General features: G+C 59.6%; 49 protein-coding genes and 1 pseudogene (2 of these 50 running past the window's edge). 27 read left to right on the top strand and 23 right to left on the bottom strand.

Annotation, left to right across the window (positions count from 1 at the left end; translation table 11 throughout):
• Together ACYAS9_RS24800 and csrA are read left to right on the top strand one after the other, a co-directional pair.
• Positions 1-164 carry the 3' end of a YnfA family protein gene (locus tag ACYAS9_RS24800; protein ID WP_463571085.1) on the top strand. The gene continues 169 nt to the left of window position 1, outside the view, so 164 of the gene's 333 nt are visible here — the last part of the coding sequence; its start codon lies beyond the left edge, outside the window; its stop codon occupies positions 162-164.
• Between the two features lie 170 nt (positions 165-334).
• On the top strand, positions 335-538 hold the full coding sequence (gene csrA / locus ACYAS9_RS24795) for a carbon storage regulator CsrA (RefSeq protein WP_463571084.1): 204 nt from the start codon (positions 335-337) through the stop codon (positions 536-538).
• Between the two features lie 6 nt (positions 539-544).
• Here the strand turns inward: csrA and ACYAS9_RS24790 are convergent, their stop codons facing one another.
• The 5 genes and pseudogenes from ACYAS9_RS24790 to ACYAS9_RS24770 all read right to left on the bottom strand — a co-directional run.
• Positions 545-772: a YheU family protein gene (locus ACYAS9_RS24790; protein WP_463571083.1), complete on the bottom strand. Its 228-nt coding sequence runs from the start codon at positions 770-772 to the stop codon at positions 545-547.
• Between the two features lie 94 nt (positions 773-866).
• Entirely contained in the window at positions 867-2,060 is a 1,194-nt protein-coding gene (locus ACYAS9_RS24785; protein WP_463571082.1) for an osmoprotectant NAGGN system M42 family peptidase, read from the bottom strand.
• Between the two features lie 98 nt (positions 2,061-2,158).
• A complete protein-coding gene (gene ngg / locus ACYAS9_RS24780; protein WP_463571081.1) occupies positions 2,159-3,907 on the bottom strand; it encodes an N-acetylglutaminylglutamine synthetase in 1,749 nt (582 codons plus the stop codon).
• Between the two features lie 3 nt (positions 3,908-3,910).
• Entirely contained in the window at positions 3,911-5,683 is a 1,773-nt protein-coding gene (locus ACYAS9_RS24775; protein ID WP_463571080.1) for an N-acetylglutaminylglutamine amidotransferase, read from the bottom strand.
• Positions 5,684-5,812: 129 nt separating this feature from the next.
• Positions 5,813-5,956 (bottom strand): annotated as a pseudogene (locus tag ACYAS9_RS24770) (lipocalin family protein); the annotation flags it as partial.
• 9 nt (positions 5,957-5,965) lie between these two features.
• Here ACYAS9_RS24770 and ACYAS9_RS24765 point away from each other — a divergent pair.
• The 4 genes from ACYAS9_RS24765 (at position 5,966) to ACYAS9_RS24750 (ending at position 10,672) form a co-directional block, all read left to right on the top strand.
• Entirely contained in the window at positions 5,966-6,232 is a 267-nt protein-coding gene (locus ACYAS9_RS24765) for a DUF2514 family protein (RefSeq protein WP_463571079.1), read from the top strand.
• A gap of 222 nt (positions 6,233-6,454) precedes the next feature.
• Positions 6,455-7,249, top strand: coding sequence for a DNA adenine methylase (locus ACYAS9_RS24760; RefSeq protein WP_463571078.1), 795 nt, complete (start codon positions 6,455-6,457; stop codon positions 7,247-7,249).
• A 363-nt stretch (positions 7,250-7,612) separates the two neighbouring features.
• Positions 7,613-10,129, top strand: a complete 2,517-nt coding sequence (locus ACYAS9_RS24755; protein ID WP_463571077.1) for an NACHT domain-containing protein — start codon at positions 7,613-7,615, stop codon at positions 10,127-10,129.
• 21 nt (positions 10,130-10,150) lie between these two features.
• Positions 10,151-10,672 carry a hypothetical protein gene (locus ACYAS9_RS24750; protein ID WP_463571076.1) on the top strand — a complete coding sequence of 174 codons (522 nt, stop codon included), beginning with the start codon at positions 10,151-10,153 and terminating at the stop codon, positions 10,670-10,672.
• Positions 10,673-11,077: 405 nt separating this feature from the next.
• Here ACYAS9_RS24750 and ACYAS9_RS24745 read toward each other — a convergent pair whose 3' ends face one another.
• The 7 genes from ACYAS9_RS24745 to mnmC form a co-directional block, all read right to left on the bottom strand.
• Entirely contained in the window at positions 11,078-11,380 is a 303-nt protein-coding gene (locus ACYAS9_RS24745; RefSeq protein ID WP_463571075.1) for a helix-turn-helix domain-containing protein, read from the bottom strand.
• 9 nt (positions 11,381-11,389) lie between these two features.
• Positions 11,390-11,731 carry a type II toxin-antitoxin system RelE/ParE family toxin gene (locus ACYAS9_RS24740; protein WP_463571074.1) on the bottom strand — a complete coding sequence of 114 codons (342 nt, stop codon included), beginning with the start codon at positions 11,729-11,731 and terminating at the stop codon, positions 11,390-11,392.
• A 161-nt stretch (positions 11,732-11,892) separates the two neighbouring features.
• Entirely contained in the window at positions 11,893-12,978 is a 1,086-nt protein-coding gene (locus ACYAS9_RS24735; protein WP_463571073.1) for a lipocalin-like domain-containing protein, read from the bottom strand.
• On the bottom strand, positions 12,968-15,436 hold the full coding sequence (locus ACYAS9_RS24730; RefSeq protein WP_463571072.1) for an FtsX-like permease family protein: 2,469 nt from the start codon (positions 15,434-15,436) through the stop codon (positions 12,968-12,970). The genes ACYAS9_RS24735 and ACYAS9_RS24730 overlap by 11 nt, the downstream gene beginning before the upstream one ends.
• 1 nt (position 15,437) lies before the next feature.
• Entirely contained in the window at positions 15,438-16,106 is a 669-nt protein-coding gene (locus ACYAS9_RS24725; protein WP_463571071.1) for an ABC transporter ATP-binding protein, read from the bottom strand.
• A gap of 27 nt (positions 16,107-16,133) precedes the next feature.
• Positions 16,134-16,826: an MBL fold metallo-hydrolase gene (locus ACYAS9_RS24720; protein WP_463571070.1), complete on the bottom strand. Its 693-nt coding sequence runs from the start codon at positions 16,824-16,826 to the stop codon at positions 16,134-16,136.
• Positions 16,827-16,929: 103 nt separating this feature from the next.
• A complete protein-coding gene (mnmC, locus tag ACYAS9_RS24715; protein ID WP_463571069.1) occupies positions 16,930-18,927 on the bottom strand; it encodes a bifunctional tRNA (5-methylaminomethyl-2-thiouridine)(34)-methyltransferase MnmC2/FAD-dependent 5-carboxymethylaminomethyl-2-thiouridine(34) oxidoreductase MnmC1 in 1,998 nt (665 codons plus the stop codon).
• 149 nt (positions 18,928-19,076) lie between these two features.
• Here mnmC and pap point away from each other — a divergent pair, with 149 nt between their 5' ends.
• A complete protein-coding gene (pap, locus tag ACYAS9_RS24710; RefSeq protein ID WP_463571068.1) occupies positions 19,077-20,573 on the top strand; it encodes a polyphosphate:AMP phosphotransferase in 1,497 nt (498 codons plus the stop codon).
• 257 nt (positions 20,574-20,830) lie between these two features.
• On the top strand, positions 20,831-21,064 hold the full coding sequence (locus tag ACYAS9_RS24705) for a DUF6124 family protein (protein WP_463571067.1): 234 nt from the start codon (positions 20,831-20,833) through the stop codon (positions 21,062-21,064).
• Positions 21,065-21,158: 94 nt separating this feature from the next.
• Here ACYAS9_RS24705 and ACYAS9_RS24700 read toward each other — a convergent pair whose 3' ends face one another.
• Positions 21,159-21,557: a YbaN family protein gene (locus tag ACYAS9_RS24700; RefSeq protein WP_463571066.1), complete on the bottom strand. Its 399-nt coding sequence runs from the start codon at positions 21,555-21,557 to the stop codon at positions 21,159-21,161.
• A 1-nt stretch (position 21,558) separates the two neighbouring features.
• Positions 21,559-22,146 (bottom strand): UPF0149 family protein, encoded by a 588-nt coding sequence (locus tag ACYAS9_RS24695; protein ID WP_463571065.1) that lies wholly within the window; start codon positions 22,144-22,146, stop codon positions 21,559-21,561.
• Between the two features lie 202 nt (positions 22,147-22,348).
• Between ACYAS9_RS24695 and recQ the strand changes: the two genes are divergently transcribed.
• The 3 genes from recQ to ACYAS9_RS24680 all read left to right on the top strand — a co-directional run bounded on the left by recQ (position 22,349) and on the right by ACYAS9_RS24680 (position 27,459).
• Complete coding sequence (gene recQ / locus ACYAS9_RS24690) at positions 22,349-24,478, top strand: DNA helicase RecQ (protein WP_463571064.1); 2,130 nt, start codon at positions 22,349-22,351, stop codon at positions 24,476-24,478.
• A 91-nt stretch (positions 24,479-24,569) separates the two neighbouring features.
• Positions 24,570-25,004 carry a transcriptional regulator SlyA gene (gene slyA, locus ACYAS9_RS24685; RefSeq protein WP_463571063.1) on the top strand — a complete coding sequence of 145 codons (435 nt, stop codon included), beginning with the start codon at positions 24,570-24,572 and terminating at the stop codon, positions 25,002-25,004.
• Positions 25,005-25,086: 82 nt separating this feature from the next.
• Positions 25,087-27,459 (top strand): type IV pilus assembly protein FimV, encoded by a 2,373-nt coding sequence (locus tag ACYAS9_RS24680; RefSeq protein WP_463571062.1) that lies wholly within the window; start codon positions 25,087-25,089, stop codon positions 27,457-27,459.
• A 3-nt stretch (positions 27,460-27,462) separates the two neighbouring features.
• Here the strand turns inward: ACYAS9_RS24680 and ACYAS9_RS24675 are convergent, their stop codons facing one another.
• Together ACYAS9_RS24675 and ACYAS9_RS24670 are read right to left on the bottom strand one after the other, a co-directional pair.
• Positions 27,463-27,873 carry a PA2817 family protein gene (locus ACYAS9_RS24675; protein ID WP_463571061.1) on the bottom strand — a complete coding sequence of 137 codons (411 nt, stop codon included), beginning with the start codon at positions 27,871-27,873 and terminating at the stop codon, positions 27,463-27,465.
• 77 nt (positions 27,874-27,950) lie between these two features.
• Positions 27,951-30,398, bottom strand: coding sequence for an acyl-CoA dehydrogenase (locus ACYAS9_RS24670; protein ID WP_463571060.1), 2,448 nt, complete (start codon positions 30,396-30,398; stop codon positions 27,951-27,953).
• A gap of 188 nt (positions 30,399-30,586) precedes the next feature.
• Between ACYAS9_RS24670 and ACYAS9_RS24665 the strand changes: the two genes are divergently transcribed.
• From ACYAS9_RS24665 to ACYAS9_RS24655, 3 genes are all read left to right on the top strand, one after another.
• Positions 30,587-31,210, top strand: coding sequence for a glutathione S-transferase family protein (locus ACYAS9_RS24665; protein ID WP_463571059.1), 624 nt, complete (start codon positions 30,587-30,589; stop codon positions 31,208-31,210).
• 160 nt (positions 31,211-31,370) lie between these two features.
• Positions 31,371-32,303 (top strand): ABC transporter ATP-binding protein, encoded by a 933-nt coding sequence (locus ACYAS9_RS24660; RefSeq protein WP_463571058.1) that lies wholly within the window; start codon positions 31,371-31,373, stop codon positions 32,301-32,303.
• A complete protein-coding gene (locus ACYAS9_RS24655) occupies positions 32,300-33,088 on the top strand; it encodes an ABC transporter permease (protein WP_463571057.1) in 789 nt (262 codons plus the stop codon). The genes ACYAS9_RS24660 and ACYAS9_RS24655 overlap by 4 nt, the downstream gene beginning before the upstream one ends.
• Before the next feature lie 46 nt (positions 33,089-33,134).
• On the opposite strand, the gene ACYAS9_RS24650 is transcribed toward ACYAS9_RS24655, so the two are convergent.
• The 4 genes from ACYAS9_RS24650 to ACYAS9_RS24635 are packed head-to-tail and all read right to left on the bottom strand — an operon-like array spanning position 33,135 to position 40,217.
• On the bottom strand, positions 33,135-34,058 hold the full coding sequence (locus tag ACYAS9_RS24650) for a hypothetical protein (RefSeq protein WP_463571056.1): 924 nt from the start codon (positions 34,056-34,058) through the stop codon (positions 33,135-33,137).
• On the bottom strand, positions 34,055-37,357 hold the full coding sequence (locus tag ACYAS9_RS24645; protein ID WP_463571055.1) for a toxin VasX: 3,303 nt from the start codon (positions 37,355-37,357) through the stop codon (positions 34,055-34,057). The genes ACYAS9_RS24650 and ACYAS9_RS24645 overlap by 4 nt, the downstream gene beginning before the upstream one ends.
• Positions 37,354-38,202: a DUF4123 domain-containing protein gene (locus tag ACYAS9_RS24640; protein WP_463571054.1), complete on the bottom strand. Its 849-nt coding sequence runs from the start codon at positions 38,200-38,202 to the stop codon at positions 37,354-37,356. The genes ACYAS9_RS24645 and ACYAS9_RS24640 overlap by 4 nt, the downstream gene beginning before the upstream one ends.
• Positions 38,199-40,217: a type VI secretion system Vgr family protein gene (locus ACYAS9_RS24635; protein ID WP_463571053.1), complete on the bottom strand. Its 2,019-nt coding sequence runs from the start codon at positions 40,215-40,217 to the stop codon at positions 38,199-38,201. The genes ACYAS9_RS24640 and ACYAS9_RS24635 overlap by 4 nt, the downstream gene beginning before the upstream one ends.
• A gap of 206 nt (positions 40,218-40,423) precedes the next feature.
• Between ACYAS9_RS24635 and ACYAS9_RS24630 the strand changes: the two genes are divergently transcribed.
• From ACYAS9_RS24630 to murB, 7 genes are read left to right on the top strand one after another with little or no spacing between them, the layout of a single operon-like run.
• On the top strand, positions 40,424-42,670 hold the full coding sequence (locus ACYAS9_RS24630; RefSeq protein WP_463571052.1) for a DNA internalization-related competence protein ComEC/Rec2: 2,247 nt from the start codon (positions 40,424-40,426) through the stop codon (positions 42,668-42,670).
• A 32-nt stretch (positions 42,671-42,702) separates the two neighbouring features.
• The gene (locus ACYAS9_RS24625; protein WP_463571051.1) at positions 42,703-43,377 is read left to right on the top strand and encodes a MotA/TolQ/ExbB proton channel family protein; all 675 of its coding nucleotides are present in this window, start codon (positions 42,703-42,705) and stop codon (positions 43,375-43,377) included.
• Complete coding sequence (locus ACYAS9_RS24620; RefSeq protein ID WP_459748674.1) at positions 43,374-43,805, top strand: ExbD/TolR family protein; 432 nt, start codon at positions 43,374-43,376, stop codon at positions 43,803-43,805. The genes ACYAS9_RS24625 and ACYAS9_RS24620 overlap by 4 nt, the downstream gene beginning before the upstream one ends.
• A gap of 13 nt (positions 43,806-43,818) precedes the next feature.
• Positions 43,819-44,814: a tetraacyldisaccharide 4'-kinase gene (gene lpxK / locus ACYAS9_RS24615; RefSeq protein ID WP_463571050.1), complete on the top strand. Its 996-nt coding sequence runs from the start codon at positions 43,819-43,821 to the stop codon at positions 44,812-44,814.
• 11 nt (positions 44,815-44,825) lie between these two features.
• A complete protein-coding gene (locus ACYAS9_RS24610; protein ID WP_056836870.1) occupies positions 44,826-45,011 on the top strand; it encodes a Trm112 family protein in 186 nt (61 codons plus the stop codon).
• Entirely contained in the window at positions 45,008-45,772 is a 765-nt protein-coding gene (kdsB, locus tag ACYAS9_RS24605; protein WP_463571049.1) for a 3-deoxy-manno-octulosonate cytidylyltransferase, read from the top strand. The genes ACYAS9_RS24610 and kdsB overlap by 4 nt, the downstream gene beginning before the upstream one ends.
• A gap of 25 nt (positions 45,773-45,797) precedes the next feature.
• On the top strand, positions 45,798-46,817 hold the full coding sequence (gene murB, locus ACYAS9_RS24600; protein WP_463571048.1) for a UDP-N-acetylmuramate dehydrogenase: 1,020 nt from the start codon (positions 45,798-45,800) through the stop codon (positions 46,815-46,817).
• An 8-nt stretch (positions 46,818-46,825) separates the two neighbouring features.
• Here the strand turns inward: murB and ACYAS9_RS24595 are convergent, their stop codons facing one another.
• Together ACYAS9_RS24595 and rne are read right to left on the bottom strand one after the other, a co-directional pair.
• Complete coding sequence (locus ACYAS9_RS24595; protein WP_463571047.1) at positions 46,826-47,749, bottom strand: oxidoreductase; 924 nt, start codon at positions 47,747-47,749, stop codon at positions 46,826-46,828.
• 88 nt (positions 47,750-47,837) lie between these two features.
• The gene (gene rne, locus ACYAS9_RS24590) at positions 47,838-51,353 is read right to left on the bottom strand and encodes a ribonuclease E (protein ID WP_463571046.1); all 3,516 of its coding nucleotides are present in this window, start codon (positions 51,351-51,353) and stop codon (positions 47,838-47,840) included.
• Between the two features lie 723 nt (positions 51,354-52,076).
• Between rne and rluC the strand changes: the two genes are divergently transcribed.
• The 3 genes from rluC to ACYAS9_RS24575 are packed head-to-tail and all read left to right on the top strand — an operon-like array spanning position 52,077 to position 54,701.
• Positions 52,077-53,033, top strand: a complete 957-nt coding sequence (gene rluC, locus ACYAS9_RS24585; protein ID WP_463571045.1) for a 23S rRNA pseudouridine(955/2504/2580) synthase RluC — start codon at positions 52,077-52,079, stop codon at positions 53,031-53,033.
• Positions 53,023-53,685 (top strand): HAD-IA family hydrolase, encoded by a 663-nt coding sequence (locus ACYAS9_RS24580; protein WP_463571044.1) that lies wholly within the window; start codon positions 53,023-53,025, stop codon positions 53,683-53,685. The genes rluC and ACYAS9_RS24580 overlap by 11 nt, the downstream gene beginning before the upstream one ends.
• A 26-nt stretch (positions 53,686-53,711) precedes the next feature.
• Positions 53,712-54,701 carry a S49 family peptidase gene (locus ACYAS9_RS24575; protein ID WP_463571043.1) on the top strand — a complete coding sequence of 330 codons (990 nt, stop codon included), beginning with the start codon at positions 53,712-53,714 and terminating at the stop codon, positions 54,699-54,701.
• 50 nt (positions 54,702-54,751) lie between these two features.
• Here ACYAS9_RS24575 and ACYAS9_RS24570 read toward each other — a convergent pair whose 3' ends face one another.
• Positions 54,752-55,330 (bottom strand): Maf family protein, encoded by a 579-nt coding sequence (locus ACYAS9_RS24570; protein ID WP_463571042.1) that lies wholly within the window; start codon positions 55,328-55,330, stop codon positions 54,752-54,754.
• Between the two features lie 106 nt (positions 55,331-55,436).
• On the opposite strand from ACYAS9_RS24570, the gene ACYAS9_RS24565 reads away from it, so the two are divergent.
• The 3 genes in view from ACYAS9_RS24565 to plsX are tightly spaced (at most 13 nt apart) and all read left to right on the top strand, a layout consistent with a single transcriptional unit that may run on beyond the window.
• Positions 55,437-55,964, top strand: a complete 528-nt coding sequence (locus ACYAS9_RS24565) for a YceD family protein (protein ID WP_463571041.1) — start codon at positions 55,437-55,439, stop codon at positions 55,962-55,964.
• 13 nt (positions 55,965-55,977) lie between these two features.
• Positions 55,978-56,160, top strand: coding sequence for a 50S ribosomal protein L32 (gene rpmF / locus ACYAS9_RS24560; protein ID WP_010447173.1), 183 nt, complete (start codon positions 55,978-55,980; stop codon positions 56,158-56,160).
• A 4-nt stretch (positions 56,161-56,164) separates the two neighbouring features.
• On the top strand, positions 56,165-56,946 hold the 5' portion of the coding sequence (gene plsX / locus ACYAS9_RS24555) for a phosphate acyltransferase PlsX (RefSeq protein WP_463571040.1). It continues 244 nt past the right edge of the window; only the first 782 of its 1,026 coding nucleotides appear in the window; its start codon is at positions 56,165-56,167; the stop codon falls past the right edge of the window.

Raw genomic sequence — 56,946 nt, 5'->3', positions numbered from 1 at the left:
GTCGGGCCTATGCCGCTTACGGCGGGATTTACATCGTGGCCTCGATTGCCTGGCTGGCGCTGGTGGAAAAGGTCAGGCCCTTGAATTCCGACTGGCTGGGCGTCGCCCTGTGTGTGTTGGGCGCGACGATTATCCTCTGGGGACCACGCGGCACAGCCTCCTGAAAAAGGCCATTTTCAAGGCGTTTCCTACAAGATTTCGCTTTCCTGTAAGACGTTTCCTTCAGTCGATGCCGGCGGGTTTGCAGGACATGGCTGATTTTTCAGGGCTGCGTTGAAGCACTGTGCCATGCGCGGCACTCTGCCTGCTTACTTGATAACAAGAGAGCAGGAACATGCTGGTACTGACGCGGGAAGTGGGCGAAACCTTTTCCATCGGTGACGAGATCACCGTGCAGATTCTCGGGGTGAGCGGCAATCAGGTGCGCTTCGGCTTCGAAGCCCCCAAGCACATCAAGATTCATCGCGCCGAGGTGTTTCGACGCATCGCCAAGACGTTGTCCGAGCCGCAGGAACGACCGCAATCGCCGGCGGCCTGAGCGCGCTCAGTCGAACATTTCCTTGGGCACTTGATGGCGGGCCATCAGTTGGCACTGCTGGCTTTCAATATCGAAAAAGATCACCGCCTGACCTTTGCTCAGGGCATGACGCACGCGCAGCACGCGGGTTTCCTGGGGCGTGTCATCACCATTGTCGGTGCCGTCGCGGCTGACAAAGTCCTCGATCAGGCGGGTCAGGGTTTCAGGTTCGAGTTGGTCGTACGGAATCAGCATGGTCGGCTCTCACGGCAGGGCCGGGGATGATAGTGCAGGGCTGGCAGATGTGCACCCGCATTGGACCCTTGAGCGGTCCAATGCGGGCAAGCCTTTATTCCTCGCGGCCCTGGCCGATCAGGCTGTCCACCGGCGGCACACGGGTTTCCGGTTCCATCTGCGTGTCGTGCTCAAGCTGATGGCTGAAGCTTTCAAGCGACGCCTTGCCCGGTTGTGCATCGCTGGCAAACACCGGCGGGCTGAGGATGTAGGCACTGAGCAGTTTGCTCAAGGCCGCCAGGCTGTCGATGTGCGTGCGTTCATAGCCATGCGTCGCATCGCAGCCAAACGCCAGCAACGCTGTACGGATGTCGTGCCCGGAGGTAATCGCCGAGTGGGCATCGCTGAAGTAGTAGCGAAACACATCGCGGCGCACCGGCAGTTCGTTGTCGACGCCCAGGCGCAGCAGGTGCCGGGACAGGTGATAGTCGTAAGGGCCGCCGGAATCCTGCATGGCCACGCTGACCGCATGCTCACTGGAGTGCTGGCCCGGCGCGACCGGGGCGATGTCAATGCCAACGAACTCGCTGACATCCCACGGCAATGCGCCGGCCGCGCCGGTGCCGGTTTCTTCGGTGATGGTAAACAGCGGATGGCAGTCGATCACCGGCTCCGCGCCACTGTCTTTGACCGCTTTAAGGGCTGCCAGCAACGCCGCTACACCGGCCTTGTCGTCCAGGTGGCGGGCGCTGATGTGGCCGCTTTCGGTAAACTCCGGCAGCGGATCGAAGGCGACAAAGTCGCCGATGCCCACGCCCAGCGACTCACAATCTGCGCGCGTGGCGCAGTAGGCGTCCAGGCGCAGTTCCACGTGGTCCCAGCTGACCGGCATCTGGTCCACGGCGGTGTTGAAGGCATGTCCCGAGGCCAGTAGCGGCAGCACGCTGCCACGGATCACGCCGGTGTCGGTAAACACGCTGACACGGCTACCTTCGGCAAAGCGGCTCGACCAGCAACCGACCGGTGCCAGCGAGAGCCGGCCATTGTCCTTGACCTCGCGCACACTGGCGCCAATGGTGTCCAGGTGCGCCGAAACCGCGCGATCGGGGCTGTTCTTGCGGCCCTTGAGCGTGGCGCGGATGGTGCCGCGCCGGGTCAGCTCAAAGGGAATATCGAGTTCTTCCAGGCGCTCGGCAACATAGCGCACGATGGTGTCGGTAAAACCGGTGGGGCTGGGAATCGCGAGCATTTCCAGCAGGACTTTCTGCAGATAATTCAGATCCGGATCAGGGATATTTGCATCAGGCATGTGGAGGCTCCTTCGGAGCAACGGCAAGCTTGAAGCCACAAGCTGCAAGCGGCGTGAAGGCCACTTGCACCTTGAAGCTGGCGGCTTGTAGCTGCTGTTCAGTGATGGGCGGGCAGGCTATGTGGAAACAGTAGATCAACAAAGCGCTCGGCGGTGGGTTGCGGTTCATGATTGGCCAGGCCTACCCGTTCGTTGGCCTCGATGAACACATATTCAGGCTGGTCGGCGGCAGGCACCATCAGGTCCAGGCCGACGACCGGGATATCCAGTGCACGGGCGGCACGCACAGCGGCGTCCACCAGCACGGGATGAAGGATGGCGGTGACGTCTTCCAGGCAACCGCCAGTGTGCAGGTTGGCGGTCCGGCGCACGGCCAGGCGCTGGTCCATCGGCAGGATGCTGTCGTACTCAAAGCCTGCCTCGCGCACGGTGCGCTCGGTTTCTTCATCCATCGGGATGCGGCTTTCACCACCGGTAGCAGCGGCGCGGCGGCGACTCTGGGCTTCGATCAGCTGTTTGACGGTGTGCCGGCCGTCGCCGAGGATTTCGGCAGGCCGGCGGATCGCGGCGGCGACCACGTCAAAGCCGATGACCACGATGCGCAGGTCGAGGCCTTCATGGAAGCTTTCCAGAATCACCCGGGTGTCGAACTGCCGGGCGCGCTCGATGGCCTGTTGCACGTCTTCAATGGTACGCAGGTCCACGGCCACGCCCTGGCCTTGCTCGCCATCCAGCGGCTTGACCACCACGCGGCCGTGCTCTTCGAGAAATGCCAGGTTGTCATCGGCGTTACCGGCACGCTGCTGGGCCGGCAGGCTTAAACCCGCGGTCTTGAGTGTGCGGTGGGTCAGGCTTTTGTCCTGGCACAGCGTCATGCTCACCGCGCTGGTCAGGTCGCTGAGCGACTCACGGCAACGGATGCGACGACCGCCATAACTCAAGGTGAACAGCCCGGCATCGGCATCGTCGACCTGTACATCAATGCCGCGACGATGGGCTTCTTCGACGATGATTCGCGCATAAGGATTGAAATCCGCCTGCGGGCCGGGACCGAGAAACAGCACCTCGTTGATGCCGTTCTTGCGCTTGATGGCGAAGGTCGGCAGGGTGCGGAAATCCAGTTTGGCGTACAGCGCCTTGGCCTGATGGTTGTCATGCAGCACCGACAGGTCCAGGTAACTCAGGCCACGGCTCATGAAGTGCTCGATCAGATGACGCACCAGCACTTCACCCACGCCGGGGCGTGTGCAGTTCGGGTCCACCGCCAGGCACCACAGGCTGCTGCCTTTTTCGGGGTCGTGAAACGCCTTCAAATGATTCAGGCCCATCACGCTGCCGATAACGGCATTGGTGCCTTCGTCCTCGGCCAGCCAGTACACCGGACCACCTTCGTGGCGCGGTGTCAGCAGGGTCGGGTCGATAGGCAGCATGCCACGCGCCAGATACAGGTTATTGATCGCCTGCCAGTCAGCCTCGTTCTGCGCCCGGCGAATCCGAAAGCCGCGAAACACCCGCTGCGCCGGACGGTAGTCGCTGAACCACAGGCGCAGCGTGTCGGAGGGATCAAGAAACAATTGCTGCGGTGCCTGGGCCAGCACTTGCTGGGGAGCCGCCACGTAAAGCGCGATATCGCGCTCGCCGGGTTTTTCGTTGAGCAGCTCCTGAGCCAGTGCCGCAGGCTCAGGGTACGTGTGACCGACCAGCAGTCGTCCCCAGCCGCAGTGCAGGGCCAGCGGCCCGCCGTCGGTCTGGTTGCCGTCTTCGGCAAACTGCGCCTGTAAACGCTCGTAGGACGGTGACTGACGGCGCATCAAACGCTGACTGTAAGTGGTGGCGTTGGATTTCATCAATCAGAGTCCTTGTTCGCTCAGCCACAGGTTCAAGGCCGCCAGCTGCCACAGCTTGGAGCCGCGCAGTGGCGTGAGCTGGTCCTTGGGGTTGGTCAGCAGGGTGTCGACAATGGCCGGGTTGAACAGGCCGCGATCCTGGCTAGGGTCGAGCAACAGCTCGCGCACCCAGTTCAGGGTGTTGCCTTCCAGATGCTTGAGGCCCGGTACCGGGAAATAGCCTTTCTTACGGTCGATCACCTCGGCCGGAATCACCAGGCGTGCCGCTTCCTTGAGCACGTGCTTGCCGCCATTGGGCAGCTTGAAACGTGCTGGAACACGTGCCGACAGCTCGACCAGGCGGTAATCCAGAAACGGCGTACGCGCTTCCAGGCCCCAGGCCATGGTCATATTGTCGACGCGCTTGACCGGGTCATCGACCAGCATCACGGTGCTGTCCAGACGCAGCGCCTTGTCGACCGCAGCGTCCGCACCCGGCTGGGCGAAGTGCTCGCGGACGAAATCGCCGGACGCGTCGTGGTCGAGCAACCATTTCGGCTGCACGGTGGCGGCATATTCATCGTAGCTGCGGTCAACGAAGGCGGCGCGATAGGCGGCCACCGGATCGCTGGCGCCATCGACTTGCGGGTACCAGTGATAACCGGCAAACAGCTCGTCGGCGCCCTGGCCGCTCTGCACGACCTTGCAATGCTTGGCCACTTCACGCGACAGCAGATAGAAGGCGATGCAGTCATGGCTGACCATCGGCTCGCTCATGGCCCGGAAGGCCGCTGGCAACTGCTCGATGATCTCGCTTTCTTTAATGCGCAACTGGTGATGGTTGGTGCCGTAATGCTTGGCAATCAGGTCCGAATACTGGAACTCGTCGCCGCGTTCGCCACCGGCATCTTCAAAACCGATGGAGAAAGTCGACAGATTCTCGGCACCGACCTCACGCAGCAGGCCCACCAGCATGCTGGAGTCGACGCCGCCCGAAAGCAGCACACCGACATCCACCGCCGCACGCTGACGAATCGCCACCGCTTCGCGGGTGCTGTCGAGCACACGCCCGCGCCAGTCTTCGAAGCTCAGGTTGCGCTCGTCTTCACGAGGCGCGTAAGGCAGGGTCCACCACACCTGTTGCTCGCTTTTGCCGTCGGCATCGATCAGCAACCAGCTGGCTGGCGGAAGTTTCTCGACGCCGGCCAGCAGGGTGCGCGGTGCAGGCACCACGGCATGGAAGTTCAGGTAGTGATTGAGCGCGACCGGGTCGAGCATGCCGCTGATATCGCCGCCCTTGAGCAGCGCTGGCAGGCTGGAGGCAAAGCGCAGACGCTTGTCGGTTTTCGACAGGTACAGCGGCTTGACGCCCAGACGGTCGCGGGCAATGAACAGGCGCTTGCTGTCACGTTCCCAGATGGCAAAGGCAAACATGCCATTGAGCTTGGGCAGCATGTCCTTGCCCCAGGCGTGATAGCCCTTGAGCAGCACTTCGGTGTCGCCACCGGAGTAGAACGCATAGCCCAAGGCTTCAAGTTCTGCGCGTAATTCCGGGAAGTTATAAATGGCGCCGTTGAAGGCCAGCGACAGACCCAACTGGTTGTCGATCATCGGCTGCGCCGAGCCGTCGGACAGATCCATGATCTTCAGACGACGATGGCCCAGGGCAACTGGCCCCTGGCTATGAAAACCCCACGCATCCGGGCCGCGAGGCGCCAGATCATGAGTGATTCGTTCAACAGCGGCTAGGTCCGCTGGTTGATTGTCAAAACGTAGTTCGCCTGCGAGTCCGCACATATGTCCTTACCGGGTTTCCGTTGGGGAGGTGACCTTAAGAGCAGTCACCCAGAAACTGACCCGGTGAGAGAGTGGGAGTTTTAGATCAATCGATTATAAGCGTGGGGTGGATACACTGCACTTCTATAATTAATACCCCGTCATCTCCAGATACCCAACCCCCTCCTGACTGCCACTCACCGTCACCGGTCCTTCCCAATACTGCACATCCAGATCCATCCAGGCTTTGGGATTGAGGGCATCTGTAGTCATCGCCAACTGCTTGCCAGTAATTCCGCTGAAGTGCGCGCGATTCCGGCGTTCAGCAGGCAGGGGCGCCGGCTCAGGCAAGCGAACGCGAGAAAGAACAGGCGCGGCTGCCGTCTCGCCAGTCAAACCGGCAGCCATCCCTGCACTGCCGCTGCAAGCTCGGCAGCAACCCGCGCCGTCCTGGTGCTTGCCGACGTGCTCAAGCGCGCTGACGAAAGAGCGGGAGATCTGGCGGAATATGCTGATCAAGGGCGGAGCAGGGGGCTGACGTGCGAGCAGGCCTATGGCGCGCTCGACTGATGACGTGACTTTTCTTCGCGGTCGACAGGCCATGGCTTGTTGGCCACCGCAATGCTGAAAGAAATTCGTAGTAAAGGAGCGGCCGACACTGGATGCGTCAACATCCGGTGTCGGTCACCGAACCCGCAGTCCATTCCTGCAAGTCCAGCCAAGGCCCCGCTTCGTGCACAAAGCGAACGGAGCCTATCACCTGTCTATTCATACAGTAAAGGCTTGCAATCAATGTCCTCTCCAATCGTTCCCTGGATGGGCGGCAAACGCCGCTTGGCCGACCGTCTCATTCCGCTGTTCCCACCCCACGAATGCTACGTTGAAGTATTCGCTGGCGGTGCGGCCCTCTACTTTTTGCGTCCCCAGGCAGCGCCTGTTGAAGTCTTGAACGACATCAACGGCGACTTGGTGACGCTCTATCGCGTTGTCCAAAATCACCTTGAAGAGTTTATCCGCCAGTTCAAATGGGCGCTTTCATCCCGGCAAATCTTCGAATGGCAGAAGATGACCCGGCCCGAAACCCTGACCGACATCCAGCGTGCCGCCCGGTTCTTCTACCTGCAGCAGCATGCGTTCGGTGGCAAGGTCTCAGGCCAGACGTTCGGCACTGCCACGACCGGGCCTGCTATTAACCTGCTGCGGATCGAGGAAAACCTGTCTGCGGCTTGGCAGCGGCTTGCCGGCACATACGTCGAGAACTTGCCTTGGTTGGAATGCGCTGAGCGCTACGACCGGCCGCATTCCTTTCTTTATATGGATCCGCCGTATTGGCAAACCGCAGGGTATGGCGTGAACTTTGGGTTCGACCAGTACCAGGCCATGGCCGACTTCATGCGGCGCTGCAAAGGCAAGGTCATGGTCAGCATCAATGACCATCCTGATATCCGGCAGGTGTTCGAGGGGTTCCACTTCGAGACCCTGGACATCCGCTATACGACCGGCAACCAGCGCACCAGCTCGGCCGGGGTGAGCGGTGAGCTGGTGATCATGAATTGGGAGCCAGCGGTGTTGGGTGAGCTTTTTTGAGCTGTTAGCCCTATCTCCTCCATGTAGCGAATAGGGCTCCAATTCGAGGCTGACTGTAGGCACAGATTGTGCCTGGTTTTAAAAAGCCTAATTCACTCCCAGGTATTCCTTTGTCAGTGCGGAAAAAGCTATATTTATCTACATTATGGTAGGTAATATCTGAATAAAAGTGATTTTTAGGAGGGTAATTTTCACTCTATAGAGCTTCAGGTGTTTTGCTTGAGAATCTATCTTTTGTGCGAATTGGGGGGGTGAAAATTATATCTTTGGGTGAGCGGTTTTAATTTTTGTGAGTTGGCGTTTGTGAGGTTGTTTGCTAAGTATTTGTAATTATGCTTTTGCTCAATATAGAGGGAGGTGAATATGACGGGAAGTCATAAGTTCTTTATCGCTGTTTTAGTAATTGTTTCGTCCGTGGTCGGTACAGCATATTGGGTTTCGGGTGGAGCAGCATTTTTCTTCGCAATTTTGATATCCGTAATGGTATATCTATTGCGCCCATTGGTGATGCCGGCGGGTTATGGTAAAAATAAAATTCGAATGTTCTGTATTGTTGGAACTCTAGGGCTAGCAGCGGCTTGGGGAGGTTGGTCAGGATTTGCAAATGATCTGCTGGTTGTTTTTTGGGAAACTCCACAGTTTTCATCTGCTCCAGCCTGGATCAAGTCATTGCGGTTGAGTGGGCAGCCTCCGCCCGCTGTATTGTTTTTCGTTTTTGCAGTGATCTTTATTGTGAATTATTTTATGCGTGAAGATCCCATTGGGGGTGGCCATCCAGTTCCATTGGATAAAGACTTTCCTGATGAGAGCTTTAAGCGCAAGCTGGAAGCTTTTTGTAATGCTTTGCATCGAGATTTAATTAGTGTCGATCAGAAAAGTAACTGGAGCCCAGAATATTATACTGAACTACAAGCTGAAGTTGAGGTTTTGTCGAGCAATAGAATTTCCTCGCGTAGAAAAATAATCAATCTCCAAGAAGCCATTCGAAAAGATAGGCATGCTCAAGCTTTCTTGATACTTGGAGTGCCAGGGGCTGGAAAAAGCGTGGCTTTACGAAAGCTTGCTCGAGATATGTTTTCTGAAGTCGGTAGGAGCCGTATTCCAATCTATATAAATCTACGTGAATGGGTGCGCTCAGATGTTAAGCAGGAACAAAACCTTTATTTTGAAGTTAGCGAGCTAGAGAATTTTGTAATGGAGAGCTTGCGACGTCGGGGAGATGTGTTTACTGAGGAGTTTGTAGATGCCTATTTTCGGAAGCTTTGGCGGTCTGGTCGGCTTTTTTTTATTTTTGACTCATTTGACGAGATGTCTGAGTTGTTGGACGCTGACGAGGATTCAGATGTTATAAATGCGTTGTCTGACTTGATTTCTCGATTTATTAGGACGCATCCACTATCTCGTGGGGTCCTTGCGTCACGTGTTTTTAGGCGGCCAACTCAAGCGTTTCAGGCTCAAAAAATACTAGAGATTAGACCTCTTTCGGAAATAAGTATTTCTGACGCGCTAAGTAGATATCCTGAATTTGATGAAGGGCTTCGGAGAAGGCTTTTTACTCAGCGCTCTGATCTTATTCCTCTCGCCCGTAACCCGTTCATGATGGCTTTGCTAGGCTCGTGGGTTAAAGCTAATCATGACTTGCCGATTAGCCAGCCTCAAATATTTGAAGGATATATTAACGTTAGGTTGGATGCTTGTGTGGCCCGAATAAGACGTGCTAATTTGTCCATTGAACAAGTTAAAAAGGTATCTATAGAGCTTGCTTGGTTCGTTTTTAAATCATCAGCTTTCGGCCTTGAGGCTCCTGTAAAAATTATTAGTCAACATTTTAAATCTGAAGAAGTTGACGCTGTAGTAGATATTCTTGATTATGCACGTATTGCGCGAGTTACACAGGGGGAGGATAAGTCTTTTGCATTTGTTCATCGGCGTTTTCTTGAGTATTTTGTAACGATTAAACTTCTATCAAATCCTATGGAAGTTCCTGTCTCACATATACCTACTGACTCGCGTGGGCGTGATGCATTGGTTCTATATGCTCAGTTATGCGAAGATGTTGAGGCTGTGAGAATTGCACGGATATGTTGGAATGAGATTGTTGAGAATTTTAAAGATTCTGAGTTAAGGCTTCGTGCAATACACTGTTTGAGATTTTTAATTGACGCATTTGGAGCGCGGCGAGTTGTTATAGAGAGTTTTGAAGGTGAGATGCGGGCTTTTGTTATGGATCATGTTGCCAAAGGTGAAAACTTAATCATGGCAAAAATTTGCCTTGAGGCTACAGGTCTTTTATCAGAGTCTGAATCAGCTCCGATATTATCGACTGCAATTGGCGGGAAAGATAGCTGGTTGCAGGAAACCGCATTTCGAGCTTGTAGACAATTACCAAAGATAAGTCCGGGACTTGCAGAGAATATTGCTAGTTATATTATGGAGATTTCGGACTATGATTTCTGGCGTAATCGTAAAAGCCTATTGTTAAGTTTGTCACTCTCAGATGCTCTGAGAGAGAATTGTCGTATGGCGAAAGTTCGGCTGATTAATATGTATTTTTCAATATTTGGTGCAATGCTGGCGTTTGCTTTATCTCCGGTTATGACAGCGTTTGTTGTGTTTAGCAGTGGGCTTGCTAGTTTGTTTGTTATGTCGGGGCAGTCGAGGTTGCATGTATTATTTGGTTCGGCAATCAGGAGTGGCGATCCTGCTAGGGATGATAAGCAACTAAAATGGAAGCTGGGCGAGGAGCGCTTTTTTGATTCTTTATTTAGTATATTTAGGTTTTTTTCAATTTCGATGCTGATTTCTTTTGGTGTGATTTCCTTTGCATCAAAAAATAATGTTTTGAATGATAGATATTTGTGTTTTTGGCCATCTTGTTAGCTTTTTAAATGGGAGTTTTTCTTGGCTGTTACTGTTATTTCAATGTTGCTGGTTGACTGGTGTTCAGTTGGACGTTTTTTTAGAGGCTTTCTTAAGGTTTTTTTAAGGGCAGGTTGGCGTGGTTTTTTTATTCCTCTATTTGTTGTAGGATGTGGAGTGGGTTTTGTGAGTCTGAGTGAGTATTTGCTTTCGACGTATTCGATGTTGGAGAAAGTTGTGAGGGGGGTGTCTTTTTTTCTTGGCGGTTTGATGTCTGTCTTGTTTGTAGGGAGATTAATATTTTTAAGCTTTGAGTTTCTGCAGGATCGCAAGTTAATTAAGGCTGTGCTATTTTCTGAGGTTTTGCCTAGGGATGAGATTGCACGAATTTTTTCTGCGCTTAAAACTTCTACTGGGCGTTTGCAGTTTGTGCAGGCACTTGAGCATGAGCGCGTCACTGCAAGTGGTTCTTGGCCTTCAGATTTCAAGTTGTCAGTTGGAAAAGGTGAGTCGATTTCTGCATTGGCCAGGCTTGAAGAGCGATGGCTTAGATTGGATCGTTAATTAAGATGTGGCGGTTTGGTGCCGGTAGTGGTGTTAAGGAGCAACGATGGCATCGCATTGCCGCCTTCAGCATCTACTCATCATTGGCTGAAAGTGGCAAGAACCCACGTGGTAGGTGGTGCGAGCCCGTACCATTTTTCGTACCAATCACTGTTCCCGAAAGGGGGCTACAAGGTATTTAGGCCGCGCATTTAGCCCTCTTGAGGCACCTTACGCATCCGCCTGCGAGTCCGCACATATGTCCTTACCGGGTTTCCGTTGGGGAGGTGACCTTAAGAGCAGTCACCCAGAAACTGACCCGGTGAGAGAGTGGGAGTTTTAGATCAATCGGTTATAAGTGGCGTATGTGTATGACTCATCAGTTACTCCGATAGAGCAGTAAAGAGAGGTTATGCGTGTTGTTTTTCAGGCGCCTGCTGCGTCGTGATCCGGTATCAAGTGGATCTCTACTCGTTGCCCAAGTGCTCTGGCTGCACTTGCCAATGTGGCAAGAGTCATGCCCGGATCTGCTTGATCAAGAGCGCGATCAACAGCTGTCCGGCTGGTGTTCATGCGTTGAGCAAGCGTGGTCTTGGTCATGCCTTGAGACTTCATTTCTTGCTCGAGTTGCCATGCAATAACCCGTTTGAGAGCGGCGGCTGACACTTCCTCCAGAATCCCTTGCTCAGCGAGGAAGTCATCAAAACCGGAGCCTATATGCTTATTCATGATTATTCCTCATAGACTTGCCTTGCGCCGCTTGGCGGTCGCCAGATCGGATGCCGGTGTCTTCTGACTTTTCTTGATGAAGCCATGTAGCAAGACCATGCTGCTTGTGACGATTGTGAAAAAAATTCGAGCAGTCGCATCACCTAGATCCACTCTTATTTCCCACAAGTCTTTTTCAAGCTTGCGGACCAGCGGCATACCCAATGGCCAGCCCCACTGCACGGTCTTGATTTGCGTACCGATAGTCCAACGGTAATCCTCGGGAAGACCGGTCAACCATTTACGTACAGGTTCGTTACCGGTTTGCGTTTTAAAAAATCGGACTTCAAGAACAGTAGATGGGCACGGCATAAGGGATGATGTACCAAAAAAGGTGCATTTTCAACGGTCAGTTGAGCGAGACGCTACATCCGATATTTTGAGGGCGGCTGATGCGGGCTGGATGCAGGAATATTCATCCATCCCTGTGTGGTTATTCCGATTTTTGCCTTCTCCTCGTCGATTTTCGTTGTTCAATACCCCGTCATCTCCAGATACCCAACCCCCTCCTGACTGCCGCTCACCGTCACCGGTCCTTCCCAATACTGCACATCCAGATCCATCCAGGCCTTGGGATTGAGCGCATCGGTGGTGATTGCCAATTGCTTGCCGGGGATCTCGATCGACCAGCGGGTGGGCAGGGTTTTGCCGGCCACGCGGGTTTGTTGCAAGGGCGTGAGCCTGATGTCGTCGGCGGCCAGGCTCTGCACCTTGCCATCCGCTCCGATCCAGCTGCCGATCAGGTAGTGCTTGCCGCTGTCGTTACGGATGCGATAGAGCATCAAGCGTGTGCCATCGCGCAGGTGCAGGGAAAACCAGTCCCAGCCGCTCTGGTCGGCGGTCAGTGGCTGGCTGCTCCATTCGCGGTCCAGCCAGGCGTGACCGCGCACGCTATGGTTCTGGCCGTCGATGCGCAGTTGGCCTTTTACGCTGAAGAATGGCTGGCTGTAGTAGTACGAGGCCTGGCCCTGTTCGGATTTGCGGCTGTAGCCGTGGTCGCCTTGCAGCACCAGCGGGCGGTCGCTGGTCAGTTGCAGGTCGTAGTCGAACCTTGGGTCGCTGGCCTGCAGACGCGCTTGGGTCATCGGGTCGGCGCTGCTGCCGGCGGGCAGTTCGCTGGTCAGTGACCAGTTGTCGATCCAGGCACTGAACGGCGTCAGGGTCACGCCGGCCTGGCCGATACCGCCACGGCCCAGGCGTTGGGCGGCGTAGTGAGTGGTGGCGGAGGTGACGGCAGCGTGGCCCATCCACAGGTGCGGGTCATTCCAGCCTGAGGTCGTTGTGCCAGGGCGCAGGGCGCTGCGAAACAGGGTCCATTGCACGCCAAACGGCTGGCCGTTGGCGTCCTGCAGGTTGGCGGTGATGTACCACCATTCGATGCGAAAGCCTGCGTGCGGTGCATGATCCAGCGGGAAGACAAAGGGTCGGCCGGGCGTCACCTCGGTGAATGTGCCGCTGTCTTCGCCCAGCCCGGCAAAGCCTTGCGGCGCAGGCGCTGGCTTATCGCAGCCGCTGAGCAACAGCAGGCCGAGCAAGAGGGCCAGCCAGTCAATTCTCACGGTCGAAGCTCCTCAGCAGGTCGCTTGGCTGGCTGCGGTACAAGCGCCACAGCGGCCAGGCCGAGGCCAGTAGTGTAGCCAGCAGCGCCAGGGCCATCAGGTTCAGCCATTGGCCGGGGAACAGGTGCGTAGGCAGGCGCCAGCCAAAGGCCTGTGCCTGGATCACGGCATTCAGGCACCAGGCCAGCAGCAGGCCCAGCGGCAAGGCGGCCAGCAAGGTCAGGCTCGCCAGCAGCCAGGTCTGGCCAAGGTTGAGCAGCATCAACTGGCGCCGGGTGACGCCCAGCGCCCAGAGCGGCGCCAGTTGTCCCAGGCGGTCCTGGCTTTGCGTCAGCAAACTGATGAACAGTGCGATAGCGGCCACGCCGAGGGTCAGGCTGTTGAGCGCGGCGGTGGCGGCGAAGGTGCGCTCGAATACCCGGCTGGACCAGGCCTTGAGCTGTTGCTGGTCGACGATGCGGTTGTCGCCCAGCGCAAATACCGTCTGCAACGCTGTGGTCAATGCGGGAATATCGGCTGGCGCGATGCGCAGATTAAAGCGGCTGGGCGGCAGGTTCGGCCAGTGCTGCAACAGGTGCTTCGCATCGACCAGCAAGTGGCCGCGGGCATTGCCATAATCGGCGTACAGGCCAACGATGCGCGGCGTCCAGCGACCCTGTGGCACCGGGATATCGAGCGAGTCGTTCAGGCCCACGTCCAGGCGCCGTGCCAGTTGTTCACTGATCATCACGCTGTCTTCGTGCGCCAGACGCTGCCAGGCATCGCCGTCGCTGGCAGCCAGCAATGGCCAGTGGTTTCGATAGTGAGCGTTTTCGACAGCCCCGTGCAGTTCCGCCGGCCAGCCTTGCAGGCGAATGCTGACCTGCCAGTCCGGCAGTACGGCGCTGACCGCCGGTTGCTGGGTCAGCCAGGTGTGCAGGTCGTGAGCCTGTTCGGGGCTGGCGGCGGTGACATACAGCTCGGCGCTCAGGCGCTGGTCGAGCCAGTCGCCGAAGGTCTGGCGAAAGCCCGAGGTCATGCTGCCGGCGCCGATGCTGGCGGCCAGGGCCAGCAGCAGCGCCATCAAGGCCAGGCTCAGCGCTGGAAGTTGCTGGCGGCAGTCGGCCAGAAACCACTGCCCCAGCACCGAACGACTGCGCCGTAGCGCCGCCGCGAGCATTTTATCGAGCAGCACCGGCAGGCCGAGCGCGGCGCTGAGCAATATGGCCGACACCAGTATGAAACCGCTGAGCAGGCTGTTACCCGCCAACGCGAGCAGCGCTACGACCAGGGCCAGCACTGAAATCTGCGCCTGACGGCGTAGCCAGCGCTCATAAGCCTGACGCCAGGCCTGCACCCGCGCCAGTGCCAGTAATGGCAGGCGGGCGGCGCGCAACAGGCTGCTGGCGCCGGCCAGTAGCGCACCCAGCAAGGCTACGCCAAGGCTGGTCAGCCACCATGAAACACTCAGGCCAAGTTGCCCGGCCACCGCCGCGCCGTACAGGCCGCGCAGGCTGGCCGCCAGATCCGGTAGCAGCCAGCTGGCCAGCAGGTAACCGCTGATCACTCCGGCCAGTCCGGCCAACAGCGCCATGCCGGTCAGCTCCAGACTCAAGGCGACGATCAATAGCCGCGCACTGACGCCACTGGCGCGCAGGTTGCGTAACAGGCCGCGCCGTTGTTCCAGTGCCAGGCCGATGGCGGCATGCACGATAAACAGACCGACGACAAAGGCCAGTACGCCCAAGGCATCGAGGTTCAGGTGAAAACTTTCGGTCAGCCGCGCCAGGTCATCGCTGCTGTCGCCGTGTTGCATGACCAAAAGGCTTGCCACCTGTGCCGGTAGCGGTGGATTGGCTGCCGCAAAGTCGCGGGCCACCAGTAAGCGGCTGATCTGACCCGGCATCGCCAGCACTCGCTGCGCCTCGCCGATATCGGTCAACAAGACGCCGGGCGCCATGTCCGTCAGGCTGCGCAGCGGTGGCAGGGCCTGGCCGTTCTCGGTCAGCGGTTGCTGGCCTTCTTCAAGGCCCAGCGCTTGCAACGTGTCGCGGGCAATCCAGGTCACGCCGGGCACACGCAAGAAATCCAGCAGCTGCCCGACACCCTGGCGTTGCCCGGCCAACGCCAGGTCACGTGGCAGGGTCAGGGGCTCGATGCCGATCAGTTGTACACGCTCGTCATTCAGGGTTACGCGGCCTTGCAGCTGCGGCGAAACCGGCCAGCCGGCACGGCGCAGGTCGACAAACAATTGCTGGTCAAAAGGTGTTGTCGAAGGCGAGGTCAGCCAGCTTTGCGGCTCGCCGCCGAGTAACTGGCTGGCGCGCTGGTAGCTGTCGCGCGCTTGGCTATTGAGCGCTTGTACGCCGGTCAGCAGACCGGTGGCCAGCCACAGGCCGGTGAGTACGCTGAACAATTGCACCGGATGGCGCCGCCAGTGGCTGAGCAGGGCGCGCAAAGTCCAATAGAGGACGGCCATTTCAGGGCTGATCGGCGCTGACCAGCCGCCCCTTGTGTAATACCACCCTATGCATCAGGTGGGCGGCGATGCGAGGACTGTGTGTGACCATCAGCAGACTGGTGGGGCTGTCGGCCAGCAGATCGAGCAGCAGCGTGAGAACTTCGTCGCTGGTGGCTTCGTCGAGGTTGCCGGTGGGCTCATCGGCCAGCAGCAGGGCCGGGCGCGAGGCAAGGGCGCGGCCGATGGCCACGCGCTGTTGCTGGCCGCCGGACAATTGTTCGGGGTAGCGGCTCAGCAGCTCGCTCAGGCCCAGACGCTCGACCAGATGCGCCTGCCACGCCGGATCATGACGCCCGGCCAGGCGTGCCTGAAACGCCAGGTTGTCAGCGACCTTGAGGCTGCCGATCAGGTTGAACTGCTGGAACACCAGACCGATGCCGGTGCGGCGCCAGTTCGCCAGGCCGGCTTCGCTCAAGCCGTCCAGACGCTGGCCGTCGATTTCGATGTGCCCGCCATCGGCGCGGTCCAGTCCGGCGATCAAGTGCAGCAAGGTGCTTTTGCCGCTGCCCGACTCGCCCATCAGCGCCAGGCTTTCACCGTGCGCCAGTTGCAGGCTGACCCCGTCAAGTACCTGTAATGGCCCTTGAGCGGTCGGGTAATGCTTGAGCAAATTCACAACCTGCAGCATGGGCGGCGACTCTCAGTGAAAACCCGGTCAGTTCTGACCGCAGGCCCGGTTGGCGGCCACCGCGACATCGAGCAGGCGCGGTGGTGGCAGGTTCAGGTCGTCCATCAGGGCGGCGTACTCGTCGGCATTGGCCACTTGCAGGCGTGGGTTATGGCGACGCTCTTCGCCAATGGTCGAGCAGGTCCAGCCCTTATAGTCATGCGCCGGGAACACCAGGGTGTCGTCGCCCAGATTCAACAGGCGTTGCAGGCTGGTCCATTGCTGATGGGCGCTGCCGTTCTGAAAGTCGGTCCGGCCGCTGCCACGAATCAACAGGGTATCGCCGCTGAACAGCCAGGTCGGCTGGCGACCGCGTGCGGCCAGCAAGAAGCAGTAGGAATCGCGGGTGTGTCCCGGCGTGTGCCAGACCGTCAGTTCGCGGTTGCCGAGGGCCAGGCTCTGGCCGTCGTGGAACGTGAAGCTGGCGCACGGCACCTGACTTTCCTGGCCCAGCCCGGTGTTGCAGCCGGTGGCATCGCGCAGGTCGCCCAGCGCCGTGATGTGATCGGCGTGGGTATGCGTGTCGATGGCCATGATCAGTTGCAGTTCAAGGTCCGAAAGCAACTGAATATAGTCGTTCAGATGCTCCTTGACCGGGTCGATCAGCAGCGCCTGACCATGATCGGCCAGCAGGTAACTGTAGGTGGATGTCTGGCTGTCGAACAATTGGCGGAACAGCATGCAAGCCTCCATTTTCAGCACTGTGCAGGTGTTCACCGTAGGGGCAATCGGCGCTCAGGTCAAAGGCGTTGCTGCAATTGCCTGTTACAGAAACCGGCGGAATCTAGCGTTTGCTCTGTGTTTTCGGGCCTCTGATCAGGTTACGCAAGGCGAATCGATTGGGGTGGCACGCCTCGGCCACGCTGCGCGGCACCGGCAACGGTTCGTTGTCCAGCCAGGCAGCCAGCAGTTCAGCCGCCAGCGGGGTGGTGATCAGCCCGCGTGAACCATGGCCGCTGTTGATGTACAAGCCGTCCAGCCAAGGGCAGGGCAGATCAGGCACCTGGCGCGCATCCTTGGCCAGTGCCGCGTACGTATCGGCAAAGGCCTGGCGATCGGCCAACGGGCCGACGATGGGCAGATAGTCGGGGCTGGTGCAGCGAAAGGCCGCACGGCCGCGCAATTGTTCGGGGTTCAGATCAGCGGCACCCAGACGCTCGCTCAGGTCGGGGGAGATTTCTTCCAGCAGTTGCAGGTTACTGCGGTGCTCTTCAAGGGTCGGGGTCAGGTCGAGGTTATGAAAGTCGAAACTGGCCCCCAGCGTGTGCTCGCCCTCGCGGGCCGGCGCCACATAGCCCTCGGCGCAGACCACGGTGCGCAGGTTTTCACTGGTGTCAGTGGCGGGCAGGCGGGTGATCTGCCCGCGAATGCGCTTGAGCGGCAGTTCGGCGCTTTGGGCAAAGGCGTTGATCTGCGCGGCATTGGCCAGGATCGCCACTGGCGCGCTGGCCAGCAGACGCTCGCCGGCCCAGGCTTGCCATTGGCCGTCGACTCGCCGCAGTTGCAGGGCTTCCTGGTGCAAAAGCGTCTGGATATTCGGATGCGCGGCCTGCTGGCGGCACAGCGCCGGTGGATGCACCCAGCCGCCTTCGGGATAAAACAGCCCGCCGCTGCCCAGGCTGACACCTGCCTGCTGCTCGGCTGCCGACTGATCCAGCTGATGCAACAAGCTTTCGGGAAAGGCCTCGGCCAGCTGCGCCTGACGTTGTGCTTCCTTGGCATCGAAGGCCAGTTGCAATACGCCGCAATCGCTCCATTCGCGGCCACGCTGCAAACGTTCCAGCAAACGCCGGGTGTGGCCGAAACCGGCAAGAATCAGTTGCGACAGGGCGGTGCCGTGCGCTGACAGTTTCAGGTACAGCACGCCCTGTGGATTGCCCGACGCTTCGCTGGCCAGGGCTTCATGGCGCTCCAGCAAGCTGACCTGCCAGCCGCGCATGGCCAGGCTGCGCGCGGTGCTGCAACCGGCCAGGCCGCCGCCGATGACCAGTGCCCGGCGTTCGCCTTCAACAGCGGCCGGGCGCTCAAACCATGGCTTGACCGCAGCCGGTGGCGCGATGTCGGCCGGCCAGCCGGCAAAGGTGCCGCGCATGACTTCCCATTTATGGCCGATGCCGGGTATGCGCTTCATGGCGAAACCCGCCGCCTTCAAGGCGCGCCGCACCCAGCCGGTGCTGGTGAAGGTGCCCAGCGTTGCCTGTGGCGCCGACAGCCGGGCCAGTTCGGCAAACAGGGCGTCGTTCCACATGTCAGGGTTTTTTGCAGGCGCAAAACCGTCGAGAAACCAGGCGTCGATCTGCCCGTCCAGCTGCGCCAGCATCGCTTGCGCGTCGCCGATCAGCAGGGTCAGGGTGACGCGCTCATCTTCGAACACCAGGCGCTGGAATCCTGGGTGAATGGCCACGTACTGCGAAAGCAACGGCGCGGCTTGTGCCGCCAGTTCCGGCCACAGGTCCAGCGCGCGTTGCAGGTCGAGGCGGCTTAACGGAAATTTCTCGACGCTGACGAAATGCAGGCGCGCATCGGCAGGCGCGCACTCGGCAAACAGTTGCCAGGCGCAGAGAAAATTCAGCCCGGTGCCAAAACCGGTTTCACCGATCACCAGCCGACCGCCTGCGGGCAGGGCCGCAAAACGCTCGCGCAGGTTGTTCTGGGTCATGAACACATGGCGGGTTTCTTCAAGGCCTGCACCTGTAGCGAAGTACACATCGCCGAACACGCTGGAGTTGGGGTTGCCATGTTCATCCCAGACGATCTGGGCGTGGTGAAGGGGGCTGGTCATGTGGGCTCGGTCTTTACGGGGGTGGCAAGCGCGCCAGTTTACCTGCCGCGCGAGGCATGCGGGCGGCAAACCGATTGACCCATTTGCGTCAATGGTGGTCTTTTAATGGGCAAAGGGCTATCCACCAGAGCTGGCAAAGGGAGTTTCTGATGTTCGAATCCGCCGAAATCGGCCATGCCATCGACAAGCAGGCGTATGACGATCAAGTGCCTGCCTTGCGCGAGGCCTTGCTTGATGCCCAGTACGAACTGCATGAGCAGGCGAAAAGGCCGATCATCGTGTTGATCAACGGTATCGAAGGCGCCGGCAAGGGCGAAACCGTCAAGTTGCTCAACGAATGGATGGACCCGCGGCTGATCGAGGTGCGTACCTTCGATCAGAAAACCGACGAAGAACTCGACCATCCCCCGGCCTGGCGCTACTGGCGACAATTGCCGGCCAAAGGGCGCATGGGCATCTTCTTCGGCAACTGGTACAGCCAGATGCTTCAGGACCGTGTTCATGGCCTGTTAAAGGACCCTGAACTCGATCAGGCAATCAGTGCTGCCGAGCGTCTGGAGAAGATGCTCAGTGATGAAGGCGCGCTGATCTTCAAGTTCTGGTTCCACCTTTCGCGCAAGCAGATGAAACACCGCCTCAAAAGCCTGCGTGACGACCCTTTACATAGCTGGCGCATCAGCCCGCTGGACTGGCAGCAATCGAAAACCTACGACAAGTTCGTGCGCTTCGGTGAACGGGTGTTGCGCCGCAGCAGCCGCGAATATGCGCCGTGGCATGTAATCGAAGGGGCCGATGCCAACTACCGCAGCCTGACCGTCGGACGATTGCTGCTCGAAGGCATGCAGGCCGCGCTCAATACCCCGCAGGTTGAACCCCAGGCGCTGGCGGTAGGCCCGCGAGGCACTCATGACGACGAGCTGACCCTGCTCGACAGTCTGGATCTGAACCTGTCGCTGGAAAAGGACGAATACGAGGTCGAGTTGATCGCCGAACAGGCACGACTGTCGTTGAATATGCGCGACAAACGCATGAAGCGTCATGCCCTGTTGGCCGTATTCGAAGGCAACGATGCCGCCGGCAAGGGCGGTGCGATCCGTCGTGCCGCTGCGGCACTCGACCCGCGTCAGTACCATATCGTGCCCATTGCTGCGCCCACTGAAGACGAGCGGGCACAGCCGTATTTGTGGCGTTTCTGGCGGCAGATTCCGTCACGCGGCAAGTTCACCATTTTTGATCGCTCCTGGTATGGCCGGGTGCTGGTGGAGCGGGTCGAGGGGTTTTGCAGTGATACCGACTGGCTGCGCGCCTATGGCGAGATCAACGATTTCGAAGAGCAACTTACCGATGCCGGCGTGGTGGTCGTCAAGTTCTGGCTGGCGATTGATCAACAGACGCAACTGGAGCGTTTCAAGGCCCGGGAGAAAATTCCCTTCAAGCGTTACAAGATCACCGACGACGACTGGCGCAATCGCGAAAAGTGGCCGCAATACCGCCAGGCGATCAGCGATATGGTTGATCGCACCAGCACCTCGATTGCGCCCTGGACGCTGGTTGAAGCCAATGACAAGCGCTGGGCACGGGTCAAGGTCCTGCGAACCCTTAATGAAGCGCTGGAAGCAGCGTTCGCCAAGGACAGGAAAAAGTAGTGCGGGGGCGAAAATCCGGCACTTGAACTGGCGCTTATGTGGGAAGTATCGACAGATCATTCCGACTGGCTTGAGTGAAATGTCCTAGTCTTCATGGATACCTTGCACCTGACGCAGCGGCTCCCTACTCTGCGTCAGTCGCGGTAATCCGGCTGCCATCCGGCCCGGTCTCGCAAGGCCCGCAGCTCGCGGTTCGCCGCGACGCTATGTTTGGTCGACAAGGACGCTGGCCACCGCAAGCCTCATGGAGATCACTCATGTCCGACTGTAAGCCCGCCACATCCTGTCTGTTTTCGATTCTCGACACCGTGAACCCGGAAACCGCCCTCAATCACGCCTCCGACCTGTTGCGCTGCATCATAGCGACGGCAGGCGAGGGCACCGAAGCGACCCAGGGCACAGGCCGCGATCTGAACCTGTCAGTGCTGCACCTGGCGCAAATGACCAAAATGCTGGTTGACCGTTCTCTGGACAGTCTTTCCGTCGCCTGATGCCCTTCAGCCCGACCGTTGTCGCACGTCAGAAATGTTCAGGGTCCGCGCAGTCTGGCGCTATGCCGGTGCCTGCGCACCTTGGGACCGGCTGTCAGTAATGTAAGGTCTTTTGCCGCAAAATCCAGGCGCTGACCAGCGTGGCGCAGACCAGCAGCAGGACTCTTACCCAGGTCAACGGTACGAACCAACAGGAAAATCCGATGCTGATCCACATCAGGCCGATGGCGTAGACCTTGGCCTTGAGCGGAATGCCGTTACCGTGCAGGTAGTCACGGATCCATGGCCCCAGGCGCGGGTGATCGATCAGCCAGTGGTAGAAGCGAGGCGAACTGCGGGCGAAGCAGGCAGCGGCCAGCAGCAGGAAGGGAGTGGTGGGCAGCAGCGGCAGGAAAATGCCGATGATGCCCAGCACCACGCTTAGCCAGCCGGCGGCCAGCAGCGCGTAACGCACCAGCGCATGACGGCTGGTACGCGATGGGTGTTGCACCACCTCAGTGGTGGCGAGGCTTGAGGATCGCCGGTTTTTCGTCGGGTGCCTGGCACAGCAGGAACAGTGCGGTCAGGGCTTCCGGAATCTGCACGATCATGTCGTCCATCAGGTTGGCATCCTGAGCGATGTCGGCGAACTCTGGCTGCTCGTCGAACAGGCCCGAACCGACCATGATCGGCAGGAGCATTTCGCTGACTTCTTCTTCGGCCTGTTCGAACCAGGCTTCTTCACGCAGGAACACGCCTTCCATGAAACCGATGCACCAGCCGCGCAGGTCGGAATCGTCCGGGTCGTCGCCCAGGTCCAGGTCGCATGGCAGCTCGAACTCTTCGTCCGATGCCAGCTGGCGACCGATATGGGCCTTGAGCAGCACCAGCGTGGTTTCGATTTCTTCACGCTGAGCGTCGCTCGAATAGTGCGGCGGCTCGGAGAACAGGGCGTCGATCCACTCGCGCTCCGGCACTTCTTCGGCACAGATCGACAAGGCGGTCATGAAACCATGGGCGGCCACGTAGTCCAGTGCTTCATCGTGCAGGTCATCTGCATCGAGGAAGACTTGCAGGCGGGTAAGTTGCTCAGCGAAGGACATGGACGGACTACCTAGGAAATAAACGATGCTGAATTCTAGGCCTTGAACGTCCTGTGCGCCAGCCGCCAGAGCCTTCCCGATTGATAATCGACCGCTTATGTCGTCAGCGTCCCTTGCCACAAAGGGTCGGGTATACTGCCGCGTTTACGGCTGGGCGGCTCGACCGCTGCGGCCTGCTGTTGCAGGACAACCCGGGGTAATTATGCTCGAACAGGCTCAACACATTCTCAAGGACATCTTCGGCTACGACAGTTTCCGGGGTAGCCAGGGTGCGATCATCGAGCGTGTGGCCAACGGTGGCGATGCCTTGGTGCTGATGCCCACCGGCGGCGGCAAGTCGCTGTGCTTCCAGGTGCCCGGGCTATTGCGTGATGGCCTGTGTGTCGTGGTATCGCCGCTGATCGCGCTGATGGACGATCAGGTCGCGACCCTTGACGAGCTGGGCGTGTCGGCAGCGGCGCTCAATTCCACCTTGAGCGCCGAGCAGCAGCGCGAACTGGCCGGGCGGATTCGCCAGGGCGAGATAAAGATGCTGTATCTGGCGCCCGAGCGCCTGGTTCAGCCACGCATGCTGGCGTTTTTGCAGAACCTGAAAATTGCCCTGTTTGCGATCGACGAGGCGCACTGCGTCTCGCAATGGGGCCATGATTTCCGGCCTGAATACCTGCAACTGGGGCAACTGGCCGAGCTGTTCCCGGATGTGCCGCGTATTGCCCTGACCGCCACGGCCGACAAACGCACCCGCGAAGAGATCGTTACCCGCCTGCATCTGCAGAATGCCGAGCGCTTTCTGTCCAGTTTCGACCGGCCCAACATTTTCTATCGCATCGTGCCCAAGGAGCAGCCACGCAAGCAGTTGCTGGCGTTCCTGTCCCAGCGGCGCAGCGATGCCGGCATCGTCTATTGCCTGTCGCGCAAAAAAGTCGAAGAAACAGCCACGTTCTTGAGCGACAACGGTTACCCGGCGCTGCCGTACCATGCCGGTTTGCCGTCCGATGTGCGGGCGGCCAACCAGAAGCGCTTCCTTAATGAGGAAGGCTTGATCATGGTGGCGACCATTGCATTCGGCATGGGCATCGACAAGCCCAACGTGCGCTTCGTCGCACACATGGACTTGCCCAAATCGCTGGAAGCCTACTATCAGGAAACCGGGCGGGCAGGGCGTGACGGTCTGCCGGCCGATGCCTGGATGGCTTACGGCCTGCAGGATGTGCTGATGCTCAAGCAGATGCTGCAGAGCTCCGAAGGCGACGAGCGGCACAAGCGGCTTGAGCATCACAAGCTCGATGCCATGTTGGCGTTGTGTGAAGAAACCCGTTGCCGGCGCCAGGCCTTGCTGGCTTATTTCGACGAGGACCTGCCTCAGCCGTGCGGTCATTGCGACAACTGTGTCGATGGCGTGCAGACCTGGGACGCGACCGAGCCGGCGCGTCAGGCCTTGTCGGCGATCTTCCGTACCGGGCAGCGCTACGGCGTCGGCCATCTGGTTGATGTGCTGCTAGGCAAGACCAACGACAAGGTGCAGAGCTTCGGTCATGAACGCTTGTCGGTGTTTGGCGTCGGCAAGGCCCACTCCGAGGGCGAGTGGCGCTCGTTGTTCCGTCAGCTGGTAGCCCGCGGGCTGGCTGACATCGACCTTGAGGGCTACGGCGGGCTGCGCCTGTCCGACACCTGCCGGCCATTGTTGCGCGGTGAGGTCAGCCTGCAGTTGCGCCGTGATCTCAAGCCGCAGACCAGCAGCAAAACCAGTGGCGCCAGCCCTGCCAGCCAGCTGGTGCGCAGCGAAGAGCGCGAGCAATGGGAAGCCTTGCGCGCCCTGCGCCGGCGCCTGGCCGAAGAGCACGGTGTACCGCCTTATGTGATCTTCCCGGACTCGACACTGCTGGAAATGCTGCGCAGCCAGCCAGGCTCGATGGCCGACATGGGCCGGGTCAGCGGCGTGGGTGCGCGCAAGCTGGAGCGTTATGGCGAAGCCTTCCTTGAAGTGCTCAGCGGCAAGGCCGAGGCGCCCAGGGTCGTGACCGACCTGCGGCATGAGCTGATCAGCCTGGCGCGTGCCGGCATGACACCGGCGCAGATCGCCGGGCAATTGCAGTGTTCGGAAAAGAACGTCTACAGCCTGCTGGCCGAGGCCATTGGCAAGCAGCAGTTGTCAGTCGAGCAGGCACTGGACTTGCCTGAGGACCTGTTGGGCGAGATTCAGGATGCGTTCCTCGACGGTGAGGGCGAATTGCCGCCGGTCACTGAAGTGGCCGCGCAGTTCAGCGGGCGTGTCCCGGACGGTGTGTTGTATTGCGTGAGGGCGGCCTTGCAGTCGGAGTTCGAGGCGTAACCTGTTGTGACGAAAGGTCACAAACACTGCCTTGATCGCCGCTGGGGACCATGCTTAGCTGCCTAACAATTGTTTCAATCAAGAGTTTGCCATGCCACTGACAGATCAACACCGCTTCGGGATGCAACTGGCCCAACTGACCCGCGGCTGGCGCGCCGAGCTGGACCGGCGTCTGGCCAGTCTGGGCCTGTCCCAGGCCCGCTGGCTGGTGCTGTTGCATCTGGCCCGTTTCGACGAAGCGCCGACCCAGCGAGAACTGGCGCAGAGCGTCGGCGTCGAGGGACCGACCCTGGCCCGTTTGCTCGACAGCCTTGAGAGCCAGGGGCTGGTGCACCGTCAGGCGGTGCTCGAAGACCGTCGGGCCAAGAAGATCCTGCTCAGCGACAGCGCTACACCGTTGATCGCGCAGATCGAAGCCATCTCCAATGCCTTGCGTGCCGAACTGCTGACCGGTATCGATGAAAGCGAACTGCAACTGTGCATGAACGTGCATGCGCGCATACTGGCTAACCTGGAAAGAACCTGAGGCGTAGCTGCAGGTTCTCGCTCATACTATTTGCACACATTTCAAGCACGAGAAGCCGTGTCCGGTTTCCTTAAGGGGACGCATGCTGAAAAGATCTCAGGTGGTTGTCGAGGACGACTTCAGGGCTGTGGTTCGTGGCGGTGCCGGCAGGGCGGCGATGGTGCTGACCATGGCCTTGGCATCTTTGTCGTGGCCGGGGCTGGCGTCGGCGCTGGGTCTGGGTGAAATCACCCTGCACTCGGCCTTGAATCAACCGTTCAATGCACGGATCGCACTGATCGAGACCGATGGCTTGAGCAGCGATGACCTCATCGTCAAGCTGGCTTCGCCCGAGGCGTTTGCCAAGGCGGGCATCGAGCGCGGATTCTTCCTCAATGACTTGCGCTTCTCGCCCGTGGTTCGGGGTAACCGCAGCTTTATCGAGGTGGTGTCCAGCAAACCGGTGACCGAGCCTTACCTGAGCTTTATGGTGCAAGTGGCGCAGCCCAACGGCGATCTGCTGCGCGAATACACCTTGTTACTCGACCCTGCGACCTCGCCTCAGGGCCTGGCAGCCACCCGCAGCCGGCAGGAAGACGCCAAAGCCCAGGCAGCGGCATCATCCGCCTCGCGCCTGCCGGTCGCGCCGCCTCCTGCGGTGCAAGGCAAGCATTACACCGTCGCCAGCGGCGACACCCTCAGCGCCATTGCGCGACGCTTGCAAGGCCCGGGCAGCAAAGTATCTGCCGGCCAGTTGGCCGAAGGTATTCAGGCGCTGAACCCGTTGGCGTTTCCCAAGGGCGCAGGTTCCGGGCTAAAGGCCGGACAAAGCCTGTTGGTGCCTGACAGCGCGGTATTGCCGGCTGCGGCCAGCAATGTTGCACCCGCCAGCACGCCGGGCAGCAATGCCACCGCTGGCGCACCAGCGCCTGCCGAGGTCGAGCGCGCAGCGGTCGAACTGTCCACGGCCGCGATCGAAAATCAGCAGCTGGCGCGCAGCGTCGATGAGCTCAAGACCCAGAATCAAAGCTTGCAGGAGCAGTTGATCGAAAGGGACAAGGCTGTGTCTGCGCTGCAGACCCGTCTGGCTGAAACTGAAACCCGCGCGCCAGCGCCCGGACCGATCGCGGTGCCGGCAGCACCGGTTGTGGCTACAGCTCCAGTTGCGAATCCAGTTGCGACTCCGGTTGCCGCGCCAGTGGTGCAAACCGTTGACGACAATCCACTGTTCAGTTTGCCGCTGTTGCTGGGTGCATTGCTGGCGATCCTGTTGCTGCTGGGGCTGGTTTACCTGCGTCGTCAGCGCCGCGCTCCTGTGCCTGCGCCAGTGGCGCCCGCTGTTGCGCCTGAAGAATCGTTGATCAAACCCGCGCAGTCGACGGTGTTGCCGGTGTACGAGATTCCGGCCGTGTCGCCACAACCGGCACCGAGCCAGCCAACCGCACCGTCATTGAGCAAGACCCCGGCTGCAACCAGGCGTCTGGCAGGGTCTGCGCCCGATGCCCTCGATGGCGTCAGCATCTACATTGCCTATGGTCGTTTCAACGAGGCCATGGGCATTTTGCGTGATGCACTGGAAAAAGAGCCCGAGCGCGAAGACATCCGTGTGCGCATTCTCGAACTGCTGGCCGAGCAGGATGACGCCGCCGGGTTTGAGCGTGAGGCACACACCGCGCTGGACAATGGCATGAGCGATGAGCAGATTCAGGCCATTCGCAACCGTTATCCGAAACTCAAACCCGTCCCGGCAGCGCCTGCGCCGGCCCCGGTTGCGGCAGGTGCGGCGGCTGGCGTGGCGGCTGTGGCTTTGGCCGCTGCGGCCAGCGCATCGAAGCATAACGAGCCGCCCGCGCAACTCGATGAAACCGCAGCCGCTGCGCTGAACCCTGAGCATCCCGACGAGTTTCAACTCAATCTCGACGAGCTGTCGATGGATGCCGACTGGGATCTGGTCGATCCCTTCGACAACCCGGCTGCACGCCAGGCGCCTGAAGCTGCGGCAGAGGTCGAGACCGATCCGGGCTTTGCTTCGAACCTGAATGAATTGCCCGAAGTTTTCGAGTTGCAGGACGATCAGTTTCTAGGCGATCTGTCGGAGCCTGAAACACCGCTTGCCGAGTCCATCGAATTGATCGAGCCAGTGGCGATCGATGAGCCGGGCGATTCATTCGTTGTGTCAGGTCTGGATGATTTCGATGAGCTACAGGCCTCAGGCGTCGAAACGCTTGAAATCATTGCTCCGGCAGCCAGTGATGAGCTGGACGATGCGTTTCTCGACAGCTTTGCCGGCGATGAAGGCATGGAGTTCGACCTGCTGGATCTGGACGAAACCCCGCTGACCCTGATCAATCAGGCCCAGTTGTTGATCGATGAAGGCGAAATCGATCAGGCGCGGCGTTTGCTGTTGCAGGTGCTTGACGAGTCTGACGAGGCGCATCGGCAGATGGCCAGCGATTTGCTGGCCAGCCTTGAATAGGGCTTAGTGCGACTGGCCTTGAGTCGACAGGGCCAGCAGTTGCTTTTCCTGAAGCCAGTCGAACGGTTCTTCGTTCTGCTCGGCTTCGAAGCGGCGCTCTTCCAGAGCCTGGTACAGCTCGATTTCGTCGTCCGGCATAAAGTGCAGGCAGTCGCCACCGAAGAACCACAGCAGATCGCGCGGGACCAGATGAGCGATCTGCGGGTAGCGCTGGATGATCTGGCACAGGATGTCCTGACCCAGGTATTGGCTTTCGATCGGGTCCTGTGGCAGTTGCTCGACCAGTTCGTCGAACCGCTCCAGAAACAGGGAATGACTTTCTTCGGGAACCTGTTCTGCCTCGCCCAGCGCGACCAGAATACTGCGCAGGTGAGCCAGCAGGCTCAGGTGATGGTCGAGAATGGCGTCGGCCATGATGAAATCCTCAAAGACAAAACGGGCGCGAGAGTATAAAGCTCTGCGCGCCCGCTGTGTGCATCGCGTAATGACGTTTAGCGGGTCTTGCCCGGTGCCAGCGTCAATTCTTCCTTGGCAAAGTCATCCACATCGATGACCTTGCGCCGCGCGCGCTCGGCCACCTCGATGCTCTGCGCCTCACCGGTTTGTAGAATTCCGGCTTGCACAGCGGCGTCCACCGGCGACTCGCCGGGGGCCAGGTTGAGCTGCTTGCTCTTGATCGCGTGGGCGAGCTTGCGACGTACCGGATAAGCCGCCTGCAACAGGTCATGCGCGTGTTGCAGCGCACCGACCGGATCGTCTGCCGATTGCGGGCGATAGCAACCGGTCAGCAAGTGCTCCAGCGCCGGATCGCCTTTGGACTGCCCCAACAGCTGAGCGATTTCGGCGTCCAGTGCATCCGACGGCCCTTTGTGCCGGCGCCCGAACGGGAACACCACCACGCGCAAGGCGCAGCCCAGCCACTTGTTGGGGAAGTTGCGCAGCAGCTCGTCGAGTGCGCGTTCAGCTTCGCCAAGGCTTTCTTCCATCGACCAACGCACAAGAGGGCGCAGTTCCTGAGGCGAGCCCAGATCGTGATAGCGTTTGAGCGCCGCCGAGCCCAGGTACAGGTGGCTGAGCACATCGCCCAGACGCGCCGACAGGCGTTCGCGACGTTTCAGTTCGCCGCCCAGCAACATCATGCTCAGGTCAGCGAGCAGCGCAAAAGCGGCCGCCTGACGGTCCAGAGCACGGAAATAGCCCTGGCTGAGACTGTCGCCCGGCACTTTGTCGAAACGGCCCAGGCCCAGATTGAGCACCAGCGTGCTCGCGGCATTGCCCACGGCAAAACCGATGTGGCGCAGCAGCAGGTCATCGAACTCATACAGCGCCCGTTCCTGATCTTCGCGGCCGACCAGGGCCATTTCCTTGAGCACGAACGGATGGCAGCGAATAGCGCCCTGACCGAAGATCATCAGGTTGCGCGAAAGGATATTCGCCCCTTCAACCGTGATGAAAATCGGCGCGGTCTGCCAGCTGCGCGCCAGATAGTTATTGGGGCCCATGACGATACCCTTGCCGCCGTGTACATCCATGGCGTGGCTGATGCATTCGCGGCCGCGTTCGGTCAGGTGATACTTGAGAATCGCCGACAGCACCGAGGGTTTTTCACCCAGGTCTACGGCGTTGGCGGTCAGGATGCGTGCGCTGTCCATCAGCCAGGCATTGCCGCCGATACGCGCCAGCGCTTCCTGAATACCCTCGAAGGCCGACAGCGGCACATTGAACTGCTCGCGCACCTGAGCGTACTGGCCCGTCACCAGGCTGGTGTACTTGGCCGCACCGGTGCCCACCGCCGGCAGCGAGATCGAACGGCCCACCGACAAGCAGTTCATCAGCATCATCCAGCCCTTGCCGAGCATGGCCTGGCCGCCGATGAGGAAATCGAGCGGCACGAACACGTCTTTGCCGGAGTTGGGACCGTTCATGAAGGCGGCGCCCAGAGGCAAGTGACGGCGGCCGATCTCGACGCCTGCGGTGTCAGTCGGGATCAGCGCAAGACTGATGCCCAGGTCCTCTTGTTCGCCGAGCAGATGCTCGGGGTCATAAGCCTTGAACGCCAGGCCAAGCAACGTCGCCACCGGACCCAGGGTGATATAGCGCTTTTCCCAGTTCAGGCGCAGGCCGATGACTTCTTCACCTTGCCACTGGCCTTTGCAGATAATCCCGGTGTCGGGCATGGCGCCGGCATCGGAGCCGGCCAGAGGACCGGTCAGGGCAAAGCAGGGAATGTCATCGCCGCGTGCCAGGCGTGGCAGGTAATGGTTGCGTTGTTCATCGGTGCCGTAATGCAGCAGCAGTTCGGCAGGGCCCAGCGAGTTGGGGACCATGACCGTGGAGGCCAGGTCGCCGCTGCGGGTGGCCAGTTTCATGGCCACCTGCGAGTGGGCATAAGCCGAGAAGCCCTTGCCGCCATATTCCTTGGGAATGATCAGGGCGAAGAAACCGTGGGTCTTGATGTGTGCCCAGGCTTCTGGCGGCAGGTCCATGTCCTGGCCGATCTGCCAGTCGCTGACCAGCGCGCACAGCTCATCGGTAGGACCATCGATAAAGGCTTGTTCTTCTTCGGTCAGACGCGCTTGTGGATACGCCAGCAGGGTGTTCCAGTCTGGCCGGCCACTGAACAGCTCGCCGTCCCACCAGACCGTACCGGCATCGATGGCATCGCGTTCGGTTTCGGACATCGGCGGCAAAACTTTCTTGAACCAGCGAAACATCGGCGCACTGAAATACTGGCGACGCAGGTCAGGCAGCACCAGCGGCAGCAGCACCGCCAGCCACAGCAACCAGAAGATCGCCAGCAGCCAGCCCGGTGCATGGCTCCAGATGCCCATGGCCAACAGATACACCGCGACGATGCCCAGCGTGGCAACGGGTGTGATGCGCCGGTGGGCCAGCCAGGCAATGCCGGCCACCAGTCCTGCAATCCACAACAACAGCATAAAGAATCCTCCGTGATGACAACGCCTTGAGCGTTATCAAAGACTGGATACCCGATAGCGGGCAATCTCGATAGTGACCCTGTGTGTCTCTGTAAGTTGCTACGGGTACGTTGCAACGAGGAAGTTGCGACCCTGACAGGGTAGACTGGCAGGCCGTGATTGCCCGAACTGCCAAGGAGGAAAACGCAATGCTCAAGATCTGGGGACGCCAGAATTCCACCAATGTGCGCAAGGCGCTGTGGATCGCCGAAGAAGCCGGTGTGCCTTACCAGTCGTTGAATGCCGGTGGCGAGTTCGGCCTGGTAGACGAGCCTGATTACCGCGCCAAAAACCCTAACGGCCGTGTGCCGATGATCGAAGACGGCGAATTCATCCTCTGGGAATCCAACGCCATCGTGCGCTATCTGGCGGCGGTGCATGGCGCCGATTCAGGCCTGTATCCGGCCGATCCGCAAGCCCGCGCCCAGGCCGATAAATGGATGGACTGGGCCAGCTCGACCCTGGCCGCACCGTTTCGCCCGGTGTTCTGGGGCGTGGTGCGTACCCCGGCCGAGCAGCAGGACAAGGCGGCGATTGCCCAAGGCGTGCAAGCCCTCAATGAACTGTGGGCCATCGTCGATGCGGCATTGGCGCACCAGCCTTACCTGTCCGGCGATGAGCTGGGCATGGGCGATATCCCGCTGGGTTGCTTCGCCTACGCCTGGTTCGCAATGCCCATCCAACGCGCACCGTTGCCGCACCTGCAAGCCTGGTACGAGCGCCTGAGCGCTCGCCCGGCGTATCGCAAAGCCGTCATGACACCGCTGACCTGAGGCCTTGATTTGACCGGCTACAGTTCGTCGAGCTTTTTTGTGTCTGTTTAATACTTATTATTAATGAATGTGTCTGTACTTGGGTGGCCTGGCCTAGGACCATGGTTCGATCAGGCCACTCTTGACCTTCCTTATTCTTCAGATGGGTGCGTTTTTAGCTATGAGTTCAGCCCTGTCCATCCGACAGCTAACCAAGACCTACGGCAACGGTTTCCAGGCCCTCAAAGGCATTGATCTGGAAGTGGCCGAAGGCGACTTCTTTGCCTTGCTCGGCCCCAACGGCGCCGGCAAATCCACCACCATCGGCATTCTCTCGACGCTGGTGAACAAGAGCAGCGGCACGGTCAATATTTTCGGCCACGACCTGGACCGCGACCCGGCTGCGCTCAAGCGCTCGATCGGCGTAGTGCCGCAGGAGTTCAACTTCAATCAGTTCGAAAAGACCTTCGACATCGTCGTGACCCAAGCGGGTTATTACGGCATTCCGGCCAAAGTGGCCAGAGAACGCGCCGAGCAATACCTGACCCAACTGGGGCTGTGGGACAAGCGCGATGTGCCTTCACGTTCGTTGTCCGGCGGCATGAAGCGGCGCCTGATGATCGCCCGCGCACTGGTGCATGAGCCGCGCCTGTTGATTCTCGATGAGCCAACGGCGGGTGTGGACATTGAACTGCGTCGCTCGATGTGGACCTTTCTGACCGAGCTGAACCAGAAGGGCATCACCATCATCCTCACCACCCATTACCTGGAAGAGGCTGAACAGCTGTGCCGCAACATCGGCATTATTGATCACGGTGAAATCGTGCAGAACATGGGCATGAAACAACTGCTCAATACCCTGACGGTTGAAACCTTCATCCTCGACCTCAAGCAATCGTACCCGGCCGCTCCGCAACTGCCGGGTTTTCCTTGCAAGCTGATCGACAACCACACCCTTGAAGTGCAGGTCGACAAGAACGTAGGCATCACCGCGCTGTTCAGCCAACTGGCCCAGCAAGGCATCGAGGTGCTGAGCCTGCGCAACAAAGCCAACCGTCTTGAGGAGTTGTTCGTATCCCTGGTCGAGAAGAACCTGCAGAAGGTGGCCCAATGAGCAAGCAAAACGGCGAATTGCGCCCCAACCTGGTGGCCCTGAACACCATCGTCTACCGCGAAGTGCGACGCTTCACCCGCATCTGGCCGCAGACTTTGCTGCCGCCAGCGATCACCATGGTTCTGTACTTCGTGATCTTCGGCAACCTGATCGGCCGGCAGATCGGCGACATGGGTGGCTTCACCTACATGCAGTACATCGTGCCGGGGTTGATCATGATGTCGATCATCACCAACTCCTACGGCAATGTGGTCTCGAGCTTCTTCGGCGCCAAGTTCCAGCACTCCATCGAAGAACTGATGGTCTCGCCGGTGTCGCCGCACACCATCCTCATCGGCTATGTGCTGGGCGGCGTGCTGCGCGGCCTGATGGTCGGCGTGATCGTCACCGTGCTGTCGATGTTCTTCACCGACCTGCAAGTACACCACTTGGGCGTCACCATCGTCGTGGTTCTGCTGACAGCGACCATCTTCTCGCTGCTGGGCTTGGTCAACGCGGTGTTCGCGCGTAACTTCGACGACATCTCGATCATCCCGACCTTCGTCCTCACCCCGCTGACCTACTTGGGCGGCGTGTTCTACTCCATCAGCCTGCTACCACCGTTCTGGCAGACCGTCTCGCTGGCCAACCCGGTACTACACATGGTCAACGCCTTCCGCTACGGCATTCTCGGCGTGTCGGATATTCGTATCAGCATTGCGCTGGCGTTCATGGTGGTGGCGAGTGTGCTGCTGTATGTGTTCTGTATTCGGTTGCTGGTCAGTGGACGGGGTATGCGTAACTGATTGCAGGTTTTCCACCGGGCCGGTTGGCCCGGTGGGGATATTCTGGTTATCTCTGGCCAGGGTTTAGCTTGGCTAGAGCAGCCTGAAGCTCGGGGGATGGGCTGGCCCATTGTTCGTGTGGCAGGGGTTTGGACCATTCGATGATGTCGGGGTGGTTCAGGTCGGGAAGTGGGTAGAGCTTTTTGCGCTCCAGCAGGTCGGCCAGCAACACATTGAAGATGAAAAGTCTGAAGAATCCCTCCCAAAGCAAGGCCATGAACCAGCCTTTACGTTTGGCTGCGTCCCTGAGATCGTCCATATAGCTGGCCCAGATGCCTTTGGTTTGGGCAAATCTTGAGGTGAAGTCGCTTACAGCATCAGGGCCCACCTCCATATACGTGCGTACACATTCCCACAGCGCCATGGCGGGCTTGCCGCCGCCGCAGGGGAACATCATCGTAAAATCCTGATTGTTAACAGTTGCGTCGGGATCGGGATTTTTCAGGCTGATAAGTAACATGCCATTAGACATGCGCCCGCCCTGGGTCATGGTGGAAAACTCATTGATAGTAGCTACAACGCTTTCCCAAGGGACAATTCTGTATTCGCCGTTTTTGTGCAGAAAACAGGCTTCGCGACGTTGACGATTGAAACGCATGGGAAAAGGAGGGGGGCGCCTCAGACCAATGATCACAAATACGATAGATATGCAGGCGATGGCAGCGCCAACCAAGAATATCTCCAAGGCGATAGAAGGCGTTATGCCCTTTAGTGAAAATGCAAATGCTGAGAAGAATACTATCTGAAACCATGTCAGTGCGGATGCTGAGCCGATATTGTAATTATTGATGTCCAGAAATATATCGTTTTTGCGCCATATAATATTAAGGCAGTCGTTTGGCTTTTGCCCTGTGGGCAGAGGGAGGGGGGCCAGATAATCCTCTCGAGAAACGAAAGTTTTTTTAGACGAGCCTGCGGGTGGGGTGCTCATTTCTTAGCCTTTGGTTGCAGGTAATGTGATGACGGTTGCTCGCCCAGTTTGTGCTCTATTGCCCTGTCCAGAGAGAGAGTTTCATTATTGCGCAACGGAATGACTCCCCCTGCAGCGGTAATGGTAAAAGTCAAGCCATTCTCCCCGCCGATAAAACGATTAGTCTGCAGCAATGAGGTGAGTGGCGAGCTGTATTTCACGCGTATTGTTACAGTCTTGGGCAATGAAGCCAGTTTGAAGGCGATCTTTTCAAACTTTCCAGTGATACGTAGGCCTTGACCTTCGTCTGGAGGGATCCATTGGCAGCTGCTGTTTTCAAGCCAGTGAGTGCCCATGTCGCGCATCACGTGCGGCGTTTTGTGAAAACCGGCTTTACTTCGTTGTTCCATCCAGACTGCATGGTCGATGGGGTCGCCCGTCAGGGATATATTCAGGCGCACGTTATTGGGTGTCGCACCTGGCAAGTCAATGCTCAAGGTCTCGATATAGTCTTGATTTTGTAAGTATAGAAGGTTGCCTAAGTCAGGATTTTCGGATTTTTCCTTGAAGCTTACACGTGGTGAATAGAGCAGTATGAGTAGTTGCTCCATCTCGTCTTTTTGTGAGCTTATGCTGATGGGTGAAAGGTCGCTGGCTTTTTGTTTGGACCAACAGCAGTGGTGCAGAAAGTTTTGCAAAGGCGTCTTCTGAAAGAACCAGGCAAGCAGATAGAGTCCGCCCAGTATTGCAATAATCAAGAATAGATAAGCCATTACTATCGTATAGCCAGCAATGGCGGTTTTTATGGACATGACGCCTGTGATGGCAGCTGTGGCAAAGCCGAATCCCGCAGCGGCCTGAGCTGCGTAAGCGACCATTTGACCGGCTACTATGTTTTTTCGAAGGTTCAGCCAAGGGTCTACTGAGTTAAGTGAACTTTCAATTTGTTCTTGAAGCGACTTAAATTCGTATCTTGCTGCGCCAAATGACAAGAAGCCTATGATGCCGCCTAGAAATGGGGCGACAGGGATTTGTATGTGCCGTTTTCTGTACTCCGATAGCCCGTACCCCTTCCGTACCACGTTATCCACAACAGCCATCAACGCCGCAGCGGTATACAACACTGCAGAAACAACATCGTAGACGCGTTGCTCATCCATATTCTCTACAGCAGATGCCTGATTTATATATCGACTGGCGTTCCACGTGTTGAGCACCAATACAAGCAACGGTGTCAGGCCTCCGCTATTTTGTACTACCTTGCTATTAAGAATATTGGCGGTATTGCCTTTGCTGATGGCAAGGGCGGTGCTTTTCGCCCACTGTTCCAGTTCTTTGATCCCCTTGCCAAATGCCTCAAAGACCATGAAGTTCTGATCCTTGGTCCATTTGAAGCCAATCTGCGCATTGGCCCTCGCAAAGACCATCATCCCTACCCAGGTTTCACTCAGGCGATCCAGTTTCCCTCGAAGCAGTAATACCGCCGGGCTAAGCCGGTTGACCATGGTGACCCATTGACTGTTGTCGGCCATGACCCGCATATGCGCGAGTACCGGGCTGGCTGCATCACCTAGCGCCTTGGATAAAGCTGCCTTGGTGTTGCTCTGGTTCTCGTCGCTCAGTGCCGCCATTATTTCTCCCAGGCGCGTTTCACTGTTAAGCGCTGCTTCCAGGCTCGGGCTCCAGGAGAAGAACAACTGTCGCAAGGCGCCGGGGTCCTTGCTACGAACATAGTTGGCATATTGCTTGGCGCCCTGGCTGTACAGGCACTGGGCGGTGAGGCAGTTCTCTGCCAGATTGTCCAGCCAGTGCCGGTGATCCGCATCGTCGTAGTTCACAAACCACGTGCCGCTGTCGTGGCGCGGGAGAAAAATATCCCGGTCGGCATAAAGCAGCGTGTGACGTTCCTTAACGTGCTGGTAGTGAGCTGGTGCAGTTTCGTCCAGCCAGGTATTCATGGCGGGCAGGTCGATATTTTCATCGATCCTGCCACTGAACTTGCCTTTTCTCTGGTTGTAATCTTTCTGCTTTCGATAGCGGCGAACTTCTTTGTCGACGTCTTTATGCAGCTCAACAGGAAGGAATTTCTCCATAGGTAACTGCACCTGCCTGATCTGCTCGCGGATATCGGCCAGTTGCTGCTTGCCCTCAGAGGTCATCTGAACGGTTTGCGCATTTGCAAGCCGTGACTCTTCAAAGCGTAATGGCTCTGCTTGCGGATTGATTTTTAGGAGAATGTCTCCTTGCTCGGGAGTGATGCCGAGATTGCGCTCCACGTACCGGTAATTAACCAGATTCGCCACCTCCGCCCCGTCTTCCGTCAACAAGCTGCGCACAAACCCGCCCACCGTCAGGCGTATCTGGTTCTCGCCGATCCATTGCTGATGGCTGATTTCCAGATGATCCTGCTCATTGTCGATATCGCGCAGCACGCCCAGGTCATCGTCGAGGCAGGCGAACACCGCCCACAACCCTTGCGCTTCCTGCTGGGCTTCTTGCAACCAGCGACGGGTGCGCAAGGCGTGCCAGCGGTGGGCGCTCCAGTAGCCGGGAGCCGGGCGATCCTTGGCGGCGTCGGCGTGTTTGGAGATGACGTAATCGCGTTCGCCCACCCAATACATGGCATCGGTATAAGCCTGGGTGGTTTCAGGGATGGGGTCGTCAATCATGTTTTCGCGAAGAAGATGGGCTTGCTGGCGTTCCGATTCGCCATTGAGCTGATGGTCGCTGACCACGCCCCAGTGGTAGGTCTCCGGCATCAGCTCGGCAATGACCTGATCGGCGGCCTCTAGCGGCGGGCAGTGGGCCGCCTGCAACTGGTTGGCCACCTGCGGCAGGTCGAATTGGCGCATGCGTTTTTGCCGGGTGGCGGGTTGCGTAAGCTCTTCATAGCGTCCGGCATCAAGCGGATATTCGGTGTACATCAGCCACGCCGGCTGGTGTTTGTTCAGCGCAATGCCGGTCAGGCTGCCGCACTGGATCAATGTGTCGTCGTCATCCAGCGCTTGAGAGTCGAGCTTGCCCTCGGCACATACCGCGAATCGTTGCAGTGGGCCTGGTCCTTGCCACAGGTAGAGATAGCCTGCACGTAACCGGCGCGGTGCCATTGAGTGGCTTTTAGGGTTGACGCCCGGCTGACAGCTCGGGTGGCTGGCGGCCTGTTCGGCCAGGGCATAGCGCACCGGCACTACAAATACCTTGCCTTGATTGGCGGGGCAGGTGGCAATCGGGCTGTCGATGCTTTCGTGGGGTTGCGCTTTGGCCGCCCGGTCGGCGTTGCTCAGGTTAAGCAGGGCGGTTTCGCTGGCATTGCTGCTCATGTGCGGGGCTCCAGGTCACGAATCAGTTGCAGGGTCAGTTCATTCAGCAGCTCATCCAGCCGTTGCGTGGGAGACAAGCCGGATGCTTCAAGAATCTTCCGATAGGCCTGATGAGTGGATTCATGTGGGAAATTCGCGCCCAGGTGCACATGCAGGCCGACCCAGCGGGTGACTTCGTCTTGCGCGCTGTAACCCTGGCGCTCGGCATTGTGTCGGCAGGCCAGCGCCCAGGCGTGTTGCGCAGGGTTATCGAGTCCCAGCAGAGCGTCAGGGAAATAGCGCCGGCAATGTTCGATCAGATGGCGGTTGAATTGCTGGCGTTGGGCCTGGCTGAGGTGTTCGAGTAGGGCTGCACTCAAGCGCAGCCAGGGCGTGTGCGTATAACGCTGCCCTGGCGTTTCGCCGCTGCTGAAGATCGACAGGTCGCTGCCTTCTTCGGCGGGCAGGCGGATCAACTGGATGGGCCCCATGGCCCGATCACGTTCGATGGGATGCAGGTCTTGCAGCCACAGCCGGGCAATGCGTGGGTCGTGATAGCGAAAGAATGCCGTGACATCACCGTCCAGACTCACATGCACCAGACTGCGCAAGTGATCGAGCAGGGCCGGCTCCGGGGCATCGGTTTCCAGCCAGATACCGGCGTGCAGGCGCCATCGCTCAATAAACAACTGTGCTAACTGGCTACCCGCTACAACCGGTATCAACAACGGGCCACAGTCAGCCAGTTCGGCGTAGGCGGTGGTCAGATAAAGCGGATGGCAGGGCATGAATTGCCCGAGACTCAGCAGATACTGCGGCAGGTCATCGATCTGGGCACTGTCGAGAAGCAGGTAGGTGCGCCTCATTGCCTGGCTGCCTTGAGCTGCTGGCATATAGCGCACACAGGGGCCGCTTGCTGTGCGGCACTGCGAAATGCTTGTTTCTGTACATTGAGGGTCAGCGCCTGCAAGGCGGCCAGCGGAGTCGGTATTGCCGACAAGGCGGGCATGCCGGCCAGCGCAGGGCCACCGAGGAGGATCGGGATGCTGCTGAAAATGCCGCCTGCGCTGACCAGTAGATGCTGACCTCCGGCCTTAAGCGTAATGCTGGCCCCGGCATCGATAATCAGGTTGGCGCCCGATTTGAGATGCACCTGTTGACCGGCTTCTATGGCCAGCACCTGGCCTGCGCGGGTGTAGCTATTGCCCTGAATGTGCAGGTAATCGTCTGCCTTCAAGTGGGTCTTGCGATCCGCCGTTACCGTGCAGTGTGCTTCGCCTTCCAGTTGGCTGATGCTGTTGCCCTTGATGGTTTCCTGGCGGTCCTTGCCGACCTCGAGGCGACTGTCGTTGCTGACCTTCTGTTCCAGGTCGCGCTGGGCGTGCAGGTAGATCAGTTCCTGGCCCGCAAGGTCTTCAATGTGCAGCTCGTTATAGCCCGTGCCTTTGGGTGTGCTGCGGCTGCGAAACACGCTGCGCGTCTTGTTTGCCGGCAGCGGGTAGGGCGCAGGGTTGATGCTGTTGGGGAAGCAGCCGCTGATCACCGGCTGATCGGGGTCGCCCTCCAGAAAGGTCACCAGCACTTCCATGCCGATGCGCGGGATGGTGACGCTGCCATGCGTGTCGCCCGCCCAATTGGACGCCACGCGCAGCCAGCAACTGCTGGCTGCGTCGTATTGACCGTGGCGGTCCCAGTGAAACTGTACTTTGACTCGCCCGTACTGGTCGCAATGGATCTCTTCGTTGGCCGGGCCTGTTACCCGGGCGGTCTGGCTGCCGAGTATCCGTGGCCGGGGATGGTTCAGGGCGGGGCGAAAAAAGGTATCCCAGGGCGTTGCCGTAAAGCTGTTGCGGTAGCCCTGGCTGAAGCCGTCTTTGTTGTGGGGGCTACTTTCTTCCAGTACCTGGGGTTGCTTGCCCTGATGCTCGATACGGCCCAACAGCCAGTCCATGTTCCATTCCTGACGCGGATGATCGCGAAGCGTCATGAGGTGGCCGCTGAGCAGTTTCGGGTGGTCACTGCTGCCCTGAACCTGACAGTAGTCGGCACGCCTGCGCTCCAGGGCGCGCTGGGTCAAGGGTTTGCCACGTTCTTCGCCGATGAAACCGCCTGGGTAGGCGTAGTCCTCAAGGTCTGGCTGGGCAATTTCCGGGTCAGCAATTGTGTTGTATTCCAGTTGCCGGCTGGCCTTGTGAAAGTCGTAGTCACGTCGGGTGGTGCGGCTGGTTCGTGCTTGCAGACGCATGCTCAATTGCTGGATCACAGGTTCGTCTGCCTGTGCGCCGCTGGGCGGGTGGTAACGGACGGGGAACGCCAGTTTTCGGAACATGCTCTGGTGGTCGGCAAAGACCAGCGTGTGCTGCTCGTGGCTGTGTTCAAAGTGATAATGCAGGCCCTCTTCTTCACAGAGGCGCTGGATAAAGTGCAGGTCGCTTTCGGCGTATTGCACGCAATATTCCCGCGCTGTATAGCTGCCTGCGAGCCTGAACTGGCAGGTATTACTGAACAGTCCATGTTCCTTGAGGATCGTCTCGATGATTTGCTGGACTGTTTTTTTCTGGAAAATGCGTTGGTTGACGCGGTACTGCAGATAGCTCAGCCGTGGTACGAGTGTCAGGCTGTAGTGGGCCAGGCGTGTTCCGCTGTCGCTTTGCACGATGCGTTGAATCTGACCGTGAATACCTGTGCCGTCGCGTTCGAAGGCCAGGAAAGCCATTTGGTGCAGCAGCGCAGGCAGTTCCAGTTTTGGGCGTTCGCTGACCAGTTCCACGTTGAACCGGTAGGGCTGGCTGATGGCTTCGTCACCCTCGAAAGACAGCACCTGAAAATCATGGTCTGAGTCCTTGAGCAGCAGCCTGAAATGACCCTCCGTTGCGAGCATCCGTTTATCCCTGTCTGTCGTTGCATAAAAGACTCGGGAGGCTAGCCAGTATCCGTGTGTAATAAAGCAGGGCGTTTCTGCAGTGTTTGTAAGAAAACGGCTTGATCGCGAGACGATTTTTACCGCTCAAACGCTGCAACACTCCGCCGCTGCACCCCCAGCTTTTCAGGTCCATTCTTTGCGGCTTTCTGCCTTGAGGAATGCCCATGCGCACAGGGATGGTTGCGCTTGCTCTGGGATTGTTGACCCTGCGTTTCTTGCCGGCATTGCCGCCGGGCTGGCTGTTGCTGCTGATGCCGGTGCTGGCCTTGATGCTGTTGCCCTATCGCACTTATCCGCTGGCGTTGTGGCTGCTGGGTCTGACCTGGGCGTGTGTGTCGGCGCAATCGGCGCTGGATGACCGGTTGTTGCCCAGGCTCGATGGCCAGACGCTGTGGCTGCAGGGCGAGGTGGTCGGGTTGCCGAGTGCGGCAGATGGCGTGATCCGTTTCGAACTGAAGGACGCCCATTCCCGGCGCGCCCGGCTGCCGCAGCGCATTCGGGTGAGCTGGCATGGCGGCCCTGAGGTGCGCAGTGGCGAGCGCTGGCGGCTGGCGGTCAAGTTGCGGCGCCCGGACGGGCTGGTTAATCCCGGTACATTCGATTACGAGGCTTGGCTGCTGGCCCGGCGTATCGGGGCGAGCGGTACGGTGGTCGACGGGCAATTATTGGCGCCAGGGCATTCGGCCTGGCGCGAGGCCATTCGTCAGCGGCTGCTGGCAGTCGATGCCCAAGGCCGTGAGGGCGGGCTGGCGGCGTTGGTGCTCGGTGATGGCGCGGGATTGTCGAGCGCCGACTGGAGCGTGTTGCAAGAGACCGGCACCGTGCATCTGCTGGTGATCTCGGGCCAGCATGTAGGGTTGCTGGCCGGCGCTGTGTATTTCCTGATTGCCGCGCTGGCCCGTTGGGGATTATGGCCGCGCGCCTGGCCGTGGTTGCCGTGGGCATGCGGCCTGGCCTTTGCGGCGGCGCTGGGCTATGGATTGCTGGCCGGCTTTGAGGTGCCGGTGCGCCGCGCCTGTGCGATGGTCGCCATGGTCTTGCTGTGGCGTTTGCGCTTTCGCCACTTGGGGCTGGTCTGGCCGTGGCTGGTGTCGCTCAATCTGGTACTGGTCTTTGAGCCGCTGGCCAGCCTGCAACCCGGTTTCTGGCTGTCGTTCGCGGCGGTAGGCGTGCTGATCCTGACGTTTGGCGGTCGTCTGGGCGGCTGGCGCTGGTGGCAGGCATGGACCCGTTCACAGTGGCTGATCGCGATCGGCCTGTTGCCGTTTTTGCTGGCGCTCAATCTGCCAGTCAGTCTCACTGGGCCGTTTGCCAATCTGCTGGCGGTGCCTTGGGTCAGCCTTGTCGTCTTGCCGCTGGCGCTGTTGGGCACGCTGTTGTTGCCGCTGCCCGGTGTTGGCGAGTCCTTGCTGTGGCTGGCCGGTGGCGCATTGCAGGCACTGTTCTTGTTACTGGGCTGGCTGGCCGCGCAGGTGCCGGCCTGGATGCCAGTGGCGATTGCGTTGTGGGCCTGGGGCTTGAGCCTGTTGGGCGCGCTGTTGTTGCTGTTGCCGGCGGGTGTGCCGATGCGCCCGCTGGGCTGGCCATTGCTGTTGCTATGCGTGTTTGCGCCGGTAGAAAAGATCCCGCACGGGCACGTGGAGGTGCTGCAACTGGATGTCGGGCAAGGGCTGGCGGTTCTGTTGCGCACTCGCGATCACAGCCTGCTGTATGACGCAGGACCTGCTACAGCGGGTATCGACCTCGGTGAGCGGGTGGTGTTGCCCGTATTGCGCAAGGCCGGCGTGCGCCGGCTGGACCTGATGTTGATCAGCCACGCGCATGCCGACCATGCCGGTGGTGCGTTGGCAGTGCAGCGTGGGCTGCCAATCTTGCAAGTGCTGAGCGGCGAAGCCGATGCCTTGCCGGCGCTGCTGGCGGCTCAGCCCTGCCGTAACGGCGAGCGCTGGCAGTGGAATGGGGTCAATTTCTCGACCTGGCGCTGGGAAGACGCCCGTAGCAGCAACGAGTCGTCGTGCGTGCTCAGTGTCGAGGCCAATGGTGAGCGGTTGCTGCTCACCGGCGATATCGAATCGGGTGCCGAACGGACCCTGCTGACGTCGCCGTTCGATGTGCAGGCGCATTGGTTGCAGGCACCGCATCATGGCAGCCGCACCTCGTCCTCCCGACGTTTTCTGGAGCGCGTGGCACCCGAAGGCGTATTGATCTCCCGTGGACGGCAGAATAATTTCGGTCATCCGCACCCTGTGGTTCAGGCGCGTTACAAGGCGCTGGGCATCGCCATTCATGACAGCGCCGAGTCGGGTGCAATCAGTTTGCGCCTGGGTGCCTTCGGCCAGCCAGCGGCTGCGCGGGCGCAGCGGCGTTTCTGGCGAGATAGATGCGTCGATACCGAACATCGGTCGTGTTAGAGTGGCGCCAATTTTTCAGGGGGGACGGCACTGTGTGGGAACTGGTCAAATCCGGTGGCTGGATGATGCTACCGATCATTCTGAGTTCGATCGTCGCAGCCGGCATCATCATTGAGCGCCTCTGGACACTGCGTAGCAGCAGGATTACTCCGCCGCATCTGCTGGGGCAGGTCTGGCAATGGATTCAGGAAAATAAACTCGACGGCGAGAAACTCAAGCAACTGCGCGCCGACTCGCCGCTGGGTGAAATCATGGCGGCGGGCCTTGCCAACTCCAAGCATGGTCGCGAGATCATGAAAGAGAGCATTGAAGAGGCCGCCGCCCGGGTCATTCATGAGCTGGAGCGCTACCTCAGTGCCTTGGGTTCGATCGGGGCCATGGCGCCGTTGCTCGGCTTGCTGGGTACGGTGCTGGGCATGATCGATATCTTCGCCTCGTTCAACGCTTCAGGTACCGCTGGCAATGCCGTGGTTCTGGCCGGCGGTATTTCCAAGGCGCTGATCTGTACCGCCTCGGGCCTGATGGTGGCCATTCCGACGATTTTCTTCCATCGCTTCCTGCAAGGCCGCGTCGACGAACTGGTTGTCGGCATGGAACAGCAGGCTATCCGTCTGGTGGAAGTGGTGCAGGGTGATCGGGAAGTCGATCTGGTCGATGCGCCGGTCGATCTCAAATCGCTGGCCAAAACCGGGGGCAAGAGAAAGTGAAGTTCCGTCGCCGCAAACAGCGCGACATCATCGACATCAATCTGGTGGCGTTGATCGATGTGGTGTTCATTCTGTTGCTGTTCTTCATTCTGACCACCACGTTTACCCGTGAGACTCAATTGCGTGTCGATCTGCCGCAGGCGGTGACTGGTGCTTCGAACGACGACGCTGCGCGCAAGCAGGTGGACATCGCGATCAATGCCGACGGGATCTTTTCGGTGAACAATCAGTTGTTGCCCAGTAACGACCTGGCCAGCCTGATCGACGCCTTGCAGCGCGAGTCCGCCGGTGATACCAGCCTGCCGCTGTCGATCAGCGCCGATGGCAAGACTCCGCATCAAGCTGTGGTTACCGCCATGGATGCGGCCGGCAAACTCGGTTTCAGCCATCTGCGCATGACCACCGTTCAGGCCGCTTCAGCTAACTGATGGCCGCTCACTGATGGCGCTTTCCGACCGCTTGCTTGCCGCCTGGTACGAAGGGCATCCGGCGCTGGCGCTGTTGCGACCGTTGGAGTGCTTGTATCGCCGGGTGGTCAATGCAAAACGGGCGCGCTTTCTGGCCGGTGAAGGGACGATCTACAAGGCAGCAGTGCCGGTCGTGGTGGTGGGCAACATTACCGTCGGCGGCACCGGCAAGACGCCGTTGATCCTGTGGCTGATCGATCACTGTCGTCGCCGCGGCCTGAAGGTCGGCGTGGTCAGCCGTGGTTACGGTGCCAGGCCGCCGGGTTTTCCGTGGCGGGTGCGCGCCGAGCAAAGTGCTGCCGAGGCCGGTGATGAACCTTTGCTGATCGTGCAGCGCACCGGCGTGCCGCTAATGATCGACCCGGATCGCGGGCGTGCCGTGCAGGCGCTGCTCGACGCTGAACCGCTGGACCTGATTCTTTCCGACGATGGCATGCAGCATTACCGCCTGGCCCGCGATCTGGAGCTGGTGCTGATCGATGCCGCGCGCGGCCTGGGTAATCGCCGCTGTCTGCCGGCCGGTCCCCTGCGTGAGCCGGTCGAGCGCCTGCAAAGTGTCGATGCGCTGCTTTATAACGGTGCCCAGGCCGATCGCGAAGATGGCTTTGCCTTTACCCTCAAGCCTTCGGCACTGGTCAATCTGCGCACTGGCCAACGGGTCGGCGTGGAGCATTTTCCGCCGGGGCAGGCGATGCATGCAGTGGCCGGCATCGGTAACCCGCAACGTTTCTTCAAAACCCTCGAAGGGCTAGACTGGCGGCCTGTGGCGCATGCCTTCGCCGACCACGCGGTGTTCGATGCGCAGGCTTTGAGTTTTACACCCGCGCTGCCGTTGGTCATGACCGAGAAGGATGCGGTTAAATGCCGGTCCTTCGCCGCCCAGGACTGGTGGTATCTGGCCGTGGACGCTCAGCCTTCCACGGCATTCGTCAGCTGGTTCGATGAGCGGCTGACACATCTTATTCAATGACGGGATCTTCCATGGATACCAAACTGCTCGACATCCTCGCCTGCCCGATCTGCAAGGGACCGCTTAAACTCAGCGCCGACAAGACCGAACTGATCAGCAAGGGCGCAGGCCTGGCCTACCCGATTCGTGACGGCATCCCGGTGATGCTCGAAAGCGAGGCACGCACCCTGACGGCCGAGGAGCGCCTGGAAAAATGACTGCGCCCTTTACCGTTGTCATTCCGGCCCGTTTCGGCTCCAGCCGTTTTCCCGGCAAGCCGCTCAAGACCATCGCTGGCAAGCCGATGGTTCAGCATGTCTGGGAACAGGCGCGCAAAAGCAGCGCCGAGCGGGTGGTCGTGGCCACCGATGACGCGCGCATTGCCGAGGCCTGCCAGGGCTTTGGTGCCGAAGTATTGCTGACCCGCGAAGATCACAATTCCGGCACCGACCGTCTGGCCGAAGTGGCCGGCAAGCTGGGCCTGGCGGCGGATGCCATCGTGGTCAATGTGCAGGGTGACGAGCCATTGATCCCACCTGCGCTTATCGATCAGGTGGCGGCCAACCTGGCGGCGCACCCTGAAGCCGGTATTTCGACGCTGTCCGAGCCGATTGAAGACGTCGCCAGTCTGTTCAATCCCAATGTGGTCAAGGTCGCGACCGATATCAACGGTCTGGCCCTGACCTTCAGCCGTGCGCCGTTGCCATGGGCGCGCGACGCCCTGGCCGCCAGCCGCGATGTACTGCCGCAAGGCGTGCCGTATCGTCGGCATATCGGTATTTATGCCTATCGTGCGGGTTTTCTGCATGACTTCGTCGCATGGGGTCCGTGCTGGCTGGAAAACACCGAGTCTCTGGAGCAGTTGCGAGCGCTGTGGCATGGCGTGCGTATTCACGTGGCCGACGCTGTAGAGGCGCCACCGGCAGGCGTGGACACCCCCGAAGACCTGGAGCGCGTTCGGCGCTTGCTGGAGGGTTGATGTGGTTCCTGACGAGGCTCGGCGCATGAGTCTTGAGGTGCGTGCGGCGGTTTCCCTCAAGCCGTTCAACAGCTTTGGCGTTGATGTGCAGGCCAGGCTGTTTGCTGAGGTTCATGACGACGATCAAGTGCGGCAAGCGCTGGCGCAGGCCCGTGAGTTGCAGGTGCCACTGCTGGTGATCGGCGGTGGCAGCAACCTGCTGCTGAGCGGCGATGTACAGGCGTTGGTGGTGCGCATGGCCAGTCGCGGCGTGCGGATTCTCAGCGATGAGCCGCAGCGTGTCGTGGTTGAGGCCGAGGCTGGCGAGCCCTGGCACCCGTTTGTGCAAACGTGTTTGCAGATGGGCCTGGCAGGGCTGGAAAACCTCAGCCTGATTCCAGGCACGGTCGGCGCGGCGCCGATGCAGAACATTGGCGCCTACGGGGTCGAGATCAAGGATGTGTTCCACAGCCTGGTCGCCCTGGAGCGTGAAACCGGTGAGCTGCACGAGTTCTCTCTGGAGCAGTGCCGGTTTGGCTATCGCGACAGTGTGTTCAAGCAGCAGGCCGGGCGCTGGATCATCCTGCGGGTACGTTTTGTCTTGAGCCGCGAGGCGCATCTGCACCTTGAGTACGGCCCGGTGCGTCAACGCTTGAGCGAGCAGGGCATCGAGCAGCCGACGCCGCTGGATGTCAGTCAGGCCATCTGTGCGATTCGCAGCGAGAAGCTTCCGGACCCTGCCGTGTTGGGCAATGCCGGCAGTTTCTTCAAGAATCCGCTGGTCCCCGCCGAGCAGGCCGAAGCCCTCAAGCTGCGCTATCCGCAATTGGTGGCTTATCCACAGGCTGATGGTCTGGTGAAGCTGGCGGCAGGCTGGTTGATCGAGCAGGCCGGCTGGAAGGGCTTTCGCGAAGGCGATGCGGGCGTGCATCGTTTGCAGGCGCTGGTGCTGGTCAACTATGGCGCGGCCACCGGCCTGCAATTGTTGAATCTGGCGCAGCGCATTCAGGCCGATATCGTCGAGCGCTTCGGGGTCAGCCTGGAGATGGAGCCCAACCTGTATTAAGCCCGGTCTCAATCGGCGGGTGGCAAGCCAGGGTCGATGCCGGTCATGGCAATTGACTCATCCCAGAGTCGTCGTGCGAGTGCAGGGTCTTGCGCCTTTGCCGAGCGCGACGCCTTGCCCGAGACGCCTCTTGCTTCACCCAGTCCCGTCGGGCCGTAATAAGCGCCTGGCGTTACGTCTCCGGTCGCCGCTTGCAGCGCAGGCAATGCGCCCTTTTCTGCAGTATTGAGCAACCATCTGACCAGCGGACCGAAGAACTGCATGGGCCCCATGAAACGGCCCAGTTCGGTGGCGGCAATGCCTGGATGACAACCCAGCGCCGTCACGTTTGAGTGGGCGGCGCGCAGTCGTCTATCAAGCTCGAAAAAGAACAGCGCATTGGCCAGCTTGCTGGCGCCATAGCGTTTCATCCGGTTGTAGCTTTTTTCGGCATTCAGATCATCCCAGTCGATGCTGGCGCCCCGGTGCGCAATGCTGGAGGTGGTCACGACCCTGGCGCCGGGTGTTTCGCCGAGTTTGGGCAACAGCAGGGCGGTCAGCGCGAAGCAGCCCAGGTGATTGACGCCGAACTGGAATTCAAAGCCTTGTCGGGTGCGCATGAGCGGTGGCGTCATCACCCCTGCGTTATTGATCAGGGCATCCAGGCGCGGCTCGGTAGCCACCTGGCTGGCGGCCATTTGCAGGCTTGGCAGGTCCGCCAGGTCCAGTGCGATAAATCTCAGGTCGGCATTCGGGTGGATGGATTCGATGCGCGCCATGGCCTGCTCGGCCTTGGCTTGATCGCGGCATGCGAGCAGGACCCGTGCGCCACGTGCCGCCAGTACGCGGGTGATCTGATAGCCGAGCCCGGTATTGGCGCCGGTGACCATGAAGCACTTGCCAGACTGATCGGGCACATCGGCTTCGGTAAAGCCTGTTGAAGGGGCGGGCATGATGAGTCTCTCGTTCAAGTGATGGCAGTTAATTCAGAGACAAAAAAGCCCCGCCTGCTTACACAGGCGGGGCTTTTTATAAGGCAGATCAGACCAGCGGTTTGCTTTCGCGGGTGTCTTCCTCAGTCAGGGCCTGCTGGGGAGCGGTCTGTTCAACCTTTTCCTCGGCAGTGTCCTGGGCAGGTGCGGCTTCGGTTACCACCAGCGGTTCTACTGCCGGTGCTTCGATTGCCGCATTTTCGACGACAGGGGCTTCGACGGGCGCCACTGGGGCTGCCTGATTTTCAGCTTCCTGACGACGACGCTCTTCCTCTTCACGCTTGCGACGACGCACTTCACGTGGATCGTTCGGGGCGCGGCCGTTGCTGCTGACAGGCAACGCTGGTGCTTCTACCGGCGCGGCCACTGCAGGTGCTTCGACAGCCACTGGCGTTTCGATGGCTGGCGTCTCAACTGCCGGCGTTTCAACTGCCAGCGTTTCAACGACAGGAGCCTCAACGACCGGAGCTTCGACAACTGGCGACTCGGCGATGGCAGCCGGCACTTCAGCCACTTCAGGCTCTGCCTGGACGGCAGGGACTTCGGCTACCGGAACGCTCAGTTCGGAAGACTCGGTTGCCGGAACGTCTGTTTCGACCACAGCTTCAACCGGAGCTTCAACCTCTGGGGTTGGCTTTGGCGTCGGCGTGAAACGCGCGGCTGGCTGGTCGTCTGCGATCACGACAGGTGCAGGTGCTGCGTCGCTCAGCTCGACGTCAGGAGCAACCTGGCTTGCTTGCGCAGGCTCGATGCTTTCGACGGCTGGTGCTTCTACAACTGCATCGGCGTGTGGCGCAGTCACTTCTACAGGAGTGGCTTCTACCGGCGTTGCTTCGACCACAGGTGCTTGTGCAACCGGGGTTTCGCTGGCAGTGACATCCAGAGCTGGCGCTTCGACTGTTTCGACCGGAGCCTCGACCGCAGTCTCGGCGACTGGCGCAGCTGCCGTTTCGCTGGCACGTTCGGCCTGCTGATTGGCATCGGCTTCAGCCGGAGCGCTGATCACGCCGCCTGCAACGGCTGCAGTAACGACCAGGCCAGCAGCCACGGCGTCGCTGTGCTCATCGTTGCCAGCTTCTTCGCTGCCTTCGATGATGTTGCCGTTGGCATCGCGTTGACGCTCGCGACGGTTGCTGCGACGACGCTGACCACGGGAGCGACGACGAGGGCGATCGCCATCGTTACCATCCTGTTGCTCGTCGTGCGCCTGATCTTCACCGTTCAGCGTTTCTTCTTCGCTGGCGGCAGCGTCTTGCTCTACACGTGGCTGACGTTCTTCACGCGGTGCACGTGGTTGGCGCTCTTCGCGTGGAGCACGCTCCGGGCGTTCTTCACGTACGGCCGGTGCATCGGCAACCGGTGCCTCGACAGCGCTGGCTGCCAGGGCAGCGGCGACCGGAGCGGCATCCAGCGGCTCGCGCAGTTCGCGTACACGCTCTTCACGTGGCTTGCGATCACGAGAGTTGCGCTCTTCACGCGGGGCGCGGGCCGGGCGTTCTTCACGCTGACCGTTTTCTTCACGAGGGGCACGCTCTTCACGAGGCGCGCGTTCTTCGCGAGGTGCGCGTTCTTCACGCGGCGCACGCTCTTCGCGAGGTGCGCGTTCTTCGCGTGGCGCACGCTCTTCACGAGGTGCACGTTCTTCACGCGGGGCGCGTTCTTCGCGAGGCGCACGCTCTTCACGTGGAGCACGTTCGGCGCGTTCTTCGCGTGGTTTGCGCTCTTCATCGCGGCGGTTGTTGCGACCGCGGCTTTGCTGACGGCCGTTACGGCGCTCGTCATTGCGCGCCGGGCGCTCGGTGCTGGCTGGTTTCTCGGCGGCGACCGGGGCGACAGGTTCCGGCTTGCTGGTGGCGAACAGGCTGACCAGCGACTTCACCAGGCCCTTGAACAGGCTGGGTTCGTGCGCAGGTGTCGGTGCGACGACCGGAGCAGCAGCGGGTGCCGCTTCTTCGGCCGGTACAGGCGCGTTGGCGCGTGCCGGTGCCGTCTTGACCGCAGCTTCCTGGCGAACCAGGGTGCGGGTGGCGCTGACCTGAGGCACAACTTCTTCGACTTCGGCAGCAGCGGCTGCGATTTCGTAGCTGGTGTTGATGTTGGCGTCAGGGTTGTCGTCACGCAGGCGCTGCACTTCGAAGTGCGGCGTTTCGAGGTGGTCGGTCGGCAGGATGACGATGCGGGCACGGGTGCGCAGTTCGATCTTGGTGATCGAGTTGCGTTTCTCGTTGAGCAGGAACGCGGCAACCGGAATCGGCACCTGGGCGCGGACTTCGGCGGTGCGGTCTTTCAGCGCTTCTTCTTCGATCAGGCGCAGGATAGCCAGCGACAGCGATTCGACGTCACGGATGATGCCGGTACCGTTGCAGCGTGGGCAGACGATGCCGCTGCTTTCGCCCAGCGAAGGACGCAGGCGCTGACGGGACATTTCCAGCAAGCCGAAGCGCGAAATGCGACCGACCTGAACGCGGGCGCGGTCGGCTTCCAGGCATTCGCGGACTTTTTCTTCCACGGCGCGCTGGTTCTTGGCTGGCGTCATGTCGATGAAGTCGATGACGATCAGGCCGCCGATGTCACGCAGACGCAGTTGGCGGGCGATTTCTTCGGCCGCTTCCAGGTTGGTCTGCAGGGCGGTTTCTTCGATGTCGCTGCCTTTGGTGGCGCGCGCCGAGTTGATGTCGATGGACACCAGGGCTTCGGTCGGATCGATCACGATCGAGCCGCCCGACGGCAGTTCGACCACACGCTGGAAGGCGGTTTCGATCTGGCTTTCGATCTGGAAGCGATTGAACAGCGGCACGCTGTCTTCGTACAGCTTGATCTTGGTCGCGTACTGCGGCATCACCTGGCGGATGAAGGTCAGGGCTTCTTCCTGGGCCTCGATGCTGTCGATCAGCACTTCGCCGATGTCCTGGCGCAGGTAATCGCGGATCGCGCGAATGATCACGTTGCTTTCCTGGTAGATCAGGAACGGTGCAGAGCGATCCAGCGATGCTTCTTTGATGGCGGTCCACAGTTGCAACAGGTAATCGAGGTCCCACTGCATTTCTTCGCTGCTGCGGCCCAGGCCTGCAGTGCGCACGATCAGACCCATGTCGGCGGGGGCGATCAGGCCGTTGAGGGCTTCGCGCAGTTCATTGCGCTCTTCGCCTTCGATGCGGCGCGAGATGCCACCGGCACGCGGGTTGTTGGGCATCAGCACCAGGTAACGACCGGCCAGGCTGATGAAGGTGGTCAGGGCGGCGCCCTTGTTGCCACGTTCTTCTTTTTCGACCTGGACGATGACTTCCTGGCCTTCGCTCAGGACGTCCTTGATGTTGACCCGGCCTTCAGGGTTCTTCTTGAAGTACTCGCGGGAGATTTCCTTGAGGGGCAGGAAGCCGTGGCGCTCGGAGCCGAAGTCGACAAAGGCGGCCTCAAGGCTTGGTTCGATGCGAGTGATGCGGCCTTTATAGATGTTGGCCTTTTTCTGCTCGCGTGCACCGGACTCGATGTCCAGATCGTAGAGGCGCTGGCCGTCTACCAGAGCAACACGCAACTCTTCGGGTTGAGTTGCGTTAATCAGCATTCTTTTCATGTAGTACCGTCGGTTTCCGGGCTGCCGGAAACGGCGTTCGGCACACACGACTTCTCACGGTCGGTGTCAGAGCACGTCAGGAGTGCCGAAGCGCTCCAGTTTCTGGCGAGTATCCCGGCCAACAGGGCCGGAAAGTCGCAACGACGTATCCTGTTTGCTGTGGTGACATAAGACACCCATTCAGCAAAAGCTTGGTCAGGAGGAGGAATCGGCCATCGGTAGCGGACGAGATGAAGCGTCTTTGAACAGCGTTGTTGCTACACAGTCCGATGGTCGTGCGTCTCCGCCCTACACGTATCCCTGATAATTCGGGTGCTGCCGTGCGCAGAATCCGCAGCGGGTTGGCTTTTACCGCGATCTTCCCGTGGAAGCTCGCGCATCATGGCTCGAGGCGTTGTTCGTAAGGCTCCGCTCAAAGCGCCCGGAAGCGACTGCACCTTGTGAACTGGCCGTGGGTTATTCGCTCGGCAAGCGCGAGTAGGACTCAGCGATCCGGCGTATTTCAGGCCTCATGTCACCTGCGCTTGTTACATTTCCAGGGGGCTTTGTTATCACCGAAAGCCTTGCAGGGCGGCCTCCCGCCCTGTGAATTGCGTTGGTCAGGGCCGGTTGTCAACCGTTTGTCCGCTGTCCGACCGCTTTTGGCGGCGTTCGCGACTATAGCAGCAATCATTAAGTGCTTCAAATCCATAAAAAATTGTTATGATTCGCGGCATGACGAATATTGCCCCCCCAACCCCCGGCGTCCAGCTGGTCGAGGTTGCCCCGGAACTTGCCGGTCAACGTATTGATAATTTTCTGATCACGTACCTCAAAGGTGTGCCCAAGACCTTGATCTACCGCATCGTGCGCAAAGGCGAAGTGCGGGTGAACAAGGGGCGGACCAAGCCTGAGTACAAGTTGCAGGCGGGCGACATCGTGCGTATTCCGCCGGTGCGCGTGCCTGAGCGCGACGAGCCGGTGCCGGTGGCGCAGGCTCTGTTGCAGCGTCTGGAAGCGGCGATTGTCCATGAAGACAAGGCGCTGATCGTGATCAACAAGCCTGCCGGTATTGCCGTGCATGGCGGCAGCGGCCTGAGCTTCGGGGTGATCGAGGCGTTCCGCCAGTTGCGTCCCGATGCCAAGGAGCTGGAGCTGGTCCATCGTCTGGACCGCGATACCTCTGGCCTGCTGATGATTGCCAAGAAGCGCAGCATGCTTCGCCATCTGCACGAGGCCTTGCGCGGTGATGGCGTCGACAAGCGCTACATGGCGCTGGTGCGGGGTAACTGGCCGACCAGTTGCAAACAGGTGCGTGCGCCATTGCTCAAGAGCAACTTGCGTTCGGGCGAGCGCATGGTCGAGGTCAACGATGAGGGCAAGGAGGCCTTGACGCTGTTCAAGGTGCTGCGTCGCTTCGGTGATTTCGCCACCATGGTCGAGGCCAAGCCGGTCACCGGCCGTACTCACCAGATTCGTGTGCACACCCTGCATGCCGGGCATTCGATTGCCGGTGATTCCAAGTACGGTGACGAAGACTTTAGCCGCGAAATTCGTGACCTGGGCGGCAAGCGCCTGTTTTTGCACGCTTATATGTTGAATGTGCCGTTGCCCGATGGCGGGCTTCTTCAATTGCAGGCTCCCGTCGATGAGATGTGGGCCAAGACCGTGGAGCGTTTGAGTGCGCCGTGATTATGACCTGCTGATCTTTGACTGGGACGGCACCCTGGCCAACTCCATCGGTCGTATCGTCGAAGCCATGCGCGCGGCGGCCATTAATGGCGACATGCCGGTGCGTGACGATGCGGCGATCAAGGGCATTATTGGTCTGGGTCTGCCTGAAGCCATTCGCACGCTTTACCCGGAAATATCGCCCAATGCGCTGCTGGATTTTCGCCAGCGCTACGCCGACAGCTACATGGCCATGGATCAAGTGGCCTCGCCGCTGTTCGATGGTGTGCTGGAGTCGATGCAGGTCTTTCGCGAGCAGGGTTATCGCCTGGCCGTGGCGACCGGCAAGGCGCGGCGCGGGCTGGACCGTGTACTGAGTGCGCATGGCTGGCTTGAGTATTTCGATATCACCCGGGCTGCCGACGAAACAGCCAGCAAGCCCGACCCGCTGATGCTGCACGAGATCATGGCGCATTGCGACGTGGCGCCTGAGCGGTCGCTGATGATCGGCGACGCTTCGTTCGATCTGTTGATGGCGCGCAATGCGGGCATGGATTCGGTGGCGGTGGGCTATGGCGCGCAATCGCTGGACTCGCTGCGCGAATACGGGCCGCGTCTGGCCATCGAGCATTTTTCCGAACTGCGTACCTGGCTGGATGGACGTAGTAACTAGTTTTTCGCAGGTGGGGTGAGTGAGCTATGTCTGACCAATGGAAGGCGCCGACGCTGGAAAAGGACGGGTCGCCGGAAGATGCCAAGAGCTGGAAGCTGTTAGAGAAAACCCTGCTGGCCGGTGTTCAGGAACAGCGTCGCAGTCGGCGCTGGGGTATTTTTTTCAAGTTTCTGACGTTTGCCTATCTGTTCACGGCGCTGTTGCTGTTCACGCCCTTGTTTGGCGATAAAAAGACATCGAGCAAGGGCGATCACACGGCCCTGGTCGAGATTCAGGGCATGATCGCCGACAAGGAATCGGCCAGCGCCGACAACATCGTCGGTAGCCTGCGGGCCGCTTTTGAAGACAGCAAGACGCGCGGCGTGATCCTGCGCATTAACAGCCCTGGCGGCAGTCCTGTGCAGTCGGGTTATGTGTATGACGAGATCCGTCGTCTGCGTGCCGAAAAGCCTGCGATCAAGGTCTATGCGGTGATTACCGATCTGGGGGCTTCGGGCGCTTATTACATCGCCAGTGCGGCCGATCAGATCTACGCCGACAAGGCTAGCCTGGTGGGTTCTATCGGTGTGACGGCGGCCGGCTTTGGCTTTGTCGGCATCATGGAGAAGCTGGGCGTGGATCGTCGCACCTATACCGCAGGTGAGCATAAGGCGTTCCTTGACCCGTTCCAGCCGCAAAAGGCTGACGAGACCCAGTTCTGGCAAGAAGTGCTGGCGACCACCCACCGTCAGTTCATCGCCAGCGTCAAGCAGGGGCGTGGTGATCGCCTTAAAGACAAGGAGCATCCTGAGCTGTTCTCCGGCCTGATCTGGACCGGTGAGCAAGCTGTCGGGCTGGGGCTGGTCGATGGGCTGGGCAGTTCAAGCTATGTGGCGCGCGAGGTGATTGGCGCCAAGGACATCGTCGACTACACGATTCAGGAGTCGCCGTTTGACCGTTTCTCCAAGAAGCTGGGTACCAGCATTGCCGAGCGTCTGGCGATGTGGGCTGGCTTTACCGGGCCAAGCCTGCGCTGATCGTTGCGGTGCTGCGTAATAAAAGCCCGGCCATTGGCCGGGCTTTTATTTCAGGGAATGCTGACGCCTTCCTTTATGAGCATGTCGACCAGGCGAATCAGCGGCAGGCCTATCAGGCTGGTGGCGTCTGTGCCTTCGGTGCTTTGAAACAGGCTGACGCCCAGGCCTTCGGCCTTGAAGCTGCCGGCGCAGTCATAGGGCTGCTCGGCGTGCAGGTAGCGCTCCAGTGTGGCGTTGTCGAGCTCGCGAAGCTGGACGCTGAACGGCACGTAATCAACCTGATACTGGCCGGTACGGCTGTTGAGCAGGGCCAGGCCGGTCAGGAATGTGACCCGCTTGCCACTGGCGGCGGACAGCTGCGCCAGGGCGCGCTCGAAGGTATGTGGCTTGCCGAGAATCTCCTCGCCGAGCACCGCCACCTGGTCGGAGCCGATGATCAAGTGGTCGGGGTGGCTGGCTGCAAGGGCCTGGGCTTTTTCCTGGGCCAGGCGCTGCACAAGCTCGATGGCGCTTTCGCCGGGCCGGTGGCTTTCGTCGATGTCGGGCGAACTGCAGGTGAAGGGCAGGCGCAGGCGGGCGAGTAATTCGCGCCGGTAAGGCGAGCTGGAGGCAAGTAGCAAGGATGGCATGCGATTCTCCACGGATTGGACGTTGAATTCTAATCAGGGCCGGTCCTCGCTGACAGGCTCAATTTCCTTTGACATGCCAAGGGGCGATCCCTAGAATGCTGCGCCTATGTTGAATGACCAGATTCCACCTCACGTTGACCCTCGCAAATTGGCTGACCGCGGCACTTCCCTTGAAGGAAATGTGCAGCTGGCCGATCTGGAGAGGCTGTGCGACCCGTTGGCCGATAGTGTCGGCACGGTACAAGCGAAATTCATTTTCGAGCGAGATGAGCGCCGGTCGGTGGTTTTCCACACCCAGCTGCAGGTCCCGGTCAAAATGGTTTGCCAGCGCTGTCTTGAGCTGGTCACCCTGCCGATCCAAAGCGAATGTACCTACATCGTGGTGAAGGAGGGTGCGAATACCCAGTCGTTGCCGAAAGGTTATGACGTACTGGAACTGGGCGAAGATCCTTTGGATCTGCTGGCATTGATCGAGGAGGAGCTTTTGCTCGCCTTGCCAATCGTGCCGGCTCATCAACCGGAAGAATGCCAGCAACCGGCGGGTCTCGATGAGCCCGAACCGAGCGTGGACGAGGTAACACGGTCCAACCCGTTCAGTGTATTGGCGCAGTTAAAGCGTGACCCAAACGTTTAGGAGTTAATCAATTATGGCTGTTCAGCAGAACAAAAAATCCCGCTCTGCCCGCGACATGCGCCGTTCGCACGACGCCCTCGAGGCCAGCGCTCTGTCGGTTGAGAAAACCACCGGTGAAGTTCACCTGCGTCACCACGTATCGCCTGAAGGCGTTTACCGTGGCCGTAAAGTGATCGACAAGGGCGCTGACGAGTAATTTCTTGTCCGCTCCGATCATCGCGATCGACGCAATGGGCGGGGACTTCGGTCCCCGCAGCATTGTAAAGGCAAGCCTCGCCTGCCTGACTGCAAACCCCTCGCTGCACCTGGCCCTCGTCGGCCAAGCCCCCCTTATTGAAGAACTGATTGCCCGCCAGCAGTGTGTGGACCGTACGCGCCTGCACGTTGTGCATGCCAGCGAAGTCATCACCATGGATGAAAAGCCTTCACAGGCCTTGCGCGGCAAACCTGACTCTTCCATGCGCGTGGCGCTCGGTCTGGTGGCTGATGGGCAGGCCCAGGCGTGTGTCAGTGCCGGCAACACCGGGGCATTGATGGCGCTGTCGCGTTTTGTACTCAAGACGCTTCCGGGCATTGATCGGCCGGCCATGGTGGCGGCAATTCCGACCCGTAACGGCTATTGTCAGTTGCTGGACCTTGGCGCGAACGTCGATTGCAGTGCTGAAAACCTTTATCAGTTTGCAGTCATGGGTGCTGTGGCGGCCGAAGTGCTCGGCGTGGTGCGACCAAAAGTCGCGCTGCTCAACGTCGGCACCGAAGACATCAAGGGTAATCAGCAGGTTCGTCAGGCGGCAGCCTTGCTGCAGGCGGCGCCGGGACTCAACTACATTGGTTTTGTCGAAGGCGATGGCTTGTACCGTGGTGAAGCGGATGTCGTGGTGTGCGACGGTTTTGTCGGTAATGTCCTGCTTAAATCCAGTGAGGGCCTGGCGACGATGATCGCCGACCGGATTGAAACATTGTTCACGCAAGGTGTGCTGGG

Source organism: Pseudomonas sp. HP_08 (genome assembly GCF_055284095.1).
Note: the sequence above shows the minus strand (reverse complement) of the source record. Positions and strands in the feature narration are given on the sequence as shown.

Bases quoted from the DNA above. Each gene is read 5' to 3' on its own strand.
- csrA (WP_463571084.1), top strand. From the start codon at position 335: ATGCTGGTACTGACGCGGGAAGTGGGCGAAACCTTTTCCATCGGTGAC.
- ACYAS9_RS24760 (WP_463571078.1), top strand. From the start codon at position 6,455: ATGTCCTCTCCAATCGTTCCCTGGATGGGCGGCAAACGCCGCTTGGCC.
- lpxK (WP_463571050.1), top strand. From the start codon at position 43,819: ATGGCGCTTTCCGACCGCTTGCTTGCCGCCTGGTACGAAGGGCATCCG.
- ACYAS9_RS24650 (WP_463571056.1), bottom strand. From the start codon at position 34,058: ATGAGCACCCCACCCGCAGGCTCGTCTAAAAAAACTTTCGTTTCTCGA.
- slyA (WP_463571063.1), top strand. From the start codon at position 24,570: ATGCCACTGACAGATCAACACCGCTTCGGGATGCAACTGGCCCAACTG.
- ACYAS9_RS24645 (WP_463571055.1), bottom strand. From the start codon at position 37,357: ATGAGCAGCAATGCCAGCGAAACCGCCCTGCTTAACCTGAGCAACGCC.
- ACYAS9_RS24695 (WP_463571065.1), bottom strand. From the start codon at position 22,146: ATGTCCTTCGCTGAGCAACTTACCCGCCTGCAAGTCTTCCTCGATGCA.
- ACYAS9_RS24670 (WP_463571060.1), bottom strand. From the start codon at position 30,398: ATGCTGTTGTTGTGGATTGCAGGACTGGTGGCCGGCATTGCCTGGCTG.
- ACYAS9_RS24755 (WP_463571077.1), top strand. From the start codon at position 7,613: ATGACGGGAAGTCATAAGTTCTTTATCGCTGTTTTAGTAATTGTTTCG.
- ACYAS9_RS24730 (WP_463571072.1), bottom strand. From the start codon at position 15,436: ATGGCCGTCCTCTATTGGACTTTGCGCGCCCTGCTCAGCCACTGGCGG.
- ACYAS9_RS24785 (WP_463571082.1), bottom strand. From the start codon at position 2,060: ATGCCTGATGCAAATATCCCTGATCCGGATCTGAATTATCTGCAGAAA.
- mnmC (WP_463571069.1), bottom strand. From the start codon at position 18,927: ATGACCAGCCCCCTTCACCACGCCCAGATCGTCTGGGATGAACATGGC.
- ACYAS9_RS24635 (WP_463571053.1), bottom strand. From the start codon at position 40,217: ATGCTCGCAACGGAGGGTCATTTCAGGCTGCTGCTCAAGGACTCAGAC.
- ACYAS9_RS24640 (WP_463571054.1), bottom strand. From the start codon at position 38,202: ATGAGGCGCACCTACCTGCTTCTCGACAGTGCCCAGATCGATGACCTG.
- ACYAS9_RS24630 (WP_463571052.1), top strand. From the start codon at position 40,424: ATGCGCACAGGGATGGTTGCGCTTGCTCTGGGATTGTTGACCCTGCGT.
- ACYAS9_RS24725 (WP_463571071.1), bottom strand. From the start codon at position 16,106: ATGCTGCAGGTTGTGAATTTGCTCAAGCATTACCCGACCGCTCAAGGG.
- ACYAS9_RS24740 (WP_463571074.1), bottom strand. From the start codon at position 11,731: ATGCCGTGCCCATCTACTGTTCTTGAAGTCCGATTTTTTAAAACGCAA.
- ACYAS9_RS24575 (WP_463571043.1), top strand. From the start codon at position 53,712: ATGTCTGACCAATGGAAGGCGCCGACGCTGGAAAAGGACGGGTCGCCG.
- ACYAS9_RS24610 (WP_056836870.1), top strand. From the start codon at position 44,826: ATGGATACCAAACTGCTCGACATCCTCGCCTGCCCGATCTGCAAGGGA.
- ACYAS9_RS24705 (WP_463571067.1), top strand. From the start codon at position 20,831: ATGTCCGACTGTAAGCCCGCCACATCCTGTCTGTTTTCGATTCTCGAC.
- ACYAS9_RS24680 (WP_463571062.1), top strand. From the start codon at position 25,087: ATGCTGAAAAGATCTCAGGTGGTTGTCGAGGACGACTTCAGGGCTGTG.
- ACYAS9_RS24595 (WP_463571047.1), bottom strand. From the start codon at position 47,749: ATGCCCGCCCCTTCAACAGGCTTTACCGAAGCCGATGTGCCCGATCAG.
- ACYAS9_RS24665 (WP_463571059.1), top strand. From the start codon at position 30,587: ATGCTCAAGATCTGGGGACGCCAGAATTCCACCAATGTGCGCAAGGCG.
- ngg (WP_463571081.1), bottom strand. From the start codon at position 3,907: ATGAAATCCAACGCCACCACTTACAGTCAGCGTTTGATGCGCCGTCAG.
- rluC (WP_463571045.1), top strand. From the start codon at position 52,077: ATGACGAATATTGCCCCCCCAACCCCCGGCGTCCAGCTGGTCGAGGTT.
- ACYAS9_RS24720 (WP_463571070.1), bottom strand. From the start codon at position 16,826: ATGCTGTTCCGCCAATTGTTCGACAGCCAGACATCCACCTACAGTTAC.
- ACYAS9_RS24565 (WP_463571041.1), top strand. From the start codon at position 55,437: ATGTTGAATGACCAGATTCCACCTCACGTTGACCCTCGCAAATTGGCT.
- ACYAS9_RS24655 (WP_463571057.1), top strand. From the start codon at position 32,300: ATGAGCAAGCAAAACGGCGAATTGCGCCCCAACCTGGTGGCCCTGAAC.
- ACYAS9_RS24790 (WP_463571083.1), bottom strand. From the start codon at position 772: ATGCTGATTCCGTACGACCAACTCGAACCTGAAACCCTGACCCGCCTG.
- rpmF (WP_010447173.1), top strand. From the start codon at position 55,978: ATGGCTGTTCAGCAGAACAAAAAATCCCGCTCTGCCCGCGACATGCGC.
- ACYAS9_RS24775 (WP_463571080.1), bottom strand. From the start codon at position 5,683: ATGTGCGGACTCGCAGGCGAACTACGTTTTGACAATCAACCAGCGGAC.
- ACYAS9_RS24570 (WP_463571042.1), bottom strand. From the start codon at position 55,330: ATGCCATCCTTGCTACTTGCCTCCAGCTCGCCTTACCGGCGCGAATTA.
- murB (WP_463571048.1), top strand. From the start codon at position 45,798: ATGAGTCTTGAGGTGCGTGCGGCGGTTTCCCTCAAGCCGTTCAACAGC.
- ACYAS9_RS24675 (WP_463571061.1), bottom strand. From the start codon at position 27,873: ATGGCCGACGCCATTCTCGACCATCACCTGAGCCTGCTGGCTCACCTG.
- pap (WP_463571068.1), top strand. From the start codon at position 19,077: ATGTTCGAATCCGCCGAAATCGGCCATGCCATCGACAAGCAGGCGTAT.
- rne (WP_463571046.1), bottom strand. From the start codon at position 51,353: ATGCTGATTAACGCAACTCAACCCGAAGAGTTGCGTGTTGCTCTGGTA.
- ACYAS9_RS24745 (WP_463571075.1), bottom strand. From the start codon at position 11,380: ATGAATAAGCATATAGGCTCCGGTTTTGATGACTTCCTCGCTGAGCAA.
- kdsB (WP_463571049.1), top strand. From the start codon at position 45,008: ATGACTGCGCCCTTTACCGTTGTCATTCCGGCCCGTTTCGGCTCCAGC.
- recQ (WP_463571064.1), top strand. From the start codon at position 22,349: ATGCTCGAACAGGCTCAACACATTCTCAAGGACATCTTCGGCTACGAC.
- ACYAS9_RS24660 (WP_463571058.1), top strand. From the start codon at position 31,371: ATGAGTTCAGCCCTGTCCATCCGACAGCTAACCAAGACCTACGGCAAC.